The following is a 57,671-nucleotide window of genomic DNA, read 5'->3' as shown; positions in this document are numbered from 1 at the left end:
GGTCAACGTCACACCCATCCCCGTCCCCGTATCACCCTGACGCCCACGGAGGCACCCCCAATGCAGGACATCATCGCCCGGATGCGCACGAAGAAGGACGACGAGGGCTTCACCCTCATCGAGCTCCTGGTGGTCGTGGTCATCATCGGCGTGCTGGTCGCCATCGCTGTTCCGGTCTACCTGAACTACCGGCAGGGTGCCGCCGACAAGTCGGCCCAGTCCGACGTGCGCGGCGCCATCAGCACCATCGAGCAGTACTACACCGACAACGGCAACGTCTACCCGACGACGCCCACCGGCAAGCAGGTCTGGTCGGCCACCAAGCAGTCCTTCAACCTCGGGACCGCCACCGGCACGACCGGCCTGGTCACGCTCTCGGACAAGACCACCATGACGTACGTCGGCACGGACAAGTCGTACCTGGTCTGCGCGACCAACGGCGGCGGCAGCGGCAAGGTCTACGTCTACGACAGCACCAAGGGCGGCTCGGTCTCCGCTCCGACCCCCGCCGTCAGCATCGACACCTGCAAGTAAGCAGCACCAGGCTCCGGGCGGTGTGCCCCGACACACCGCCCGGAGCGCTCCCCACTCCGAAGGAGACCGACATGCCGCAGCCGCTCCTGCTCGGCATCGTCGGCATGCTCGGCCTCGCGGTGGGCTCGTTCCTCAACGTGGTGATCCACCGGGTGCCCCGGGGCGAGTCCCTGGTCCGGCCCGGCTCGCACTGCCCCGCCTGCGGGCACGAGATCCGGCCCCGGCACAACATCCCGGTCGCCGGCTGGCTGCTGCTGCGGGGCCGGTGCGCGGACTGCGAGGCGCCGATCAGCGCCCGCTACCCGCTCGTCGAAGCGGGCACCGCGGCGCTCTTCCTGGCGGTGACGGCGAAGTTCGGCTGGTCGTGGGAGCTGCCCGCGTTCCTCTACCTGGCCGCGATCGCTGTCGCCCTCACCATGATCGACCTCGACGTCTTCCGGCTGCCCGACCAGATCGTGCTGCCGTCCTACAGCGTCGCGCTGTTCCTGCTGCTCCCGCCCATGATCTTTGACGGACAGTGGACGGCCGGCACGCGGGCGCTGATCGCCGCGGCCCTGGTGTGGGGGTTCTTCCTCTTCCTGCGCCTCTTCAAGATGGGCTGGGGCGACATCAAGCTCGCGCCGCTGCTCGCGCTGTATCTCGGCTGGCTGGGCTGGAGCTGGGTGCTGGTCGGCCTGTTCGCGGGCTTCGTCATCGGCGGGTTCGCCGGGAGCGCCCTCATGGCGGCCGGGCGCGCGACCCGCAAGTCCAAGATCCCGTACGGGCCCTTCCTGCTCGCCGGGGCCTTCCTCGCGATCTTCGCCGGCGCCCCCATCGCCGACTGGTACTCCTCCCTCCTCACGCCCACCGTCTGAAAGGAACTCGATGGCTGGCGTCAATCCGATCGGGCTCGACATCGGCTCGTCGTCGATTCGTGCCGTGGAGGTGCGCAGGGCGAAGGACGAGTTCAACCTGTCCAACTTCGGGCAGATCCCCCTGCCGCCCGGCACCATGCAGGGCGGGGTTCTGACCGACGCGGTCGCGGTGACCTCGGCGCTCAAGCAACTCTGGGCCGCCTGCAAGTTCAACACCAAGCACGTCCTGCTCGGCATGACCAACCCGCAGCTGGTGGTCCGCGAGATGACCGTCTCCAACCTGCCGCAGAAGGAGATGCGCCGCTCCCTGCCGTTCCAGGTCCGCGACATGCTCCCGCTGGCGGTCGAGCGGTCGCTGCTGGACTTCCGGCCGCTGGAGGACCCGGGCACCAGCCCGACCGTGCGCGGCCTGCTCGTCGCCATGCCCAAGGACGCCGTGATGGAGCTGGTTCAGGCCGTCGAGAAGGCCGGGCTGCACGTCGTCAACGTCGACCTCGCGTCGTTCGCCCTGCTGCGCGCGGCGTCCCGGCTCGACGCCCAGGTGGAGGCGCTCGTGGACATCGGCGCCGAGGTGACCAGCGTGGTGGTGCACGCCGACGGCGAGCCGCTCATCGTGCGTACGGTGCCGCGCGGCGGAGCCGAGATCACCGAGAGCATCGCGACCCGGCTGGGCATCCCCGCGCCGGAGGCGGAGGCGCTCAAGTGCCGCTTCGGGCTGCACGGCGACGGCCGGCCGGACACCGCGACCGCGGCGAGCGACGCGATCCGGCCGCTGATCAACGAGCTGCGCAGCTCGTTCACGTACCTGGCCTCGGGTGAGCGGCAGAAGCAGGTCACCCGGGTGGCCCTCTGCGGCGGCAGCGCGCTCATGCCCGGCCTGGCCGAGCACGTCCAGAAGGAGCTCGGCGTCTCGGTGATGTACGCCGACAGCGCCGCGCGCCTGCGGGACACCCGCAAGGCCCGCGAGCGCGGCTTCGACAGCTTCGTGCCGGCGGCCGCCGTGTCGATCGGCCTGACCCTGGGAGCGGCAGCCTGATGGCCACAGCCCTCATGCCGGTCGACCCGGCCTCCACGCCGCAGCGGGTCAACCGGCTGCTCACCATCTCGGCCAGCCTGCTGCCCGAGGAGATCTCGCTGGCCCGCCGGGCGCGGCGCACCCGGGGCTGGGTCATCGTCGTCGTCCTGCTCGTGATGGCCATGCTCGGCGCCTGGTTCTTCCTCGCCAACCAGGACACCCAGGCCGCCGACAAGGAGCTGACCGACGCCACCGGCGAGGTCACCGCCCTGCAGCGCGACCAGCGGGACTACGCCGAGGTCGTGGACGTGCAGAACGACACCCAGGCGCTCGCGAAGCAGCTGCAGGCCGTCATGAAGAACGACCTCGGCTGGGCCCGGCTGCTCGACACGCTCGACGACACGGCCACCGGCGCCGGGCTGACCCTGGACGGGATCAACGGCGCGCTCGACGCCGGCACGGGCTCGGGCACGTCGACCGCCACGACCGGCAGCGCGGCCGCCACGATCGGCACGCTGACCGTCACGGGGAGCGGGCCGGACAAGGAGGCCGTGGCGGCGTACATCGAGGCGCTCGGTAAGCAGACGCTGGTCGCCGACCCGTACCTGACCTCCGTGCTCCAGGAGGACGACCCGGACTCGGACGAGGACAAGGTCACCTTCGGGCTCACCCTCAAGATCACCTCGGCGGCGCTGTGCGGGCGCTTCGGGGACAAGTGCGACTCCGGGGGGAACTGATGGGCGGACGGCACGCGGACCGGCTGTGGATGGCCGCCGGCTTCGTCGTCATCGTGCTGATGTCGGTGGCGGCGTGGTTCCTGCTGATCAGCCCCCAGTACGCGGAGGCGAGCGACCTGCGCGCCCAGACCGACACGTCGCTCTCCCAGGCCACGGTGCTGCGCAAGCGGATCGTCGCGCTCAAGAAGGAGAAGACGAACCTCACCAAGCTCAAGGCGACGCTGCAGACCTACCAGGACGCGCTGCCCGCCGACGCCGGCACCTCGGCGTTCCTCCGGCAGCTCCAGCAGTCCGGCACGGACCTGGGCGTCGTGGTGAGCGGCCTGACCGTCGGCATCCCGGCCAACTCCAAGGAGGCCAGCGGCGTCGTGGCGCTGCCGATCCAGCTGACGGTGACCGGCAAGCCCGCGGCGCTGGGCCAGTTCCTCGAGCAGCTGCAGGGTGGCGGGCAGAAGCGCGCCGTACTGATCGACTCGGCGACCTGGACCGCGGCGCCGGACTCGGACAAGCCCGAGGGCACCAGCATCTCGCTGCAGCTCAAGGCGTTCGTGGCGCCGCCGGTCGCGGCCGGTGCGCCCCAGGTCATTACCGACTGACTGCTCAAGTGGGGCGGGCTGTGTTCGATAAGAGGGGCATGCCCCGGGTCCCTCGTCGGTTCAGCCGGCTCTTCCCACGACCGCTTTCCCCGCGGCCGGGGCTGCTTCGGCTCGGTTCCTCCTCCCGGCCGCCGGCTGCCGGCGACGATGCCGGTTACTCGCTCGTCGAGGTGCTGGTCGCCATCACCATCATCGGCACCGTCATGGCGGCCGCCGCGCCCTTCATGACCCGGTCGCTCTCGCTCAGCGCCCTCCAGCGCACCCGGCAGGCGGCGATCCAGATCGCCGGCGACGGGCTCGAACGCGTCCGGGCGCTGGACCCCTCGTCGCTGCTCACCGGGCGCGGCCAGGCCGAGGTGCAGGCACAGTGGGACGCGGCTCCGGCCGAGGTCACCAAGCTCTTCCCCTTCACCAAGGAAGCCGCCTCGGACCCGATGATGGCGGCGGCCGCTCTCGGAGGCAGCACGGCGCCGCTGCCGACCCAGCCGGTGCCGGTCACCATCAGCAACGTCGCGTACAAGCAGAACTTCTACGTCGGCCGCTGCTACCAGAACAAGGTCACCTCCGCCGCTCCGCTCATCGGGACGTGCGGGACGACCAGCACCGGCCTGCCCTTCTTCTGGGCGGTCGTGTCCGTGACGTGGCAGCAGAACGCGTGCCCCTCCGGCGGCTGCGTCGTCGTGGCCTCCACCCTGGTGAGCACCGGCACCGACCCCGTCTTCGACATCAACACCGCCGCGCCCTCGATCCTCGACCCGGTCGCGCAGAAGAGCTATCTCAACCAGGCCGCGAGCCTGCAGATGTCCGCGACCGGCGGCCGCCTGCCCTTCACGTGGTCCGCGACCGGGTTGCCCGCCGGCCTCACCATCGACCCGTCCAGCGGGCTGATCTCCGGCACGCCGACCGCGGGCGGCACCAGCACGGTCAGCGTCAAGGTCGTGGACCGGGACAAGCGCGCCGACACCTCCACCTTCACGTGGACCGTCGCCGCCCCGCCCACGCTCACCAGCCCCGGCGCCCAGGTCAGCCGGACGGGCACCGCGCTGTCCCTGGCCGTCGCGCAGACGGGTGGCATCGCGCCGTTCAAGTGGACGCAGACCGGGCTGCCCGCGGGTCTGACCATCGACGCGGCGACCGGGGTCATCTCCGGCACGCCCACCACGGCGAACGCGAGCGCGGTCCCGGTCACGGTCAGCGTCACCGACTCGGGCGCCCCGGCGCAGACGGTCACGGTGTCGTTCACGTGGCGGGTGCTCACCCCGGTGACGCTCGCCAGCCCGGGGGCGCAGACGGCCACCAACGGGACCGTGGTCACGTACAACCTGGGGGCGGCCGCCGCCGGCGGGCTCAAGCCGTACTCCTGGGTGGCCACCGGCCTGCCGGACGGCACCACGATCGACGCCGCGACGGGCAACGTCACCGGCCGGATCACGCACGGCACCCGCTACATCACGACGGTGACCGTCACGGACGCCGCCGGCGGCAGCGCGACCATCGACGTCATCGTGAGCGTCACCCAGAACGGCCCCAACGACCTGCGCATCACCGCGCCGACAGGCTCCACCCAGACCTCGGCTTCCGGGAAGGCGGCCTCGCTGACCCCGGCGGCGGCGGGCACCGGCCCGTACACGTGGAGTGCGACCGGGCTGCCGGCCGGCCTGACGATCAACTCGTCGACCGGGGCGATCACCGGCACACCGACGGCGAAGGGGACGTCCAAGGTGACCCTGACAGTGAAGAGCGCCACCACGGTCGCGAACCTGATGTTCCTCTGGACGGTGACGTGATGCTCTTCTTCTCGCGGCGGCCGTGCCCCTCCTCGCCTCGGCCGCGCTCCGACGACGACGGCTTCTCGCTGGCCGAGGTCATGGTCACGATGGGCATCATGTCGGTGCTCATGGTGCTCTTCACCGGCGCGATCCTGCAGGTCTACCGCACGGTCAACGCCACGGAGACGCTGAGCGAGGCGCAGGCCCAGCTCGGGCGCGCTTTCCAGACCTTCGACCGGCAGCTGCGGTACGCGTCCTGGGTCTCGGCGCCCGGCACGTTCGGCGGCGCCACGTACGTGGAATTCGCCGGGCCGCAGCTCACCGACTGCTACCAGCTGCGCCTCGAGCCGGGGCCGGCCGGCAGCACCGACAAGGGCGTGCTGCAGCTGCTCAACTGGACCGCGGGCAGTCCCCCGGCGGCGGGCACCCGGGGCCGGACCATCGCCTCGCAGATCGTCACCACAGGCGTCGACCCCTACTTCGACCGCCAGTCCGTCGGCGCCGCGCCCTACGCCAGCACCGGGGTGGGCCAGGACTTCACTACCGCTTTCCAGCGGCTGCGGATCCGGCTCACGACGCGGAGCGGAGCGGGGACGGCCCAGATCGACACCACGTTCACCGCGCTCAACACGTCGGACCAGACGCCGGCGACCAATGCCTGCAGCGAAGGGAGGCCCTCATGAAACCGCGCACCTTCGATGACGAGGGCTCGATGCCCATGGCGATGCTCGTGGTGCTGGTCGCGATGTCGCTGACTGCTGCGCTCGTACCCATGGTGGTCAATCAGATCGTCGGCACGCGGACGGTCGGGGCGCGGACGGTGGCGCTCGACTCGGCCCAGGCCGGCATCGACGCGGCCGTGGGACAGTTGCGGTCGGCCGTGCAGAAGGTGACCAACCCCGACGGCACCGAATCGATCACCGGCACCGTGGCGAACCTGCCGCCGTGCGAGTTGACCGGCGCCGTGCCGGCAACGTCTCTGCTGGGTCTCGCGTTGTCGACGGCCGACACGCAGACCATCAAGTACCGCGTCAAGCTGCAGTACTTCGGCCTGCCGGAGAACGCGACCGACGACACCCCCGTCGAGCTGCCGTGCCCGCCGACCGACGTGCCCCAGACCGCGGTCATGACGGCGACCGGCGCGAGCGTCCCCGCCGACGATCCGCCCACCGAGGGCTCGTCCGGCACGCGCACGATCCAGGCGACGTATACCTTCAAAATCAACAACGAGAACATCGACGGCGGCGCCATCCAGCTCGCCGCCCCCACCACCGACCCGCTGTGCATCGACGGCGGCGCCGACGCCTCCCCGGCCACGAACGCGCCCGCGAACGTCCAGCTCTGCCCCGAGGGTGGCACGAGCGAGCAGCGCTTCGTCTACACGTCGGACCTCAACGTCATGCTGGTCGGATCGGCCACGAGCCTCGCCCCGACGGGCATGTGCCTGCAGGCCGACTACAGCTCCGGCGCAGCGGTGACCTTCCAGCCGTGCGCCGGGCGTACGCCGAAACAGCAGTGGAGCCTCGACAACAACTCGCGCTTGCAGGCCACGCCCAACGGCACCTCGCTCCCCGGCACCTACTGCCTCAACGCGAAGAACGCCGGCGCCGTGGGCCCCCTCGTCATGGGCGCCTGCAACACCGGCAGCAACAAGTCGGTCTGGCGCATGCAGACCAGCGTCGGCGCCGGCATGGCCTCGGCCGCCACGCACCAGCTGGTCAACTACAAGCAGTTCAGCCGCTGCCTCGACGTCACCAACCACAACCCCGGCTTCAAGTACATGATCGTGTGGTTCTGCAAGCAGGCTCCTGACGGCAATGTCTCGTGGAACCAGCAGTGGAGCCTCCCCACCTCGGCCATTTCCCTGGCCACGGCGGTGCCCGAACGTATCCGCACGTACGGCAGCGGCAACCCCGGCTACTGCCTGCGCAGCCCGGGCAACACCACCTCGTACGTCACCATGTCCGCCTGCGCCGCCACCGGCACGCTGACCGACGCCGCTCTCAAGTGGACGGTCTACGGCGACACGGGCAACTACGCCACCAGTTACCGGATCGTCGACAGCAACGGCCTGTGCCTCACCCCGACGGACCTGACGGTCGCCAACCCCGACACCCACACCGACGGCACCGCCACGGTGAAGGTCGCGGCATGCACGAGCTCCGAGCTCCAGAAGTGGAACGCGCCCGCCAACTTCAACAAGCCGCTCGCCATCACCAACACCCAGGAGAAGTGACGCGGGCCCGTTTCTGTCGTACGTCGTGGCTATCCTCTGCGGACGATCTCATCGAGAGATTCGCATGCACGGGGAGAGCAGATGAAGTCTTGGCGCCTGCGCGCGCTTGTCGCGATCGTGGCCACTGCCGCGATCGCCCTGCCGATCACCACTCCGGCCGTCGCGGCGCCCGCCGCTTTTCTCAGCCGGCCGGCTGTTGCGGCACCCGCCGCCGGGCCGGTCCTTGATGTCGCGGCGATCGCTTTCGGGCAGCCGGCGGTCGACGTCACGCAGGACTATGCCTCGGTCGGCCTGACCTGGACGATCACCGACCGGGCGGCCCGGGCCCAGCAGGTCAGCGGAGCGGTCGAGCTGCGCCAGTTCGCCGGTGAGCAGCAGATCGGGCAGCCCCGCACGATCACGTACGCCCTCGACGGCGGCCGCGTGGACGCCCGTGGGTCCGGCACGGCGCAGGAGTCCACCTACTCCTACGAGTTCTATGTGCCGCGCTACTCGTCCGTGGCCGAGGCAGTCTGGCGGGTGACCAAGGTGACCATCGCCGACGACGTCGCCCACGCTCGCACGGTGCGCGACCCCGGGCCGGCCGAGGTGGCCGTGACCCAGCTCGTTGACGACCAGGGTCCGGTCGCCCAGCAGCTCTATTTCGACTTCGACCAGCCGCGGAGCTTCTACGACGACGGGTCGGGCGTGACGTTGCGCTATCGGGTGCTGATCACCGACGACTCCGCCCTCAAGCGGGGCAAGCTGACCCTCGCCGGCCCCGGCGGCACGCGGCTGAGCGCCACGTTCCAGCTCACGCGGAGCGGTTCCGAGTGGTCCTGTAACGGCGAGACGGCGTACGACCCGTCCTGGGCCACCTGTCCCGTCTCGATCGCCGTGCCGGCCGGCTCCCCCTCCGGCACCTGGCGCGTGGCCCGGCTCGACCTGACCGACACGTGGGGCAACACCCGCGCCGACACCTCGCCCGAGGGCCCGGCGCCGGTCCGCGTGAGCCGCAACGACGTGCTGAGCGCGTCGGACTTCGCGCTGACCGAGCGGCAGGTCAACAACTGGCGCCGGCCGGCGTCGACGAAGCTCACCTTCACGCCGCACGGGGCGGTCGGCGGCCTGACCTCTGTCGTCCTCGACCTGTCCTGGTGCTCACAGCCGTCCACCACTCCGGTGACCGGCGCCGACGGGTCCGTCTCGGTCGAAATCGTGGTCCCGGCGGCCCGGCCCAGCACCTGCGAGATCAGCGGGATCGAGCTGACCGACGGCGCGGGCAACGTCGCCTTCTACGGCACGACCTACGGCGCCCCCGGGCTCGGCCTCACCGTCACGCAGGTCCCGGACGAGAAGGCGCCGGTGGTGCGCTCGGCCACACTGACCAAGGCGACGTGGACGCAGCAGGAGACCGAGGACGCGTGGGGTCTCGGCTTCGACGTCACGGTCGAGGTCGACGACTTCGCCCCGATCTCCGGCTTCAGCGCAACCCTCTACGACAGCGAAGGAATCTCGCAGGGCGGCATGTCCGGCGGCGAACACGACGACGGATCCGGCATCTTCCACCTCGCCGTGTCGACGGGGCGCCTCGAGCCCGGGCAGTACACGATCGGCTTCGACCTCTCCGACGCGGCGGGCAACCAGAGCTGGTGGGGCTACCCGAACAACGCCGGCAACCCGATCCCCGGCGGGCCCCTGGTGCTGACCGTCGTCGCCGACTGATCGCTCCTCCGGTCCGGCCCCCGTGGCCGGACCGGGCCGCGCCGCCGGACTGCGCGGCCGGACTGCATGGCGGGCCCGCTCGCGTCGGCGCCCCGCGTCGCCGGGCCGGGCCGCGTTGCCGGGTAGGGGCCAAGCCGGACCGCGCGGTCGAGTGGCCGGAGTCAGGGGCGGCCGGTGGGGAGGGCGGCCACGGCGGTCAGGAGCAGGTGCCAGAAGGCTGGCACGTCGATGGCCACGGCGACGTCGGTGTCAGGCGGGCGGCCGGTGCGGCCGTGGAGGTCGACCACGGTGGCGCCGCGGGTGTGGGTGCCGGTGAGCTCGATGGCGACGGGAGCCGGGACGGTGGTGACGATTGACGGGTCGAGGACGGCGGCCACGGCGATCGGGTCGTGGACCGGAGGATGCTCGAAGCCGAAGACGAGCCGGTAGGTGCCCGCGAAGAACGTCATCAGCTCCGCGCACACAGCACCAGCCCGGGTGCCCAGGTTCTCGAACGCCGCGATGACCTCCGCGGTGGCCAGCGCCTGATGGGTGACGTTCAAGCCGATCATCGTGACGGGCCGCCCCGAGCGCAGAACGATGTCCGCGGCCTCGGGATCGGTGACGATGTTGAACTCCCCGTACGGCGTCGTGTTGCCCCGCTCGGTCGAGCCGCCCATGAGAACAATGCGACGAACGCGCGGCAGCACTTCGGGATAAGTCCGCACCAATAGCGCGACGTTGGTCAGCGGCCCGGTGGCGACAATGGTCACCGGCTCGACGGAGTCCACGAGCAGCCGCCGCATCAACTCGACGGCGTGCACGCCCGCGAGGTCGGGGACCGGGCCGTCCAGGTCGGGCCCGTCCAGGCCCGATGCCCCGTGGATGTCCGCCGCCACGGAAAGCTCACCGACCAGCGGCCGGTCACACCCCGCGGCGACCGGCACATCGGCCCCGGCCAGCGCGAGAATCCGGAGTGCGTTCCGCGTCGTCTTGTCGAGCGTCTGATTCCCGGCGACCGTGGTCACGCCGAGCAGCCGCACCCGCGGATCACCGACGGCCAGCAACAGAGCCAGCGCGTCGTCATGGCCGGGATCGCAGTCGAGAATGACAGGACGAGTCACCCGTACGACGATATGCCCGCGCGGCAGTCCGGAAAGGACAGACCGCCGCGCGAGCGGATCAGAATCAGCGCCCCGCCGACAGGCGAACCAAAATCAGCGTCCCGCCGGCGGGCAGACCGAAATCAGCTTCCTGCCGAGGGCACCGCCGGAGTCAGCTCCCACCCGGCGTAGACCAGGTCGGACTCGAAGCCGTCCGCCGTGCGGGCGCGGGCGTCGACCTCGAACCAGGTTGCCTCGGGGTTGGTCGTGTGGCGGAAGGTGGCGTTGCCGTTGGCGTCGGCCGGGATCGTCTGCTCGGTCGCCCCGAAGTCGAGGGTGTAGACGAACTCGGTGACCTCCGGCGAGTCCGTACGCAGGACGACCGTCACCTCGTCACCGGCCGTCGGCGCGGGCGAGCCGTCCTCCGGGAAGTCGGGCGAGCTGACCACAGGCTGCGGGACTGTCACCGGCACATAGAGGGTGGCCCGGTATTCCGGGGACACGACGCCGCTCGCCGTCCGGCTGGTGACGGTGAGGTAGTTGGCGCCGCGCCGGTCCGGGCTGACGGAGACAGTGCTGGAGCCGTCGGCCTCCGCGGCCACGGTGACGGCGGGGCCGTCGTTGAGCCGGTAGGTGAACGACGCCGTGCCGGGCACCGCGCTCGACAAGCGAACCGTGCGAGCCTCGCCCAGCCCGGCCTCCGGGTTCTGGTCCCAGACCCGCGGCGTCCGGTCGACCACCGTGAACGAGTAGCGGGTCTCGGCCGAGCGGTTGCCGGTCCGGTCGACCGCCTGCACGCTGACCGTCTGCGTGCCGTAGAAGCCCGGAGTGATCTCCACCGTGGCCCGGCCGTCGGCGTCGGCCGGCGCCTGGTTCGGCACCCCGTCGTTGAGCGACCAGCGGAACGACACCACGTCCCGGTCGTCGCCGGCCGCCGCGAAGGTGAACGTGCCCGGGACGCCGGCCCCGCCGCTGGGCGTGCCCGCCGGATAGTCGGCCGAGGAGACCGCCGGCGCGTGCGGCCGGGTCGTGTCGACGGTGAAGGTGCAGACCGGCGACCAGTCGGAGACGGCGCCCGCCGCATCGGTGGCGCGGGCCTGCAGCTGATAGGTGACCCCGTCGGTCAGGGCCGCCGGAACCGTCGTGAACACCGTGCCCGGGAAGGCGATGGCCTGCTCACTCCACGTGACTCCCGCCGGCCGGACCACGAACTCCGGTGTCAGCCGCTCGCCCGCGACAACGCCGAGATCCTCGTCGCCGAAGACGCCGGTGACCCGGGGCGTGGTGGTGCCGACGAAGACACCGCCGGGCGCGCAGGCGAGACCGCCGACGGTGAGGGACGCCGGGACAGCCGGTGGACGGTTGGCCTCCGCCGCGTGGGCGGCGGAAGCGGGCAGGACGAGCGCGACGACCGCGGTGGCGACCGTGACGGCCCGGGAGCGAGCGAGACTCACTGATCCTCCGTAAAGAGTGACGAACGCCGATCCAGCGCTCCATGATCCTAAGGAGACGACGATCCGAAAATCTGCCCCGTGCGTTCAGGGCAGGCGCGGGCGACTCCTGACCATCTCCTCCTGCTGCTCGGGCGTCATGGCCTCCCAGGCCGCGCGGCGGCGCTCGGACATGGCGGCCAGCTCCTCCGGGGACAGCTGCTCGGCGGCCTCCCGGCGGTCGGCGGCCATGCGCTCCAGCTCCTCGGGGGTGTAGGTGTGCTCCACTGCGATCATTCCTTCCATCAGGGAGATGAGAGCCGTCGCGGACTGGTGGCCCGCGTCGTCGAACTGGCCCAGCACCATCGTCAGGCGCCGCTCCAGCGCCCGGGCCCGCTCGATGCGGTCGGTGACCTGGTCGAGCTGGCGGAGCAGAACCTCGCGGGCGCCCGGCCCGGCCCCGTCGAGCAGGCCCGCGATGTCGGGCAGCCCGAAGCCGAAGCCGCGCAGGGCGAGCACCCGGTGCAGGCGCCGCACGTCGTCGTAGGCATAGCGGCGGTGCCCGGCCGGGCTGCGGTGCGACGGGCGGACCAGCCCGATGTCGTCGTAATGGTGCAGGGTGCGCACGGTGAGGCCGGTCGCCCGGGCCAGCTCGCCGATGCTCCATGTCTCCGTGCTCATGCCCCGACGCTAAAACCTCCCGTAGCGTCAGGTGCAAGCCCGCGGCCGCACGCCCGCGAAGACGATGCCGGCACCACCCAGCGTGATCATCAAGGCCGCGCGGAAACGCCCGCCTGACAGGTCAAAGCTGGACCAAGATCGATCAAAGCCACCATCTCAGCAGGCTTTCCCGGCGCGCCACGGGTACGGGTCAGCGCCATCTTCGTGACTGTCGGTAGGCTGCCGGGTATGTCCTACACGGTCCCGCCGACCCGCACGGCTGCCGTGGTGCGCCAGCTCCGCAACGAGATCGTCACCGGGGAGCTGCCGCCCGGCACGCTGATCAAGGACGCCGAGCTGGCCGCCCGTCTCGGGGTGAGCATCACCCCCGTACGCGAGGCGATCGCCCAGCTCTCCGTCGAGGGCCTCATCGACATCGCGCCCAACCGCACGCGCCACGTCACCAAGGTGACCCAGAAGAACGCCCTCGAGCTCATCGACGTGATGAGCGTCCTGGCCTGCGCCGGCTTCGAGTGGGGCGTCGAAAATCTCACCAGCACCCACCTCGACCAGCTGCGCCGCCGGCAGAAGGAGTTCGTGGAGGGGCTGCGCTCGGGCAACGTCCTCGGCGCCGCCCCGGCCGGAGCCGAGTTCAGCAGCATCGTCATCCTGGCCAGCGGCAACCGCGAGCTGCAGTCGCTCGTGGACCTGGTCGTCGCGCGCACCAACCGGATCCTGGTGATGACCGCCGAGAGCGACATCTTCCCGATCTGGGTCGCCGGCCACGAGGACATTCTCGAGCTGCTGGACCGCGGCGACACGCAGGGCGCCGCGGCCCGCTACCGGCAGATCTACGTCGACTACCGGGCCAAGGTCGAGCGGGAGCTCTTCGAGGAGTAACTCACGCCGCGCGCAGCTTCGGGAGGATCGGCCCCAGAGTGTCAAGAGCCTCCCGGCGTACGGCATACCGGGTGATTCCCCATCGTTCGCGATTCCGCCGTACGGCCGCCAGCAGCTCCGCCTCGTCGCCGATGAGCAGGAACGGCACCTGTCGCAGCTCGTCCTCGGTCATGTTCAGGTCATCGGTCCACTCGCCGAGGTCCGGCTGCACCTTCTGCACGAGCGCTTCGAGCGTGGCGGCGCCGCCCTCCCGCGCCAGTGCCACCTGCGCGTCGACCTGATCGAGGCGCCACCGCGCATCGTGCGAGTGACCGTCCTCACGGGTGCGCCCCAGCCCCGACAGCCCGACGATGTCGGCGTGCTCACCGGCCCAGCGCAGGAGACGGGAGTTGGACGTACCCATCAGAAGTGGCACTTTGCCCGCCACCGGCCGGGGCTTGGTCAGCTCGGCGTCGCGCAGAGTCAGCCCGGCGCCGTCCCACGTCACCTTCTCCCCCGCCAGCAGCCGCGTCGTCGCCTCGGTCACGGCGATGCAGCGGTCCACCCGCCCCCGAACATCCGGGCGGACCCGCCCCACCGCCTCCCACTCGACCGGCGTGTGACCCGCGCCGAGCCCGAGGATCGCGCGCCCGCCCGAGATCAGGTCCAGCGTCGCGACATCCGCGGCGAGCAGCATCGGCTCGCGGACGCCGGCATTGACCACGTACGAGCCGAGCTTGATCGTTTCTGTCACGGCGGCCGCCGCGGCGAGGGCCACGAACGGCGCCGCACCCGAGCCCGGGTGATCGGACACCAGCAGCGCGTCGAACCCGGCCGCCTCGGCGCGCCGCGCGGTCTCCACCCACTCGCCGGCACTCTCCGGCTGAACCTGAAGCGAGAACTCCACCATGCCGCCGATCCTCCCGGCCCGTCCCCCGGGAAAGCATCCGTTCTCTGCTCTCCGCAGATTCCGCGCGGCGCTTAACCTGTGATCATGACTACGCCGCCGCCGTTCGACCGCGAGCTTCCCGTCGTCGCCGGGCCACCGCTGCTGCCGGCCGACATCCCCGCCACGCGAGCCGAGCGGGTCGCGCTCCGCCTCACCGACGCCGAGCTCAGCCGGGGCGGCATGTTCACGGTCGAGGAGCACCACGACACCCCCGTGCCACTGCTGATCATGCGGCCGGTCGCCTTCCCGGCCGCCCGGGGCTGCGTCTACTGGATCCACGGCGGCGGCATGGTGCTCGGCGACAACCGCTCCGGCGTGCTCGAGGCGCTGGACTGGGCGGAGGAGTTCGGCCTGGTCGTCGTGTCGGTGGACTACCGGCTGGCGCCCGAGCACCCGCACCCCGCGCCGGTCGAGGACTGCTACGCCGGCCTGGAGTGGACCGCGTCCCGAGCGCCGGAGCTCGGCTTCGATCCCGGGCACCTGATCGTGGCGGGCGGCAGCGCGGGCGGAGGGCTCGCTGCGGCCGTCACGCTCATGGCCCGCGACAAGGGCGGCCCGGCGCTGCGCGGCCAGCTGCTGATGTGCCCGATGCTCGACGACCGGAACGACTCCTTCTCCGTACGCCAGATGGCCGGCGTGGACACCTGGGACCGCACGTCGAACGCCACCGGCTGGGGCGCCCTCCTCGGCGACACCGCTGGAGGCCCGGACACGTCGCCCTACGCCGCCCCGGCCCGCGCCGCCGACCTGTCGAGCCTGCCGCCCGCTTACATCGACGTCGGCTCGGCCGAATCCTTCCGCGACGAGGACATCACCTACGCCACCCGCATCTGGCAGGCCGGCGGCGACGCCGAGCTGCACGTATGGCCGGGCGGCTTCCACGGCTTCGACGGCGCCTTCCCGGAAGCCGTCCTCTCCCGCGACGCCCGCGCCGCCCGCTTCCACTGGCTCAACCGCCTGCTCGCCCCCTAGGGTCGGTCCGAAGGAGGGGAAGATAGACGAGGGGTGGAACGTGCCCGGGCCGCCGCACAACAGCGTCGAGTTCGTCGCCGAGCGCTCACGGGTCCTCGACCAGCAGTGCGCCCGGATCGGCCGGGCGCCCGAGGAGATCGTGCGGTCGGTGCAGATGGTGATCTCCCACGACGCGCCGGAGGCGGCTCGCGAGGCGGCGCTGGAGCTCAGCGGAACCAGCCGGAGAACAGAAAACGCCCGGACCGAAGCCCGGGCGTTTCTCAAGGGTGGAGCTGAGGGGACTCGAACCCCTGACCCCCACACTGCCAGTGTGGTGCGCTACCAGCTGCGCCACAGCCCCTTGCCTTGCCATTGTCCCCGGATCACCCGGGCACGGAAAGAAATATACACACCCTCGCCGGGCCCTCCGGCAGGGGGTCCCCCACAGACCGCTGCAGGCTGCAGCCAGTCGGAGCGAGGCCCGCCCGGGTCAGTTGAGCGAGACGTCCGGCGGGAAGTGGGCGACGGCGGCGAGAATGTCGCCCTGGCGGCGCAGGACCATGGCCCACAGGTCGTCGGGGCGGTTGACGAAGGGGTCGCCGGGGAGGGCGTCGAAGACGAACCACGAGCCGGCGGCGATCTCGTCCTCGAGCTGGCCCGGGGACCAGCCCGAGTAGCCCGCGAAGACGCGGATGCCGGCCACGCTCTCGGCCAGCCGGTCGGGGTCGGCGGAGAGGTCGACCGTGCCCAGGGCGCCGGCGACCTGGTGGAAGCCGGAGACGCGCCGCTTGACCTCGGGGCGGGTGCGGGCGAGGCAGATCGCCGACTCGGGCTGCACCGGGCCGCCCTCGAAGAGGACCGCCGGGTCGCCGGCCAGGTCGCCCCAGCCGCCCAGGACGTCGGCCACCGGCACCTCGGTGGCGCGGTTGAGCACGACGCCGAGCGCGCCGCCGGTTTCGTGGGCCACGAGCAGCACGACCGTACGGTCGAAGTTGGGGTCTTTGAGGGTGGGGGTCGCGACCAGGAGCTGACCGGTCATCGACTCCACCGACCGACCTCCGATGCGCTGCTCTTCACTGAACACAACAGCCTCGCCTTCGCGCCATGCTTGGACATTAGCTTGCAGTCCGGCCAGCGATAAGGCCTGCGCGAGAACGAGGCGGAGATCGACGCCTAAGGCGGATAAGAACGGTGACGGGGTCACGACAAGTGGCTGGCAGGTCACCCGTACGGGGAGCACGCTGCGGTGATGACTGTCCTGCGTCCCTGGCGCCGGGCAACCGGCAGCCGGGTCTCCTACATCAACGGGTACGCCCTGCCCCACTCCGTCCGCTCCCCGGGCGGGAAGGACGTGGAGGCGGGGCTGTGGCAATGGTTCCGGATCAACGCGCGTCACCCGGAAGCGGCCCTCACCATGCCGTCGGTGGCCGTCGGTGACCTGTGGCAGACGTTCAGTCGCTACACCCGCGACTACGACGATTTCTGCGCGAGGGCCTTCGGGCGGCCGCTCCCCCACACGCCGCTCACCGACGAGCCCGGCCGGCTCGGGCTCACCTGGCGGCTGGCCCGGGAGGACGAGGGGCTCGGCTTCGACGGCCTGCCGCTGCTCTTCCGGCTGGACGCCCAGCTCGGCGTCCCCGACGGCCGGCACTATCTGGCCGACTGCGGCGGGCGGGGGCAGTGCTACGAGCAGCCGGGCCTGCTCTGCCTGGGCCATCTCCGCGGTCCGGGCCGGTCGGTCCGGGGCGACTGGCGTCCGCCGGAGCACAAGCAGGCCGAGGGCGAGACTTACGGCGGAACGTGAAGGGCCCCCACCGCACGCGGTGGGGGCCCCGGAACTCCGTACTACTTGGTCAGTTTCTTGGTGTAGACCTTCGTCGGGGCGTAGTTGCCGACCTTGTCCTTCGCCCAGTAGGCGATCTTCAAGGTGCCCTTCTGCAGGCCCTTGACCGGGATGCTCCACGTGCCCTTCGGCGTCGGCCAGGTCGTGATGACCTTGGCCTTCTTCGTGGCGGCGGCGTAGGAAGTGGTCTTCACCCACGTCGAGCCGGTGTAGTAGTACCACTTGCCGGACCGCTGCTCGACCAGCTTGACCTGGATCCCGCTGAGACCCACGCCCTTGTCGGCCGCCTTGCCGTGCAGTGTCTTCCACGAGGAGACGACGGCAGACTTCGCCGGCACGGTGAGGCTGACGGTCGGCTTGTAGACGTCCTTGGCCACCTTGACGGTGCCCACGGTGACGGTCTTGCCGGCGCCGTTGACGTTGTAGGGCGTGACCTTGACGACGTAGGAGCCCGGCTTGGCGTAGACGTGCCAGGTCGAGATCAGCTGCTCGGTGGTCGTCGAGGTCTTGCCGTCACCCCAGTTGATCACCAGCTTGCTGACGCCGTCGTAGCCGCTGAGCTTCAGGTCCACCCACTGCGTGGCCCAGATCGACGTCTTGACGAGCTGGTACCTGCCCGGCTGAGCCTTGACGGAGACGACCGCCGACCCCTTGAAGCCGGCCTTCGCGCCGTTGCCGGCCTCGTCGGTCAGCGTGATGACGACCGTGAACTTGCCGGCCTTGGTGTAGGTGTGACTCGCGTCGCCGGTGATGGTGTCCGGCTTGGTGCCGTCACCCCAGTCGACCACCCGCCGGATCTTGCCGGCAGCGGTGGTGTCGTCGGCGACCGAGATCTCCTTCAGCTTCACCGTCTGACCGGTCCAGGCCGAGGCCGACCCCAGCTGGTACGTACCCGTCGGAGCCTTCGTGTCGGCAGCGCCCTGGGTGGAGCGCGGCGTCGCGTCGGCGGTGATCGGCGAGTACTTCGCGAAGAAGTTGACCAGCATCGTCAGATCGTTGTCGCCGGTCGTGACCTTGTCCGTGCCCTGGCCCAGGGTCGTGAAGTTGTCACCGCCGGCGGCGAGGAACGAGTTCGACGTCACACGGTACGTGCCGGTCGGGTTCAGGACCGTCCCGTTGAGCTTGAGCGACGAGGCGATGATCTTCTCGCCGCGGGGCTTCGCCGGGTCGTACGCGTAGGTCAGGCCCTTCGATGAGCCCAGGTGCAGCACCGGACGGGAGGCCCCCGCCGGCTGCCACTGCTCCTCCAGCACCTGCTTGATCTGGGCGCCGGTGAGGGTCTGGGTCACGACGTCGTTGGCGAACGGCTGCACCGCGAACGCGTCGGCGTACGTGATGGTGCCGTCCGTGCCGTACTTGAGGTCCGCCCGCAGGCCGCCCGGGTTCATGAAGGCGATCTGCGCGCCACCGCGACCGGCCGCACTGGTCTGGTCGAGCTGGACGTCGGCGATGAAGTTGCCGAGCACCGACTCGCTGCCGCGGTCCTCGGCGTTGTCGGCCGTGTAGGCCCGCTTGATGTCTGCGGTGATCTTGCCGAGCGGCTGCTTGCCCAGCTCGGTGGCGGTCTCCTTGGCCTTCGCGACGATGTCCGCGACGGCCGGGTCGGGGGTGTAGCCCTTGACGTCGAGCAGCTCGGCCGTCGACTTGGTCACCGACTTGGTGGCCGGGTCGTAGGTGAGGACCGCGCGGCCCACGCGCAGGCCGTAGTCCTCGGCCTGGATGACCGGACGGGTACGGTCGGAGCCCGGCACCGGCACCTCGAACGCGTACGGCTGGTGGGTGTGCCCGCTCAGGATCGCGTCGATGTCGGCGCTGACCCGCGTGAAGTCGCCGAAGACCGGATCGGCCTGCAGCTTCGCGGCGCTGTCGATGTTCTCGGCCGCCGCACCCTCGTGGGCGAGCAGCACCAGCACGTCGGCCTCGCCGTTCGCCTCGTTACCGTCGGACAGCTCCGCGGCGACCTGGTTGGCCTCGGCCACCGGGTCCCGGAACTCGACGCCGGCGATGCCGTCCGGGCTGACCAGCGACGCGGTCTGCTCGGTGACGACGCCGATGTAGCCGATCTTGACGCCGCCGACCGTCTGGACGTCATAGCCGGGCAGGACCCGCTGGCCGTCCTTGTAGACGTTGGCGCCGAGGTAGGGGAAGTTCGCCCGGTCGGAGACGCGACCGGTCAGGTCGGCGAGACCCTTGTCGAACTCGTGGTTGCCGACCGCCGACACGGCCAGGCCGCCCGCGTTCAACGCGTCGATCGTCGGGTTGTCGCCGTCGATCGCCGAGATGAAGGTGGACGCCCCGATGTTGTCGCCGGCCGAGACCCAGGCGGTGGCCGGGTTCTGCGTACGCAGCTGGTTGATCATGCCGACCAGCTGGGCCGCGCCGCCGACGGGCTGCCCGTCCACGGTGCTCGGCGACTCGAGCCGGCCGTGGAAGTCGTTGACGCTCAGCAGCTGCAGGTCGACGGGCGTCGCCGCGGCCGCCTTGGTGTTCAGGCCGACGACGACCGGGTCGTGGTCGCTGGCCCGGTACGGGTCCGCCGAGTAGAACGGCGCGTACCCGTCGTACTGGAAGGCGAACGACTCGACGGAGTTGATGTTCCAGATGTCCACGCCCGTGACCCGGTCGGCCAGCGGGCGGGTGGCCAGCGCGTGGTCCAGCGAGCCGGACTCGCCACCGAAGACGTACGAGTTCTTGTCCTTGTTCAGGTCGCTGAACCCGGCGTCGTAGAGGACCTGCAGCGGGTCCTCCTGCGTGTACGCGTTGAAGTCGCCCAGGAGCAGGACCTTGTCCGTACCGCTGCTCTTCTTGACGTCCGCGACGAACGCCGCCAGCGCGGTCGCCTGCCGCACCCGGTCACCGTTGAACGCGCCCTGACCGTCGCCCTTGTCGGCGTTGTCGCCGGTGGCCGCGTCGGAGGTGCTCTTCGACTTGAGGTGGTTCGCGATCACCGTGAAGTCGATCGACCCGGACGTGAACGTCTGGGCGATCGGCTCGCGGGCGTTGAACCACACCGACTCGTCGTTGACCGAGCGGGAGGCGCCCTTCGGGGTGGCCTTCGCCGGCTTGAAGATGATCGCGGTGGTGATGACGTCCTGCTGCGCGGCGCCCGGAAGCTCGGCCGGCGTCCGGACGTAGTCCCAGGTGCCGGCGCCGTCCTTCGCGTTGAGCGCGCCGACCAGCGTCTGCAGGGCGAGCTGCGGGTCGCCGTCGAAGCGGACCGAGTTCTCGATCTCCATGAGCGCGACGACGTCGGCGTTCAGCGCGCTGATCGCGGAGACGATCTTCGCCTGCTGCTTCTCCAGCGCCGCGGCATCCTTCGCCCCGCGCGCGTCGCCACCGAAGTGGACGAAGTAGTTGAGCACGTTGAAGCTCGCCACGCGCAGGTCGCCGCCGACGTCGACCGGACCGGTCGTACGCGGATTGGTGTGCGTGAAGCTGAACCCGGCAGTCTTCCAGCTGGCCGCGGCAACCGGGGTGACCGGCTGCAGACGCCACTCGCTGAAGCCGTAACCGAGCACGGTCGCCCCGAAGGTCGCGACCCGGTCGCCGACCCGCAGCGGCTCCTCCTTGGAGAAGTACGGCGGCGCGCCGGTGAGCGTGGCACTCGACCCGTCGTCGAGCACGACCTTGTGCAGAGCGTTCTCGGTCTTGACCTTGGCGGCGGCGTCACTGCCCGGCTCGGCCACATCGGTCGGGATCCGCGCCGGCGAGGTGCCCGCGGCGAGGTCGATCTCGCCGTAGCGGTTGGTGTCATAGACCTCGGAGACCGTGTACGTGCCGGCCGGGGCGACCAGCATGCCCTCGAGCGACTCGCGCGCGGCGTTGTCGAGCGGCAGCGTGAACGCGACCGGCGCGGGCGGCTTCGCGTCGCCGTCGCACACCTGCACGTCGGCGAGCGCGGCGGGGGTCAGCTCGGTGAGCCCGTTGAACTCGCTGACCGCGCCGGTGACCCGCACGGTGTCGCCGATGGCGAGGCTCGTGCCGGCCGCCTTCGACAGGAAGACGAAGATCGCGTCCGACGGGGTGCTCGCGGTGACGGGACGATCGCCGCCGGTGCCCGCGGTCTGGACGTAGATGCCGTTGTAGCCGCCCGTACGGTGGTCGGCCGTCACGACGCCCTCGACGGTGACCTGCTTGCCGGCCAGCGGGGACGTGTCGGTGGTGCCCTGCACCTCGGCGATCGTGTTCGTCACCGCGGTCGTGCACGCGGGGGCCGGCTCGCCGGGCCCTTCCGCGGTGTTCTTCACGCCGAACGAGCTCGGCGCCGCGTCCCGCCACTTGCCGTCGATCTTCTGCAGCGAGAAGCCGGTCGGCACGCCGCTTTCCTTGACCCCGATGTCGGCACTGGTCTTGCCCGACGCCGGACCGTTCGTCGCCGCGAAAGTGCCGCCGTAGCTGAGGAACTCAACCACTGTTTTGTCCGGCGCGACGAGGGCCAAGCCGTCCGGATCGCCGTTCTGGAGCCCGGCCGCCGCGACGGAGACCACGCCGGTCCCGCTCAGCGCGAGCGTGCCGTAGCTCGCCCCGCCGTTGCCGTTGTAGAGAACGATCGACCAGCCGGCCAGGTCGGTGGCGCCGGCCTCGACCTCGATCGCCTCGCCGCTGTCGGTGCCGGCGTTGTCGTAGTGAATCTCGCTGATGAACGGGGTGACGTCCGCCGCGAGCACCGGATGCCCGGTGAAGCTCAGGCCGACCGCGGTGGCGACGGCGGCTGCACCCAGGGAACGCGCGGTGAAACGCGTTATGGGTAGATATCGACGCATCGAGATTTTTCCTCCGAGGACAATGGATCCCGCCGGATCGTAAACACGAGGGATTACTCGCAGGTAACGCTGCGCCGATCAGCGTCCCAACAGACCCCCCGGGGTCAGCCGAACGTCGACTATGGAATCGTCATCCTCAAGACACGATCCGTAGTTTTTTGTCCCGATCTGGCCCGAGCCGCAGGGGTCCGGTTATAGTGCCGTGCTGCTGCCATCGCCTCGGAAAGGGATCCCCGTGGATCGGCTCTGGACCCGCACCGCGACCCGCGCCGCCTCGGTCGCCCTGCTGCTCACCGGCCTCGCCGGCGGCGTCTATCTCGGCCAGCAGCGCGAGCTGACCACCGACGCCGCCCTGGCCAGCAGCTCGATCCCGATCCAGGACGCCGACATGCAGCTCCTCAAGGAGCGCCAAGGCCAGCACGCCGCCGCCCGCGCCCTCCAGCGCCAGGCCGAAGGCATCGCCGTCAAGAAGGCCACCGCCGACGCCCGCAGCGCCGCCGCCAAGGCCCGCACCACCCAGAAGAAGGCCATCGAGAAGAAGAAGGAAGAGGACGCCAAGAAGGCGCTGGAGAACGGCGGCCCGGTCCCCTACGACGGCCCGATCCCCGACTCCTGCAACGACTTCAGCGGCGCCCGCCAGACCGGCTGCGCCCTCATGCTCGCCGCCGGTTTCGGCATCGCCGAGTTCCCGTGCCTCAACCAGCTCTGGGACCACGAAAGCGGCTGGAACTACAAGGCCGAGAACACCGGCTCCGGCGCCTACGGCATTCCCCAGGCCCTCCCCGGCAGCAAGATGGCCTCCGCCGGCGCCGACTGGAAGACCAACCCGGCGACGCAGATCAAGTGGGGCCTCGGGTACATCGAGGGCCGCTACAACACCCCCTGCGGCGCCTGGAACAACTTCCAGAACAACGGCAACTACTGAGCTCCGCCGAGGCGGTCCAGCTCCGCGAGGTACATCTCCCGCATCCGGCCGAAGTGCCGGACCAGCAGCAGGACTTCCTCGACGCTGTAGCCCTCGATGAGCCGCACCGCCTGCTCGGCGAACCGCTCGTACGGGCGCTCGAGCTCGGGAATCCGCTCCGGCCGCAGCGTGACGATCACCCGCCGCCGGTCCGCCGGATCGCGCTCGGCCGTGACGAAGCCGGCTTGCTGGAGCCGGCGCAGCATGCTGGTCACCGCCCCGGTGGTGAGGTTGGTCCGCCCGGCGACCTGCCCCGCGGTGGCCGATCCGACGTCCGCCAGGAAATCGAGGCACTCCAGGTCGCTCACGGTCAGGCCCAGCCGGTCCGCTATGGCGTTCCGGAACACCATGGACAGCCGCGCAGTCTCCCGCCCGGCGCGCATCAAGTCAGCCATTGCAGACGCGCGGGCCGGCTCGGAGGACATGCCCGCAATCATGCCTCCGGCACGGTCACCCGATGCAGCCGAGGTAACAGGCGGGTCAGCACCCAGTGCGGCGCGGCCGGGCCCCCGGTGAGGCGGCGCATCAGCCCGGCGGCGGTGTCCACGGCCTTGAAGGCGTACGGCACCATCTCGTTCTGGTAATCCGCGATCGCCTCCTCCACCGGCGTGCCGCCCTCCCACGCCTCGACGAGCCTGCGGCCGAGCAGGGCGGCATCGCGGAGCGCGGTGTTGCCGCCGTGCGCCCCGAACGGCGGCATGACGTGCACGGCGTCGCCCATCATCGTCGCCCGCGGCACCGCCCATCGCTGCGGGCGCCGGCCGGTGGCGAAGAGGTTGAGCACGGTGGCGTCCAGCTCGGCCGTCTCGACCAGCCGCCGGACGAGCGGATGGAAGTCCGCGCTCATCCGGGCGGCCAGCTCCCGCAGCGCCAGCAGGTTCCCGCGGATGCCGAGGGGCACCTCCTCCTGCCGGAGCAGCAAACCCCACATGACGTAGTCGTCACCCGTGGGCGCATAGCTGCCCGGCGCCACGCGCGCGAACGCCTCCGGAGGGCTTTCCCCGAACCGCATGCAGGTGAAGAAGAACGCGCGGCCCGGCTGGTCGGCGATGGCCAGGACCCCACTGGTACGCAACACCTCCGGGATGACACTCGCGCCGTTCCGCCACAAGGGCGACCGGCCGTAAACCCCCGCCATCGACGTGTTCGCCGGCCCCGCGTCCGGCATGAGCTGCGCCCGCAACGCCGAACCCACCCCGTCCGCCCCCACGACGACGCTCGCCCCGACCGCCGTGCCGTCGGCACATCGCAGCCGCAGCCCGGCCGGCCCGCCGCTCTCCACCCCCAGAGCCGCCTTGCCGTAGTGGATCCGCCCCTCCAGACCCGCCATCAGGATCGACCGCAGCGTCAGCCGGTCAACCTGACGGCTGGCGCGCGGCTCATCCTTGAACGTGATGGTGAACGCGGCCCGCAGCCGGCTGTCGGTGAACCGCAGCTGCCCGCCGGGCTCGTCGCCGGTGGTCAGCGCCAGGCGGTAGAGCGGCCGGGGCAAGCTCTCCCGCAGCGCCTCCAGCCCGAACCGGTCAAGAATGATCCGGTAGCCCTGCTGCCGCACGAAGGGCCCCGGGTCCCGCTCGAAGACGTGCACGTCGACACCCGCGCGCACCAGATACTGCGCGAGGCAGAGCCCGGAAAGCCCGGCCCCCGCCACCGCCACAGAGACGCCGCTCGATATGCCCATGCCGTTATCTTAATGACTAAGATGTTCGCGACAAGCCCGTCGCCGTGCCAACCAGTGAGCTTCAGTAGCTCGGCGTAGGAGTAGGGATCGTCGACGGCGCGAACACGGCGGCCGCTCCGCCCAGCACCATCCAGAAGAACAGGATGATCGCCGGCAGGACTCCCACATAGCCCATCACCAGCCCGGCCACCGCCATGCCGCGACCCGACTTCACGTTGTTACGAGTGTCATTCACCCCGACGTGACCCAGCAGCACCGCAGCGATACACGGAATGCCGAGCAGACACCAGCCGGCGACCAGACCGACGATGCCAAGCACCAACGCCCACACTGCCGTACTCGACGACGGAACCGCGGGCTGCACCACCATGGGCATCATCGGCGGCGGCGCAACCGACTGATACTGCGAAACGACAGAACGACGCTGGGGCGGCTGCGGATAGGTCACCAGAGGCTCCGGACCGGGCTGGACATCAGGGCTGAATGCGCGGCCGGGTCCAGCCCCGGAAGCCCGGCCGCACACCCTCCAACCGTGATCACATCCCGGCCGAAGTGGCCCGAGCAGCCGCCCCGCACGACCAATCAGCCAGTCTCGACAACCGGCCGGCCCAGCCCCATCAGAATCTCACCGACCCGCCCGGCCTCTTTCGGCTCCGGCCCGGGTGAAAGGCCATCCGAGGACGCTCTGTTCGTCCCTGCGCGAAGGCCTCACCGACCACCGCACGCCAAGCCGAGCGCAAGCGCGCCAGCGCCCAGGCGCGCTCCAACCACCAACCGCGACCGACAAACGCCGCGCACCACCGCACCGCGGGGCGTCCGGGGGCTCGGCCCCCGGAGCAGATATGACGAGAGGCCCCGGTTCGCGCTGTCCGCGAACAGGGGCCTCCGCCTCTCGTGGAGGTGCCGGGAATCGAACCCGGGTCCTTCGTTGTTTTGTCAGGGCTTCTCCGAGCGCAGCTCACTATGCCTCTACTCGGCCCCACCGTTCACGTGAGCGAGATGGTGTGACGGGCCCAGTCGCTGATTAATCTCGCCGCGCGGTCCCCGCGACCGGGACCGGTTGGCCAACCTCCTAGCTGATGCCGGAAGTCTGAGCCGGAGGTGTGCTCAGTCCGACAGACTTGCTAACGCTGTCAGGCAGCGAGAGCGAAGTCAGCGCGCTTGGAATTGGCGCTTATTGGTTTCCGACGACCGATTCTCGAGACGACGTCGGCTTCCTCGGCTCGCTTCCCCTGTCTCCACGTACGAAGTCGAAACCAGTCACCCCCTCGTAGGGCCGCCATGCGGCAGCCATACAAGCGTAACGTGTCCGCGCCCGGAGGTCATTCCGGTATCCCGTGTCACTGGCAGGATCGGCCCGCGATGCTGCATGAGACGGGCGCGACCTTGCCCCTGGTGCTCTTGCCGGCCGAGAAGCCGGCGTCGACGGAGGCGCCCGGCGCCAGCGGGCCGCCGGTGAAGGTGACCGTGTCGCCGGAGGTGGTGGCGCGGGCGTTCCAGACCGGGCCGAGGCGGACGTCGGCTCGGGACGGGAAGGTCACGGTCACGGTCCAGGTGGCCGGCTTCTCGCCCTTGTTGCGCACGGTCAGCCAGCCGATGAAGCCCTCGCGCCAGCTCGCCCCGGTCTTGTAGGTGGCGCTCAACACAACAGACGGCGTGGCGGAGGGGGACGGAGACGGGGAGGCGGACGGCGTGGGTGAGGAGCGGCGCGGGGCGGGGCTGGACGATGTCCGGGTGGCGGAGGCCGGCGAGGCGGCCAGCTTGACCCTGGACGGCGCGGGCGATGAGGGCGGCGTCTCGATCACCGCCGCCGGCACCACCGAGGCGGCCGTGGTCGGGACGACCAGCTTGGGCGAGCTGTCCTTGACCGGGCCGGCGGATCGGATCGCGACCCAGGCGACCATGAACACGAGAACCCCGGCCGCCAGGATGATCAGCGAGTAGCGGGGCAGGCGGAGGACGGGTTGCTGCTTGCCGGGCAACGGCGGTCCCTTCAGCGCGGGAGACATCGAACCGCGGCGAGGTTACCCGCCGGTCCGCTCCGGCGCCACGCCGCCCCGACGAGCAGCGAGGCGAAGCGCCCCGAGGGGGAGAAACAATCCTCAGTCCATGCCCTTGCTCCGCCGCCCCAACGCCCGGTTGATCTCCCGGTTCGCGTCCCGCGTGGCGAGATCCTGCCGCTTGTCGTACGACTTCTTGCCCTTCGCGACCCCGAGCTCGACCTTCGCGTACCCGTTGTCGAAATAGACCTGGAGCGGCACCAGGGTGACGCCGTCGTCGCGCAGCTTGCCCATCATCTTGTGGATCTCCTCGCGGTGGAGGAGCAGCTTGCGGGTGCGGCGCGGCTCGTGGTTGGTCCAGGTGCCCTGCGTGTACTCCGGGATGTGCATCCCGTGCAGGAAGATCTCGCCGTTGCTCTCGTGACCGAAGGCGTCCACGAGCGACGCCCGCCCGGCGCGCAGCGACTTGACCTCGGTGCCGGTCAGCTGCATGCCCGCCTCGTAGGTGTCGAGGATCGTGTAGTCGTGGCGCGCTTTCCGGTTCGAGGCCACGACCTTGCGGCCCTGTTCGCGCGGCATGACTGGCTCCTTGCAACGGCCGAAAAGACCATCTTACCCAGGAGCTAACAGAGGCAGCTCGGCAGCAAGTTCAGGGGATTTTTCGGTACGCCGTGGAAGCGCGTCTCGAAGTGCAGGTGGAACCCCGTCGAGGCGCCTGTCGTGCCGACCCGCCCGATCACCTCGCCCCGCCGGACGTACTCGCCGGGGCTGACCAGGATCTTCGACTGGTGGCCGTAGCACGTGCTGAAGCCGGAGCCGTGCCCGATGCACGTGTAGTTGCCGTAGCCACCGGCCCAGCCGGCCTGGATGACCCGCCCGCTCGCCGCCGCGTGGATGGGCGCTCCGCCCGGCGCGGCGATGTCCGTGCCCGCGTGCAGCTGCCAGACGTGATAGTACGGGTCGTAACGCGAGCCGAAGTCGCTCGTCTTCCACCCGTGCACCGGCATGAGCAGCCCGCCGCCGCTGTAGGAGGCCGTGGAGCCGCCGTTCTTCTCGTCCCAGCCGCGCAGCGCGTCCTGGATGCGGGCCTCTTCGGCCTTCGCCTCCTCGTACTTGGCGAGCACCGCCGAGCGCTGGCTGCGGGCGACCCGGAGGGCGTCCTTGCGGCTTTGCGCGAGCTGAATCACAGCGGCCCGAGCCCGTACGGCGGCCGCCTGCGCGTCCTTCGCGGCGTCGAGCTTGTCGGCGGCCTCCTGCTCCGCGGCCTCGGCGGCGCGGCGGGCGAGCCCAGCCTTGTCCTGAGCCGTACGAGCGGTGCGCCGCGCCACCATCAAGCGCTCCACGTCGTCCTGCTGCTTCTGCATGACCTGGTCGACGAGCCCGAGCCGGTCCATGGCGTCCTGCGGTCCGCGCGCGCCGACCAGCACGTTGAGGCTGGCGAAGTTCCCGCCCATGTACGAGGCGGCCGCAATCTCGTCGACGCGGTCCCGGGCCGCGTCGACCTGGGTCTGGGCGGCGTCGAAAGCGGCGGCTGTCTTGTCGTACGCGGCCCGGGCGGCATCGGCCTTGCGACGGGCCGTGGTCGCCTGGACGGAGGCGGCGGCCACGACGCCCCGGGACTTGGCGACCTTCTCCTGGGCGGCCGGCAGGGCGGCCGTGGCAGCTTCCAGCCGGCGGGCGGCGTTGCGGGCGGTCACCGTGGCGTGTTCGAGAATCGCCTCGGCACGGTCCACGGCCTTGCTCGCCTTGCGGGCGTCGTCCGGCGACGGGTCAGCGGCGGCCACCCCGGGCGCCACCAGGGCGGGAGCCGCGAGGCAGCACACGCTCAGGCACGCTGCCAGCGCGGCACGGAACCGGCTGCGTCGATGGGACCCCACGAGGAGTCACCGTACTCCGACTCTTCGCACCTATGCGGCGAAATCGCCCAGAAGATCCGGTCGCCGAAACGACGATCGCCGCACCTCCCCGGCGTACGCGGGAAGTGCGGCGATCGAACGGTGACTCGCTCAGACCTTGAGGTAGAAGCGCAGGGTGACCCACCCGGTGATGGCGCTCACGCCGGCTCCCACGCCGGCCAGCAGCGGCAACATCAGCCAGACATTTTCGCTCGGGATCGGCGTGAGGATGTTCGTCAGGGCCTGGAGCCTGCCGTCCAGCAGCACGACCTTGATCAGGAAGATCATCACGAAGCCGAGGATCGCGCCGATCAGGCCGGCCGCCACCGCCTCGAGCACGAACGGCGCCTGGATGAACCAGTTGGACGCGCCGACGAGCTTCATGACGGCGACCTCGCGGCGCTTGCTGTAGGCCGCGACCTGGATCGTGTTACCGACCAGGAGCAGCGCCGCCAGCGCCATGAAGCCGGCCACGACCAGGGCGAAGACCTGGATCGCGTTGAAGATCTTGAACACCTTGTCGAGCAGCTCGCGCTGGTCGACGATGTCCTGGATGCCCTGCTGATCCTTGATCTGGTCGGCGAAGGACTGGTACTGCTGGGGGTCCTTCAGCTTGACCCGATAGGACTCGGGCAGGCTCTCCGGGGTGACCGACTTGACGAAGTCCGGCGAGTCCTTCCAGAGCGTCTGGAACTTCTTGAAGGCGTCCTCGCGGCTCTCGTAGGTCTTCTCCAGGACGAGAGGGTTCTGCTCGATCGCCTGGTTGATCGCCTCGCGCTGTGCGTCGGTCACGTCCTCGCGCAGGAAGATCGAGACCTCGATCTCCCCGTAGTAATAGTCCTTCATCTGGTCGACCTGCATGTACATCAGCACGCTGGCGCCGAGCATGGTCAGCGACACCGACATGGTGATGATCATGGCGATGGTCATCGTGACATTGCGCCACAGGCCGACCAGCACCTCGTTGAGGACGTACTTGGCACGCATCGGGGGGTTCCTTCCGGGACTCCGCGGTCGTCAATCAGGTGGGTGAAACGAGGGTCCCTGTCAGCCGTAAACGCCGCGAGCCTGGTCGCGCACGATGCGGCCGCTCTCGATCTCGATGACCCGGCGGCGCATCTGGTTGACGATGTTGGAGTCGTGCGTGACCATCACGACCGTCGTGCCGGTCCGGTTGATCCGGTCCAGCAGCCGCATGATCTCGATCGAGGTGTCCGGGTCGAGGTTGCCCGTGGGCTCGTCGGCCAGCAGGATCAGCGGCCGGTTGACGAAGGCCCGCGCCACCGCGACACGCTGCTGCTCACCGCCGGAGAGCTCGTGCGGGTAGCGGTGCTCCTTGCCGCCGAGCCCGACCAGCTCGAGCACCTCGGGCACGACGCGGCGGGCGACCGCCTTCGTCTTGCCGATGACCTCGAGGGCGAACGCGACGTTCTCGTACGCCGTGCGGTTGGGCAGCAGCCGGAAGTCCTGGAACACGCAGCCGATCGACCGGCGGAAGTGCGGGATCTTCCAGGAGCGCAGGGCGGTCACGTCCTTGGAGTTCACCACGACCTTGCCGCGGGTCGGGGCGACCTCGTGCAGCAGGAGCTTGATGATCGTCGACTTGCCGGAACCGGAGGGGCCGATGAAGAAGACGAACTCGCCCTTCTCGATACCGACGCTGACATCGTCCAGCGACGGCCGAGACGCCTTCGGGTACGTCTTCGTCACGTTCTCGAGCTGAATCACGGGTGGAGAGTCTACGCGGTGTAACGAAATCGCCAAGCCCGGCGGTGGCCAGTTTTTGGCCCGCAGGCCCGCTGATCAGTACGGCCGGTGAGCGCCGCCTGACTCTTCGTTCAGACGGCGTGTCACTCAGCGTTCTCGGCGCAGGTCGGCGGCAGTTTCTGCCGTTCCGGAAAAAATTTCGGGGATCAGCCCGCCGCGAGCTGCGACTGCTTGCGCCAGCGGATGCCGGCCTCGATGAACTCGTCGATCTCGCCGTCGAACACGGAGGACGGATTGCCCGTCTCCTCCTCGGTCCGCAGATCCTTCACCATCTGATAGGGGTGCAGCACGTACGACCGCATCTGGTCGCCCCACGAGCCGGTGGTGTCCTGCTTGAGGCCGGCCATCTTGGCCTCCTCCTCCTGGCGCTTGCGCTCGAGCAGCCGGGCCTGGAGGACGCGCATGGCGGACGCCTTGTTCTGCAGCTGCGACTTCTCGTTCTGACACGTCACGACGATGCCGGTCGGGATGTGCGTGAGCCGCACCGCGGAGTCGGTCGTGTTGACGCTCTGGCCGCCGGGGCCCGACGAGCGGTAGACGTCGACGCGCAGCTCGTTGTCCGGGATGTCGATGTGGTCCGTCTGCTCGACGACCGGCATGACCTCCACGCCCGCGAAGCTGGTCTGGCGCCGGCCCTGGTTGTCGAACGGGCTGATGCGCACCAGGCGATGGGTGCCGGACTCGACGCTGAGCGTGCCGAAGGCATAGGGCACCTTGACGGCGAAGGTGGCGGACTTGAGCCCGGCTTCCTCCGCGTACGAGGTGTCGTAGACCTCGGTCGGATAGCCGTGCCGCTCCGCCCAGCGCAGGTACATCCGGAGGAGCATCTCGGCGAAGTCGGCCGCGTCGACGCCACCGGCGCCGGCCCGGATGGAGACGACCGCCTCCCGGGCGTCGTAGTCGCCGGACAGGAGGGTGCGGACCTCCATCTCCTCCACAGCCTTGTGGAGAGCGACGAGCTCGGAGCCGACCTCGGCGACCGAGTCGGCGTCACCCTCGGCCTCGGCCATCTCGAGCAGCAGCCCGGCGTCGTCGAGGCGGGTGCGGAGCCGCTCCATCTTCGAGATCTCGCCCGCGACGTACGACAACCGCGAGTTGACCTCCTGAGCCCGCGCCTGGTCGTCCCACAGGTCCGGGGCGGAGGCCTGCTCCTCGAGCTCCGCGCGGTCCCGGCGCAGCTTGTCGAGGTCGAGCACGTTCTCGATGTTGCGCAGGGTGGCGTCGAGCGCCTTGAGCTGGTCAGGAAAGTCGGCTGCACTCACGACTGCCAAGAATACGCCGCCCGGCCCACGTTGCGGCCGGGCGGCATACCTTCGTCATTCGGCGGGCGCGGTCTTGAGCCAGGTCAGCGCGGCTTTGTGGTACGCCACGGCGAACTCGAGGGCGGCGGCACCGTACTGGTCGCCGGCCTTCTTGGCCTCCTTGGCCTGCTCGCGGGCCATGGCGAGGGCCTCCGAATGGAACTCGTTCGCGCCGGTGTAAAGCGTCTTGAGCTGGCCGCCGGCGTGCTGCTGACCGAACGCCACGCGCAGGGCGACGGGGTTGCGGATCGCGTCCCGGCCCGGCGACTCGGCGAGCCACCGGCTGAAGGCGCGCTTGCCGGAGGCGGTGATGGCATAGGGCTGACTGGACCGTGGGCCGGGCTTGCCGAGGCGGACGTAGCCCATCTCGGCGAGGACCGGCAGTTCGCGGTAGACCTGGCTCCGCGTCATCGACCAGTAGGGCCCGAGGCGGCGTTCGGCAGCCGCCATGAGCTGTCCGCCGGTCATCGGCCCATCGTGGAGCAGGCCGAGCAGCGCGGCAGCCGTAGGGTTGATTTGAGAGTCGGGCATGCCTTCTAAGCTGCCACTTTGTCGTCGTGGCGTCCAGGATTTCGCCCGATCCGTCCAATTTGCGTCTCCACAAACGACTGTCCCGCACAGACAGTCCGACCACGAGGGTCGTGTCGGGGCGTTTTTGCCGGTGGGCCGGGGTGTCGGCGGGTAAGATGGAGCAGGAAATCGGTCAGACGGCGCTCGAAGTCCGTTATCCCGCCAAAGGGCGCGTCCGGGCGGGGCCAGCTTTCCCGAAGAAACGACTTAGGCCGCCAAAGCCGACAATCAACCCATGTGGGGATACTGCCAGGTCACCGGCGGCTCGAAGGTTTCCTTCATCGTGCGCGGCGAGACCCAGCGGTGCAGGTTGAGGATCGAGCCGGCCTTGTCGTTCGTGCCGCTGCCGCGGGCCCCGCCGAAGGGCTGCTGCCCGACCACCGCGCCGGTCGGCTTGTCGTTGACATAGAAGTTGCCGGCCGCGTTGCGCAGGGCCCCGGCGGCCCAGTCGACCACCGTCCGGTCCGTGGCGAAGATCGAGCCGGTGAGCGCATAGGCCGCGACGGCCTCGGCCTGGGCCACCGTCTCCTCGAAGGCGTCGTCGGCATAGACGTGCACGCCCAGGATCGGGCCGAAGTACTCGGTGGAGAACAGCTCGTGAGCCGGATCCGAGCTCTCCACGAGGGTCGGTGCCACGAACCAGCCCTCGCTGTCGTCGGCGGTGCCACCGGCGAGGACAGTGCACGAGGCACTGTTCTTGATGCGGTCGAGCGCGGCGGCATGCTTGGCGAAGGCGCGGGCGTCGATCACCGCTCCCCCGAAGACCGACAAATCAGTCACGTCGCCGTATTTCACGTTCGCGACGGTTGCGGCGAGGCGGTCGCGCAGGCCACCTTCCCAAAGACCCCGCGGCACGTACGCGCGGGAGGCCGCCGAGCATTTCTGACCCTGGTACTCGTACGCGCCCCGGACGAGCGCCACGTGCAGCGCGTCCACGTCAGCGCTCGGGTGGGCGATCACGAAGTCCTTGCCACCGGTCTCTCCGACCAGCCGGGGGTACGTACGGTAGCGGTCGATGTTGCTCCCGACCTCGCGCCACAGGTGCCGGAACGTCGCCGTCGAGCCGGTGAAGTGGATGCCCGCGAGCGCGGGGTCGGACAGCACCACGTCGGAGACCGCCAGCCCGTCGCCGGTGACCATGTTGATCACGCCCGGGGGCAGCCCCGCCGCTTCGAAGAGCCGCATCGTGAAGTGCGCCGCGAACTGCTGGGTCGGCGAGGGCTTCCAGACGACTGTGTTGCCCATCAGGGCGGGGGCGGAGGGGAGGTTGCCGGCGATGGCCGTGAAGTTGAACGGCGTGATCGCGTACACGAAGCCCTCGAGCGGGCGATGGTCGAAGCGGTTCCAGACGCCGGGTGACGACTGCGGCTGCTCGCCCAGGATCCGCTCGCCGAAGGCGACGTTGAAGCGCAGGAAGTCGATCAGCTCACACGCCGAGTCGATCTCCGCCTGCTGGACCGACTTGGACTGCCCCAGGATCGTCGCCGCGTTGAGCGTGTCCCGCCATCCGCCGGCCAGCAGCTCCGCGGCGCGGAGAAAGACCGAGGCCCTTTCGCTGTACGGGAGGGAGCGCCACGCCGGCGCGGCCCGCTTGGCGGCGTCGACCGCGGCCCGCGCGTCCTCGTGCGTGGCATTGTGCAGCACCCCGAGCACATGCCGGCGCCGGTGCGGCTGGACGACGTCGATCGGATCGCCCCCGCCCGGCCGCTGCACGCCGCCGATTGTGCTGGTCAGCTCGAGGCGCTCGGCCGCCAGCGCGGCGATCCGCGCCTGGAGCGACTCGCGCTCGGGGCTGCCGGGCGCATAGCCCCGGACCGGCTCGTTGATCGGGGCAGGGACCACAAGCTGAGCATCCATCGCGCACTCCTGGAGGTGTGTCTCACGTCATCGTGCCACCTCGCCGGGCGGTTCCGGGGCTCTCGCCGCAGGCCACCGGGTTCCCCGCCGCGCCGTGGCCCCGCCGGACTGTCAGACGGCCCGATTACTCTGTGGGCCATGAGTGAGGCCGAAGCGGTGCAGCAGTCCCCGGAGCGCACGACCTGGGGTGGCGTTCTGCTGGCCGTCGCCGGGCTGGCCTGGGCGGCGGGCATGCTCCTCTCCGCGCGCGTCAGCATCACCAGCACGTCGCAGGCGGAGCTGGAGGTGGTCTCGACGTCCTACGCGATGCCCGGCGTGGTCTCCGCGAGCCTGGTCGCCGGCATGGCCGTGGCCTCGGCCGTGCTGGCCTTCGTCACCCGCCGCCGCGAGCTCGGCGCGACCGTGCGGTTCGCCGTCTCGACCGGCGCCGGCCTGGTCGCCGGTCTGCTCGGCGCCCTGACGATCATCACGATCAACACCGACGGCTGGATCTATGCGGTCATGGGCGGCACGATCGCCGCGGCCGCCACGATCGGCGGCGCGCTGGCCGGCTTCCGGCTGCCCCGGGTCATCCGGGCCGCGGCCTGGGCGGCCATCGCGGTCTTCCTGGTCGGCGTGGTGCTGGCCTTCCTGCAGGACGACCTGCTGCCCGTGTTCGGCGCCGGCGACACCTCGGCCTCGCGGGCCGACGCGGCCGGCTACTGGGGCTATGCGCAGGGCATCCTGGGCGGGCTGGCGTCCGCCGCGGTGGCCTGCCTGGTGCTGCGGCGGGCCCGGCAGCGCACCGGGTCGGACGTGCGGTGGCCGCTCTACGCGCTGGCCGCGGGCGGCCCGGGCCTGCTGCTCATCGTCGCCGAGATCCTGACCCACACGCTCGGTGCGCGGGTCCTCTCGCTGGCGGCCAAGGTCAGCGTGCTCGACAGCAGCATCCAGTCGGTGCTGAGCGCCGCCCGCATCAACAACGCGCTGATGGTGCTCTTCGTGGGGGCGTTCGCGGCGATCATCGCGGTGGGGCGCACGCTGCAGGCGCCGCCCGACGAGGCGCCCAACGAGGAAGCGGCCACGGCGGGGCGGCGCAACGCCCGCAGCCGGGCCGCCGCCGGTGAAGGCCGGGCGGGAGCGGGACGACCGGCGTCCGGCGCCGCGACGGGCACGACTTCCGGCGAGAAGCTGTCCGAGCGCCCGGCGGATCCCGAGGAGATCGAGCGGGCGGCCCGGGCCGAGGACGACGAGCCGGCGCCCGCCGCTTCCCGCGCCGAGGACTGACGCTCGCCGGTGGGGCTCAGGTGAGCTGGTCGAGCTCGCTGGGGGCGTACCACTCGAGTTCGTGGTCCTCGGCACTGTCGACCGTGAACTGGGCGTCCTCGTCGCCGGCCAGGGCCTCCGTCACGACGGCGACGGCTGCCGCGACGTCGTCCGCCGCGTCCGCCCCGTCGACGTGGACCGCGGCGACCTGCTTGAGCACCACGGGGTGGGCCAGCGTCACGGCACTCGAGCCGAGCTCGTGGTCGCGCGAGGCCAGCGCCGAGGCGGGTACGTCGGCGGAGACCACGACCCGGCGGCGGGGAGCCTCGGGGTCGAGCCGGAGGAGCGGCAGGGCGGCCTGGGCGGCCCGGGTGAAGGCGACGTATTCGAGCTCTTCCTCGTCGCCCTCGGCGTACCACTCGCGCAGCGCCGGGGTGACCGCGTGCGCAGCCGGCGGCGCGTCGCCGAGCCGGCCGGTCTCCCGCAGCGCGGCCAGCATGGGCACGGTGGCCGGCACGTAGACCCGGACCTGCTCGGTGATCGGCACTCTCGTCTCCCCGCCTGTGACTGCTGCTCCTCGCTATCTCATCAGCAGCCGCACGCGGGCGCGGTCACGGGGTCCTCGGCTCCCTCTCCCGTGGGCGCGGCGTCCTTGGCTTCCTCTCCGCCGGCCGCGGTCGCGGCGTCCTTGGCGTCCTCGCCCGTGGGCGCGGTCAGTGGGTCCGGGGTTCGGGTGATCTCGCCGGTCGCGGTGACGATCGGGAAGCCCTCGCGGATCCAGTACTCGACGCCACCGATCATCTCCCGCACCTCGTACCCGAGCCGGGCGAACGCCAGCGCCGCCCGCGTGGCGCCGTTGCAGCCCGGACCCCAGCAGTAGGTGACAACGGCAACACCGGGCCCGGCCACCTCGCTCGCCCGGGCCGGGATCTCGGCGGTCGGCAGGTGCACAGCGCCGGGCAGATGCCCCTGGTCCCAGGCCCGCCGCGACCGCGAGTCGACGAGGACGAAGCTGCCCGGCGGCGCCGTCCGGACGTCGGCGACGTCCGTCTGCGTGGCCAGGCGTTCAGCGAAGATCTCGATGGCGTTTCTCATGGTCATGACGCTAGAAGCCGCGGCGCCTCGGCTTAAGGCAACATCCCCGGTGTACGGGTGTCCGCGCCGACGAAACCCCGGTAGGTTGCGGCCATGACCGTTGATCCCGCCCTCGACCGCACGGATTGGCGGTTGCTGGCCGAGTTGCAGCGCGACGGGCGGGCGAGCTACGCCGAGCTGGCCCGGGCCGTGGCGATGTCGCCGAGTGCCGTGGCCGAGCGGGTCCGCCGGCTGGAGGAAGCCGGAGTCATCGCCGGCTATCGCGCCCAGGTCGATCCCGAGCGGGTCGGCCTGACCGTGATGGCGTTCGTCCGGCTGCGGTACCCGACGGGCAACTACAAGCCGTTCCACGCACTGCTCGACTCCACGCCCGAGATCGTCGAGGCACACCACGTGACCGGCGAGGACTGCTTCGTGCTGAAGGTGCTGGCCCGCTCGATGCGCCATCTGGAAGAAGTGACCGGGCGGATCAGCGGCCTGGGCTCGGTGACGACGAGCGTGGTCTACTCGAGCCCGCTGACCGGCCGCTCGGTGGCGCCGCCCGGCTGAGGCTGTCGCAGGCATCCGGTGGCAAACTGAGGTTGTGGAGCCCCGTTTCTTGCTGCTGTCGGACGTCGCCGCCGAGCTGAACGTCTCCGACTCGCAGGTCTACCACATGGTCCGCAGCGGCGAGCTGCCCGCGATCAAGATCGGTGGCCGGGGTCAGTGGCGGGTGGAGCGGGCGCGGCTCGAGGCCTACATCGAGCAGAAGTACGCGGAGACCGCCGACTGGGTGCGCGAAAACCCCCTGACCGACCGCGAAGCCGACTGACCCGGCTGCCCATAGTTCCAGTGTTCGCCCCCGCGCTGTCCACAATCCCGTTGTTCGCCCAAGCGCTGTCCACAGTCCCGTTGTTCGCCCCTGCGCTGTCCACAGGTCCCATTTGTCCGCCCCGGCGCTATCCACAGGCGCGGCCGGCACCCGTTGACCGCTCGACGTCCCGTCCTGACACTCGTCGTTGAGGGTAATCGCGACTCATCGAAGGCAAACACAGCCAAACGAGATTGTCAGGGGTGACGATGTCGATCGTGGTGATGGATCCGCCGGATCTGAAAGCAGCAACCAAGCACCGTCCCGGCCCGCCCCGGGAAACCAGCCCGCCGGCCACCGCAGCCCGTTCCGCGGTGGTCAGTCCCGCGGCGACCCGCTCGACCGGGGCCGGCTTTGCTTCCGCGGTGGTCAGTCCCGCAGCGGTCCGCTCGGCCGGGGCCGGCTCTGCTTCGGCGGTGGTCAGTCCCGCAGCGGTCCCCTCCGCCGGGACCGCTGAGGCCTCTTCCCCTACCGCCGCGGACTGTTCCCCCGCCGCCGCTGTGGGCGTCCCTGGCCGGCTCCCGGTCGAGGCAAAGTCGGCGCCGGGCGCCCAGGACCAAGCGAACGCCGAGCGGGCCGGGCAGGAGGTCGAGCCGCTGACTCCGGCGGAGCAGGCCGCCGCAGATCTCGCCGCAGCGCAGAGAGCCGCACTGCATCTCCGGCGCGCGCCCCGCTTCGACCCGCCCTACGACGACGAGCAGCACCAGCCGGAGCTCCAAGCCTTCAACCGCTCCAAGGTTCGAGCCGCCATGACGTCCCTCGCCGGGACGACATCGTCCACCACGCTCTCGGCGCTGCCCGCACAGGTGGAGCGCGCCGCCGAGCGTCCTCTCGACCGGTCCTCCGAGCGCGCCACCGAGCGTCCTCTCGACCGGTCCTCCGAGCGCGCCGCCGAGCGTCCTTTCGACCGCTTTCTCGACCGGCGGGGCCACGTCCGTCCGGCGCCGGGCCCCCACGGTCCGGTCCGCCCCTGGCCCGTCCGTCCCGCGCCGGGCTCGCCACCGTCCGGACCCTCAGCCCGAGTCGTCACCAGCCGGCCCATGGTCGAGGACCGGAGCACGGGAGGCCGAGCCGCCGTCCGCCGCTTCGTGAACGCGTCTTTGGAGGTCATCAACGGCTACCGCCCCGCCGGGCACCTCCGCCAGCTGACCTTTCCGAGCGACGCCGCCACGGTCGTCGCCGCCGGCCAGGCCGCTGCCCAGCGCGTCTCCGCGGCGCGCGCCCGGACTCGCACCCCGCGCAACGGCCCCACCCGCGCCGTCGTAGGCCAGCTGAACATCTGCGAGCCCCGCCCCGGCGCCTTCGAAGCCGTCGCCGTCCTCGACACGCCGGCCCGCTCCTGGGCCCTGGCCCTCCGCCTCGAACAACACGACAAGTCCTGGCTGGCCACGGTCATGTACCTGGTCTGAGCCGCCCCACCCACGCCCCCGTCCCCGGGGCGTCCACCGAGCACCCCAGGCGGCGGCCGTCCCGGGCTCCACGAACACCCATGACGTCGCGCCGGACCAGATCCGGCTGAGCCGAGGACGCCCATGCTGTGGCTCGAGCGGTCACAATGGTCTGTGCGCGAAGGGCGAAGCGAGCAACCAGCACTCCGCGCCGCGACGGTCACTGGAACCTCGGGCCGCGTCGGCGCGGCGATTGCGGCGGCACTTGCGGCTGATGGCTGGTTCGTTCGTGGGATCGACCGAGTACCAGGCCAGCGGACCAACCTCCTCGGCGACCTGCGAGACCCGACAGTGCGCCGGGCCGCGCTCCAGCAGTCCGAGCTCGTGGTTCACGCCGCTGCCCTGCACGCGCCCCATGTCGGCCGGGTCGACAACCGAGAGTTCCGGGCCGTCAACGTCGACGCCACCGAGGCGCTGCTCGAAGAAGCCGGCCGCAAGAGTGTCCGGCGCGTTGTCTACATCAGCAGCACCAGCGTCTACGGGCACGCTCTGGTACCCACCGACCAGGCGGTATGGGTCGACGAGGCGTTGGAGCCCCGCCCGCGTGACATCTACGACGAAACGAAGCTGGCAGCCGAGCGCCTGGTCACCTCGGCCGCGATCCCGTCGGTCAGCTTGCGCATCGCCCGCTGCTTCCCGGAGCCGCCGCCCGTGCTGGCGACCCACTTCCTGCATCGAGCCGTAGCGTTGGACGACGTCGTGACAGCCGTCCTCGGCGTCATCGGACAACCCGCCGTGAACGGCACCTTCAACGTCGCGGGGCCCTACCCCTTCACCCGCGCAGACTGCCCCGCCCTGAACAGCGATGCGGCCGGGCTGATCACCGAGCGGCTCCCTGAGATCGCGGCCGCCTTCCGGGAGAGGAACTGGCCGCTACCTCGCACGCTCGACCGCGTCTACGACTCCCGGGCCGCCGCTGAAGCCTTCGGCTATCGCCCGGTGCACGGAATCTACGAGCTGCTGCGCTCGCACTGAATCAGGCGCTAACAATGCGGCGTGGGCCCACCACCAAACCACCCGCAGAAGGCGAGCGCGCAAGAGTGCCACCAGCCGAGCCACCGGCGGGCGGCCGAGGGGCAGGCGGGGGCACCGCACCAGAAGTGAGGCCGGACAGGAAAGGGCCGACCCGAGAAAAGGCGCCGGCCCCCACGGCGCGATGCTGTAGGGGCCGGAGCAGTGCCGGAAGAGCGGGGACGGTCAGACCGCGCCCGGGGCGCCGTGGCAGCGCTTGTACTTCTTGCCCGAGCCGCAGTAGCACGGCGCGTTGCGGGACGGTCCGTTGCTCGCCTCGGCCTGGCCTGACGAGCGGCCGGCCGGGGCGCGGTGGGCGCCGGTGTGAGCCGGGCTCGCCGGGACGACCGGGGAGCCGCCGAGGCCCAGGGCCGGGGCGTTCTGCGGCTCCTGCTGGATCTGCGGGGCGCCCGCGCCGGCCTCGCCGTCGATGGTCGGGGCGGTGTACTGGAGGCTGCCCGGGCGGGTGGCCGGGGCGCCCAGGCCCTTGGCGCGCACCTCGACCTGGGGCTCGTCGTCGTCGCCGGCCCGCGGCATGGCCACGGCCTGGGACGGGTCGACGGTGACGGTGGGCTGCTCCTCGACCTGGACCTCCAGGTTGAAGAGGAAGCCGACCGCCTCCTCCTTGATGCCCTCCATCATCTGGTTGAACATGTCGAAGCCCTCGCGCTGGTATTCGACCACCGGGTCGCGCTGGGCGTACGCCCGCAGGCTGATGCCTTCCTGCAGGTAGTCCATCTCGTAGAGGTGCTCGCGCCACTTGCGGTCGATGACGGCGAGCAGCACCTGGCGCTCGAGCTCGCGGACGGCTTCCTCGCCCAGCTCGTCCTCGCGGGCCTGGTAGGCGTTGCGGGCCTCGGTCTTGATCTTCTCGATCAGGTAGTCCTGGTCGATGCCGGCGCGCTCGCCCCCGTTTTCCTCGACGACGTCATCGATCGTGAGGGTCAGCGGGAAGAGGCGCTTGAGGTTGACCCAGAGCTGGTCGAGATCCCAGTCCTCCGCGTAGCCCTCGGAGGTGGCCGCGCGCACATATTCGGTGACCGTGTCGTCGATCATGTGCTGGGCCTGGTCGTGCATGTCCTCGCCGTCGAGCACGCGCTTGCGCTCGGCGTAGATGACCATGCGCTGCTTGTTGAGGACCTCGTCGTACTTCAGGACGTTCTTGCGGATCTCGGCGTTCTGCGCCTCGATCTGGGTCTGGGCGCTGCGGATCTGGCGGGTCACCATCTTCGACTCGATGGGGACGTCCTCCGGGATGTTGAAGCGGTCCATGACCGCCTCGACGGCACCGGCGCGGAACCGCTTCATCAGGTCGTCCTGCAGCGACAGGTAGAACCGGGACTCGCCCGGGTCACCCTGACGGCCGGAGCGACCGCGCAGCTGGTTGTCGATGCGGCGGGAGTCGTGGCGCTCGGTGCCCAGGACGTAGAGCCCGCCGGCCGCCTGGACCTCGGCGGCCTCGGCCTCACAGGCTTCCTTCCACGCCGGAAGGACCTCTTCGAGGGCCTTCGCATACTCCTCCGGGCTCTCGACCGGGTCGAGCCCGCGCTGGGCGAGCTCGGACGCGGCCAGGAACTCGGGGTTGCCGCCGAGCAGGATGTCGGTGCCGCGACCGGCCATGTTGGTGGCCACGGTGACGCCGCCCTTGCGCCCGGCCTGGGCGATGATCGTCGCCTCCTGGGCGTGGAACTTCGCGTTGAGCACGCTGTGCGCGATGCCGCGGCGGCGCAGGAGCTGCGAGAGGATCTCGGAGTTTTCCACGGAGACCGTGCCGACGAGGATCGGCTGGCCGGTGGCGTGGCGCTCGGCGATGTCCTCGATGACCGCGTTGAACTTGGCCTTCTCGGTCTTGTAGATCACGTCCGGGTGGTCGACGCGGACCATCGGGCGGTGCGTCGGGATGCTCACGACGCCGACCTTGTAGACCTGGTTGAACTCGCCGGCCTCGGTCTGCGCCGTGCCGGTCATGCCGCCGAGCTTGTTGTAGAGGCGGAAGTAATTCTGCAGGGTGATGGTCGCCAGGGTCTGGTTCTCCTGCTTGACCTCCACCCCCTCCTTCGCCTCGATGGCCTGGTGCATGCCCTCGTTGTAGCGGCGGCCGTGCAGGATGCGGCCGGTGAACTCGTCGACGATCAGGACCTCGCCATTTTCGTCGACGATGTAGTCCTTGTCGCGCTTGTAGAGCTCCTTGGCCTTGATGGCGTTGTTGAGGTAGCCCACGAGCGGGGTGTTGACCGACTCGTAGAGGTTGTCGATGCCGAGCCGGTCCTCGACCCGGGCGACGCCGCGCTCGGTGATCGCGACCGTGCGCTTGGCCTCGTCGACCTCGTAGTCGCCCTCGCCGTCCTTGCCCTTCTGCAGGCGGCCGACCAGGTTGGCGAACTCGCCGTACCACCGCTGGGAGTGCTCGCCGGGGCCGGAGATGATCAGCGGCGTGCGGGCCTCGTCGATGAGGATCGAGTCGACCTCGTCCACGATCGCGAAGTTGTGCCCGCGCTGCACCAGCTCGCTCGCCGACCACGCCATGTTGTCGCGCAGGTAGTCGAAGCCGAACTCGTTGTTGGTCCCGTACGTGATGTCGCACTGGTAGGCCGCGCGGTGCTCCGCCGCGGGCCGGTTCGGCAGGATCACGCCGACCGTCAGGCCGAGGAACGTGTGCACCCGGCCGACCCACTCGGCGTCGCGCTGCGCGAGGTAGTCGTTCACCGTGATGATGTGCACACCCTCGCCGCTGAGCGCGTTGAGGTAGGCCGGGAAGACGCCGGTCAGGGTCTTGCCCTCACCGGTCTTCATCTCGGGGATGTTGCCGAAGTGCAGCGCGGCGCCGCCCATGAGCTGGACGTCGTAGGCGCGCTGGCCGAGCACGCGGCGGGCGCCCTCGCGGGCCACCGCGAACGCCTCCACCATCATGTCGTCGAGCGACTCGCCGTCGGCGAACCGCTGCTTGAACTCGGCGGTCTGCTCGCGCAACTCGTCATCGGTCAGGTCGGTGTACTCGTCCTCGATCGAGTTGACCGCGTCGGCGATCGCCTTGAGGCGACGCACCAGTCGGCCTTCGCCGGCGCGGAGGACTTTTTCCAAAATCGACACGGGTCAACGCTCCCCTAGACGGTCTGCCGACCCATCGTAGGCGCCTTTGCTGGGAGGCTGTGACCCGAGCCCCGGGCCAACGGCACAAAGCCCCCGAAATCGCCCGGCTAGTTCGCTGACAGCGCACCGCGCGACCCGGTGGCGACACCGCCGCTCAGCGCGCGAGGATGGCCGCGTGCGGACCCCCGAAATTGTCGTGGACGAACTCGTGATCCGGCCGTGGCGGCGCTCCGACGCCGAGGCGATGACCCGGGCGTGTCAGGACCCGGAGCTGCACCGGTGGTTGTCCGGCTGGCCGCGGCCGTACGAGCTGCGCCACGCCCTCGAGTTCATCGGGACCGGCCGGCCCGGCGCCTTCGACCTCGGGATCTTCGCCGGCGACGAGGTGGCCGGCGGCATCTCGCTGCACCAGATCGACGAGCGGGCGGGCACGGCGGAGATCGGCTACTGGTCGGCGGCCCCCGCGCGGGGACGCAGAGTCACCGAGCGGGCCGCTCGCGCGTTGTGCACGTGGGCGTTCGACGAGGGGCTCCAGCGTGTCGACTGGCGCGCTGCGGTCGGTAACCACGCCTCGCGCGTCACGGCGCTGCGGATCGGCTTCCGCATGATCGGCATCCGGCCCGCCCCCGACAAGTGGCTCGGCGCGCTGACCCCCGGCGATCTCACGGCTGCGGCCCAAGATCTGCCCTTTCCGGTACGCCGTTCAGCCCGCACCTTCCAGGCGGAGCCCCCGGTCATCGCCGCCGCCCCGGTCACGCTCCGCAGGCCCGAGGAGCGCGACATCCCGGCCCTCGTGACGGCGATGAACGATCCGGACGTGGTCACGTGGTTCGGGGTCCACCTGCCGTACGGGGCGGCCGAAGCGGAGAGTCACGTCCGCGACGAGGTGCCCCGGCTGTGGGACCGGGGCGAGGAGGCGGTGTTCGCGATCGTCGACGGGCGGGACGCGTACCAGGGAGAGGTTGACGTGAGGGTGACCACCCGCGACCCGGCGGTGGGCGAAGTGGGTTATCTGGTGTCGCCGCGGGCGCGCGGGCGCGGATATGCGGTGGCGGCGGTCAAGGCGATCAGCCGCTGGGCGTTCGAGGCGCTCGGGCTGAGCCGGCTGGAGATCCGCGCGGCCGACGGCAACGACGCCTCCGTGCGGGTCGCGGTCAAGGCGGGCTTCACCGTGGAGGGCCTGATGAGGCAGGCTTTGATGATCAACGGTGAGCGGCACGACGCCCGGGTGGCGTCGCTGCTGAGAGAAGAGGTCGTGTGAGGGTTCCCACCATCTCCGGCGACGGCGTCGTGCTGCGCGCGCTGACCCGCGACGACCTGGACGAGCTGCTGGTCGCGTACAACGACTGGGACCTGCGGCGCTTCCTGCCCGCACTGCCGATCCCCTTCACCCGCACGCACGCCGACAACTATCTGCGCGACGTCGTGCCGGGGATGATCGCGGCGGGCGGCGGCTTCTGGGCCGTCGCCGACCCGGCCACCGACCGGCTGCTGGGCGGCGTCGGACTCGACCGGGTGATCGCCGAGCGCGGCCAGGCCGAGATCGGATACTGGACAGCACCCGGCGCCCGGCATCGAGGTGTCGCCACCGCCGCCGTGCGCGCGGTGACCGAGCACGCGTTCAGCACCGGCCTCCAGCGCTTGGAGCTCCTCACCCACTGGGAGAACGGCACGAGCCAGCGGGTCGCGCTCGCGGCGGGCTTCCAGCGCGAGGGCGTACGCCGGGGAGCCGTCCAGGATCGCGACGGCGGCCGGGACGACCTGCTCGTCTTCGCCCGGCTGGCCGGTGACCCGCCGGACCCCGTGGTCCGGCTGCTGCCCGACCTGCCCGGCGGCGAGCTCTCCGACGGCGTGGTGACCCTTCGGCCGCTCACCCCGGACGACCTGGACTTCTATCTGGAGCTGCACAGCCTGCCCGACGTCGTCGCCACGACCGTGCCCCCGGTGCCGCCGAGCCGCCAGAAGATGGAACAGCGCTGTGACCGCACGGAAGCGGCGTGGCTGGCCGGCGAGCGGGCCGATCTGATCATCGTCGACACCGCCACGGGCGCCCCGGCCGGCGAGATCGGGCTGTACTACATGGAGCCGCCGACGGCCCAGGCGATGATCGGTTACAGCATGATGCCGGCGTGGCGCAGGCGGGGCTACCCGACGCGGGCGGCCCAGCTCGTGGCCTTGTGGGCCTTCGCGGAGACCGGGATCGCCCGGCTGATCGCGGGCGCCCTGCCGACCAACATCGGCTCCCAGCGGGTGCTGGAGAAGGCGGGCTTCCGGCGCGAGGCCTACATGCGCTCGCGGCTGCCCGGTCCGGACGGCCGCCGGTCGGACGACGTCCAGTTCGTTCTCCTGGCCGAGGATCTGCTGGCCCACGCCACCGCTGAGTGATGCGTTCGCCCGGCCGGTCCGCCGAGTGATGCGTTCGCCCGGGCGGTCCGCCGGGTGTGGGGAGGCCGGCGCCCGCCGGCCTCCGAGCAGCCGTTACCCCGTCGTCTCGAGGCTGAGGATGCCGTAGTCGTAGCCGCGTCTGCGGTAGACGACGCTGGGCCGGCCGCTCTCCTTGTCATGGAAGAGGTAGAAGTCGTGGCCGACAAGCTCCATCTGGAAGAGCGCGTCGTCCACCGTCATCGGGTCCGCGGGGTGTTCCTTCTCGCGCACAATGCGCCACGGCTGGTTGTCGTCCTGCTCGTGCAGGTCGTCCAGCGCGTCGTCCGGCGGCGTCATGCTCGGCAGGTCGGTCGGTAGCCCGGCGGTGGCGGCCGCCACGGACACCGGTGCGTGCCGGCCGCGGTGGACCCGGCGGCGATCGGCGGCGCGACGCAACCGGGCGTCGAGCTTGTTGATCGCCACGTCCAGCGCGGCGTAGAAATCCTTGGCGCAGGCTTCCGCCCGCACGACCGGCCCCCGGGTCACCACCGTGATCTCCACGCGCTGGCAGTTGTCCGACTGCCGCGGGTTGCGCTCGTGGAAGAGCTCCACGTCGACTCGGATCAGCTTCTGGTCGTACCGTTCGACTTTTGCCAGTTTGTCGGCGACGTGTTCCCGATAGTGATCAGGAACCTCTACGTTGCGGCCCTTGACGACAATGTCCACTCGTGACCTCCCCCAACGTTGGCCAGAACAACAGGTAGGTGCTTGCCGGCGTCGGTGGCTCTCGGAAACGATCCACGCGCACGACCGGCGAAAGGCTTGCGAGGACGCTCCTTTCCGGTGCGGCGGGTCGGACGATCGACTTCGCTCCCGGTGGCGGACAAGCATCGCGCTTGTCCTCGTCACCAGAACGCTAACCTGCCGAAGCCCGCCCGTCACCCCTCGTTCGGGAACCCGATGGCGGGACTTCCGGCCCTGACGCCGACCACGGCACACCGGGGCCACCAGCTCCGGGCCGCGTGGCCCGCAGTCGCGTCGCCGCGAGCACCGCGGCCCCCGTGACCTGCACGTCCACCTCCCGCAACCGGCATGTCACGGCGGCCAGCGTGGCCCCCGTCGTGACGATGTCGTCCACCACTATCAGCGTGCCCCCGATCGTCGGCCGCCGTCGCGGAATGCGGATCCCGTCACCCTTTATTCGCAGTGAACTCTCAGCCGCCGCCGCCCGTCCGCGCACATCCAGTGACGCCGAGTCAGGCCGCGGCAGCGCCCGCAACGGCCGCACCATCCGAGCCTGCCAACCGGCACCCTCCAGACGGCGCACAGCCTGTGCGGCGAGCCGCGCCATGTGGTCCCCGTGCCGCTCCCGTACGGCCGCCGCCGTCGAAGGCACCGGAACCACCACGATCGGCACCCGCCGCCCGCCGCCGCCCCGCACCGCAGCCGCCGCCACCGAGGCCGCCAGCACCGCCCCGAGCGGTCCGGCCAGCCGATGCCGCCCCCGCTCCTTGTACGCCAGCAGCGCCTGCCGCAACGCACCCCCGTAGACCCCGGCGGCGACACAGGCCGGCATCCCCTGCGGCGGAGGCGACGGCACTGTCGGGTACGGCCGGAGCGCCTCGAGCTCCGCCACACAGCGCGCACAAGTCCCGTAGCGCAACGGGATCCGCTCGGCGCCACAGCCGGCACAGGCACCGGGCAGCACGAGGTCCGCCAGGTCCCCGCCCCACTCCGCCAGCCGGCGAACCCATCCCGCCTCGACGTCTCGCTTACTCAACACCTGCCCACCTTTCGTCGCTGAACTGAGAGCCCATGCGCAGGACAGCTGTGTGGTCCCGCGGAGCTTGATGAGCAGACGCAGGGGCCGGCGCGCGAAGGCGGGGGCGGAAGCGCAGCGGGCGACAGGCGCCGGGCGACGGTCCAGCGCACGACGGGCAACGCGCGGAAGGCGACGGACAGAAAGCGCCGCGCGACGGGCGCCGCGCGACGGGCGCCGCGCGACGGGCGCCGCGCCACGGGCTACGCGCGACGCGCCGCGGGCGACGGGCGACGGGCGACGGGCGACGGGCGGAAGGTCAGCGAAGGGCGGAGGGCTAGCGGAGGAAGAAGGGGTTGACGGGGCGGACGCCCGGGGGCGGGTTCTGGACGTCGCCCGTCAGGTCGTCGGTCTCGATGGTTTCGGGGCCGGAGAGGACGTCGAAGGCGGCGCCATTGGACATGTATTCGGTGATGTCGGGGACGTATTTGCCCGTGGTGGGGCTGACGGGGTAGGAGGTCAGGTAGGTGACCGGCGTCGTGCCCAGGTCGGAGAGGATCTCGGTGCGCAGGCTGCCGTCGATCTCGGTGGCCAGGATCGCGACGCGGTTGCGGTCGCTGCGGGTGCCCGCGACGACGACGGCCGTCTCGGTGCCCCAGTCGACGGCGGTGACCGTGGCCAGGTCGACGACCTCGGTGAAGCGGGGCGAGGTCAGCTCGGGCTCGTCGCCCTCGGCGGTCAGCGCCGCCACGTAGAGCTTGCCGCCGACCACCAGGGCGACGCGGCGGCCGTCGGGCGCGACCGCGACCGAGGTGATCGGGCCGGCCGGGCCGGTCCACTTGATCTCGCGCAGCGCCTGGCCCTCGGCCGAGAAGCTGTAGAGCTTGCCGCCGACGATGAGCATCCCGAGCTCGCCGGTCTGGGCGTCGTCGGAGGTCAGCGCCCACACCGGCGGCGCCGACGGGTCACCCGGCAGCGGCACGGAGTGCAGGTTGGCCGACTCGCCCGGGGCCGCGCTGCCGACCCGGAGCACCGGACTGCCCTTCTCGGTGACCACCAGCGCGACATAGCCGTGGTCGCCGACGCCGCGGGCGATCGCGGCCGAGCGCACGTTGCGGTTGTCCTCGGCCCGCAGCACCGGCACCGGCTCGGTGGAGCCCGCCGACAGGTCGAGCCGCCGCACCTCGCCGTTGTAGACGATGAAGCGCTCGGGCGTGGCCGCCACCCGGTAGGAGGCGTTGCTGTCCAGATAGTCGGTGCCGGAGGAGTAGTCGCGCTGCTCCTGGTTGCCGATCTTCAGCTCGAGCACCTGCGGCAGTTGCTTGCGCAGCGACCACTGCAGCTGCTGGCGCAACCGCTCCATCGCGTCGGCGGGGGTCTCGCCGTCGGCCGGGTCGAGCGCCTGGTTGCTCAGGTTGATCTGGAGCTTGCCCTCCTCGGTGACGGCGGGCACGTTGCCGATCAGCTGGGTGCCCTCGGGCAGCGGCTCGACGGCATTCTCCAGCCACGCCGAGGGACCGTCGATCAGCCAGTTGATGACCTGCTGGGGCACCTGCTCGCGCGGCACCTCGACGGACATCCACCGCACGTCGGGCACGAGCGAGGTGTGGTCCTTGTTCCAGAAGTAGATGATGCGCTGGTCGTAGTACGAGGTCAGGGCCTGGTCCGTCAGCAGCAGCACCTGCGGCGCCTTGGTGACGAACAGCCCGTCCTTGCCCGTGATGCGCGCGACGGTCAGCTTGTAGGTCTGCACGCCGGAGTCCGGGGAGGCCTCCATTGTCCCGTCGGGGGTGAGCAGCCCGACCGTGCGCGCCTGCAGGGTCACCTCGTCGCTGCCCGGGTTGACGAGCGGGTCCTCGACCAGGTGAATGATCTTGATGGTGGCCGGCACCTTGGCGAACGGGATCGCGGCCGACGGCGACAGGAAGCTGCGCACCTGCTCGATCGACGAGTCCGGGTCACCGGCCGCCGCCGCCTCGAGATAATTCTCGACGAGCGCGGTGGTGTCGTCCGCCGCCTCCTCGCGGGTCGGCTTGGACCGCTCGGAGTCGCTCCCGGAGGACTGCCCCTGCGAGGGCCCCGGCGCGAGGCGCTCGACGTCGGTCTCGTCCGGGATGCCGCAGCCCCCGAGCGCCAGCGCCGCCACCAGCACCCCGGCGAGCATCCGGCGCAGACCCCGGCCGCCCCTCATCGTCCCACCTCCGCGGGCTCGTCGTCCCCGGCCGCCCCACCGGAGTCCGACGCCGCTCCACCGGAATCCGACGCCGCCACGCCGGACGCCGAGGACGGCACGCCAGTCTCCGAGGACGGCGAGGCCGATGCCGGCGACGGCCCGCCGGGCGTCGAAGTGGGCACGCCGGGCGAGGGGGGCGGCGGGGAGGACGGCAGCTCGATGATCGCGCCGTCGGGTGGAAGCGGAGCGGGGACGGCGTCCACCGCCCGGTCACGCGGGATCAGCGGAAGCGGCGCGGCCACGAGGCGGTCGCCGGAGCGGACGGGCACGGTCAGCCGGAACTGGGCCCCACCGCCGGGCTCGCCCCACGCCTCGAGCCAGCCGCCGTGCAGGCGGGCGTCCTCGACGGAGATCGACAAGCCGAGGCCGGTGCCGCCGGTCTGGCGGGCCCGCGAGGGGTCCGCGCGCCAGAAGCGGTTGAAGACCAGGCGCTCCTCCCCCGGCTTGAGGCCGACGCCGTGGTCCCGGACCGTGACGGCGACGGCCGCGTCGTCGGTGGCCATGGTGACCTCGACCGGCCTGCGCTCACCGTGCTCGACCGCGTTGCCCACGAGGTTGCGCAGGATGCGCTCGACGCGCCGGGGGTCGACCTCGGCGATGACCGGCGTGTCGGGCAGGCGGAGCACGATCGTGACGCCGACCCGCTCGGCCAGGCCGGTGAGCCGCTCGGCGACGCGCTCGACGATCGGGACCAGGTCGGTGTGCTCGGCGTCGAGCGCCGCGAAGCCCGCGTCGAAGCGGCTGATCTCGAGCAGGTCGGTGAGCAGGCCCTCGAAGCGGTCCAGCTCGGCCTGCAGCAGCTCGGCGCTGCGCGCCACGGCCGGGTCGAACTCGTCGCGCGACGAGAAGATGAGGTCGGCGGCCATCCGCACGGTCGTCAGCGGCGTCCGCAGCTCGTGCGACACGTCGGACGTGAAGCGCCGCTGCAGCCGAGACATCTCCTCGAGACGCACGATCTGGCGCTGCAGGTTGGCGGCCATCTGGTTGAAGGAGGCGGCCAGCAGGGCGAGATCGTCCTCGCCGTCGACCTTCATCCGCTGGTCGAGCAGGCCGGCCGAGAGCCGCTGGGCGGTGCGCGCGGCCACCCGGACCGGCGTCACCACCATGCGCGTGACCAGGCCGGCCATCACGCCGAGCAGGATGACCAGGGCGAGACCGGTGACGAGGACCGTGGTGCGGATCTCGTTGGCCGCGCGGTCCTCGGTGGTGAGCGGCACCATGTAATAGAGCTCGAGGTGGCCGAAGGCGGCCGGCACGGGCGAGCCGTAGACCAGGTATTTCACCGGCTCGCCGCGCACGTCGGTGGTGCGGATCTGCTGGGCGACCAGGCTGTCGCCCGAGACGTCGCGCCGCAGCTCCTTGGTGATCAGCGCGCTGGTGTCGAACTTGGCCGACGTCACCGGCTTGATGTCGGGGATGCTGTCGGCGCGCAGCTCGAGGATGGCGCCGCCGGTCTCGTCGGGGTCGCCGGCCGCGAGCCGGGTCACGGTGTTGTTGAGCGTGACCGGGAGCTTCGGGTCGCGGACCTGCCGGTGCACGGTCAGCTGGCTGATCGCATAGTCGACCTTGCCGACCATCTGCGAGTGCACCTCGTCCTCGGCCCGGTCGAGCAGGATCTGGGTGCTGCGGTCGGCGATGAACCAGCCGAAGGCCCCCACCAGCAGGCTCGACGTCACCAGGGTCAGGGTGACGACGCGCAGGTGCAACGAGCGCCGCCAGGCCCGGCGCGCCGGAGCGGAATAGCGCTTGAGCCTGCGCAGGGCCATGCGCCACTGCCGCCGCACCACGCGGAGGGGGCGGCGGACGGGCATCGGAAGCCAGGCAGGAGCACGCATCGGGGCCAAGGTTAGCCCCGACCCCCGACAAAGCGCGCGGACCCTGTGGACAACAAAAGGCCCCGCTCCCCCATGAAGCGGGAAGCAGGGCCAGGGGAAAGACAGGCTCAGCCCGTCCCGGCCTTGTAGCCCACCCCACGTACGGTCAAAATGATCTCCGGCCGCTCCGGATCCGGCTCGATCTTGGCCCGCAGCCGCTGCACGTGCACGTTGACCAGCCGCGTGTCGGCCGCGTGCCGATAGCCCCAGACCTGCTCCAGCAGCACCTCGCGGGTGAAGACCTGGCGCGGCTTGCGGGCGAGCGCGACCAGCAGGTCGAACTCGAGCGGCGTCAGCTTCACCTCCTCGCCGTCGCGCGACACCGTGTGGGCCGGGACGTCGATGGTGATCTGGTTGCCGGGCGGGCCGATGGTCAGCATCTCCGGGGCGGCGTCCTCGCCGCGGCGCAGGCGGGCCCGCATCCGCGCCACCAGCTCCTTGGGCTTGAACGGCTTCACCACATAGTCGTCGGCGCCTGACTCGAGGCCGAGCACCACGTCGACCGTGTCGCTCTTGGCGGTCAGCATGACGATCGGGATGCCGGACTCGGCGCGGATGGCCCGGGCCACGTCGATGCCGCTCATTCCGGGCAGCATCAGGTCGAGCAGAACTATGTCGGGCCTGGACTCCCGGAACGCGGCGAGCGCCCGCTCACCGTCGGCGACGAACGAGGGCAGGAAACCCTCGCTGCGCAGGACGATGCCGAGCATCTCGGCCAGCGCGGGGTCGTCGTCGACGACGAGTACGCGGGCTCTCATGCGATCCAATATTGCACTGTCCCCTTCCGGACCGTGTGACCGCCCGTCGATCATCATCACGACGGGCCTGCCGATCATGGCGTGACGAGCCCGGAAAAGCCAGAGAGTGAGGGGAACGGTGCGGACGGCAGCACCGCCCGCACCGGCATCAGCGGTCGAACTCGCCGGCCCGCACCCCGGCGATGAACTCCCGCCATCCTTCCCGGCCGAACTCGAGGACCGGCCCCGAGACGTCCTTGCTGTCCCGTACAAAGATCGCGGCCGCGGCCGAAGCGATCTCCACACAGTGCCCGGCGGGGCCGCTACGCGTGCTCTTCCGCCAGGTCAAAGCCTTGTGCTGCAATGTCATGCCCTTCAGCGTATGAATACCCGCCGGACTAACGGCGTGAAGTCGTGATCAGTCGAGCAGTTCAACTGATCGGGCGATAAACTTGCGCGTTTCGGACACCGGCAGGGCCCGCGACCGTACGTCCTCGAACGCCGCCCGATAGACCGCGACGTCACCGGGCTTGGTGCGCAGCTGGCCGCCGACGAGATCCTCGCTGTGCACGACCGAGGGCCGGTCCTCGAAGTCGAAGATCACGAACGCCTCGGTCACCGCCGCGTGCGACCCGGCGGCGAACGGCAGCACGTGCAGGTCGATGCCCGGGCGGCGGCTGGCGTCGTACAGCCGCTGGAGCTGGCGGTGCATCACGCCGGCGCCCCCCACCTCGCGGCGGAGCACGGCCTCGTCGAGCACCACGCACAGGCGCGGGGCGGGGTCCCGGCTCAGGACGCTCTGCCGGGCCATGCGCAGGGCGGTGCGGCGCTCCAGGACCTCGGTGTCCCGCTCGTCGGCAGCCGCCCGGATGACCGCGTGGGCGTACTCGTCGGTCTGCAGCAGGCCCGGCACCAGCTGCGACTCCCACTCGCACATCAGCACGGCCTCGGCCTCGAACGCCACGTACTCGTCGTAGGGCTCGTAGACCGACGAACGGTAGGGCGCCCACCACACCCGGGCCCGGCCGCGCCGCGCCAGCTCCCGGAGCGGAGGGCGCTCACTCTGCGGTACACCCAGCATGTGCAGCAGCCGCTCCAGGTCCGCGTCGCTGATGCCGGTGCGCGCCGTCTCGATCCGGGACAGCTTCGACTCCGACCACTGCAGCCCGGCCGCCACCTGCGATCCCCGGCGCTCACCACGCAGGCGGCGCAGCTCGTCGCCGAGTTCCCGACGGGCAGCCATGGATGTCGATCGCGCCACGCGACCACCGTACCGGCGACTCTGTGCAACTTGCAGACCACGATCTGCACTTGCAGATCCGCCCTGACCATGTGCTAATGGGATAGGAGGTACGACTTGGTGCGGGTCGCCGGGCGGGAGACCAGGCACCACCTGCGCGTCGCCTGCGGGGGCGAGGCGCGGATGTCGGAAAGCGAACCGGATGGCGGCAACCACCGGTTCGCTTTTCCATGTGCCCAGCCCTGAGCATCCACGCGTACGCACCCGGAGCGCGAAAAAGACCGGGAAAGCGAACGAGGCGACAGGCCCGAAGACCCGCCGCCCCGTTCATCCCCCCGGTTTGGTACCGCGCGCGTCGTGGGACCCCCCGATCACCAGTGACGCTGCGTGGTTATAGATTCACACTCCGCACAGACCATGTCAAGCAAATCCGGAAAAGTCGGAAAAGTCAGTTTGCCGGGGCGGCGAGGAACAGCTCCCCCACGCCCGCAGCAGTCGCCGGTCCGGTCGATGCCGGCACGTACGCAGCGGACCCGGGAGTCAACTCCACCGGAGTCCCGTCCACCGCCTCCGCCACGAACGTGTCCCCCGCCACGCCGAGCACGATCCGCGGACCACCGGCGGGCAGACGCTGCGGCGGGGTCGCCGGGGTCAGCGTCATCCGGTACAGCGCGAACTCGCGTACCGGAACCTTCCACGTCACCACGCCGGGCGACACCTCGGTCGCCGCCAGGATCGGCTCCTCGAGCACCTCGAAGCGGAGCACCCGCAGCAGCTCGTCCACGTCCACCCGCTTCGGCGTGAGCCCGCCGCGCAGCACGTTGTCGCTTGCGGCCATGATCTCGACGCCGGTGCCGCTCAGATAGGCGTGCAGGTTCCCGGCGGGCATCCAAATGGCCTCGCCCGGCGCGAGCTGCACCAGGTTGAGCAGCAGCGCGACCAGCACGCCCGGGTCCGCCGGGTAGCTCTCCGCGAGCCGGGCGACCAGCGGCGCGGCCTGCGCCTCGGCGATCAGGGCGGCCCGGTCGTCCGCCGGCCACTCGAGCAGGGTGCGCACCGCGACGCTCAGTCCGTCGACGCCCTTGCGCAGCGCGTCCACGACGGAACCCAGCCGGTCGATGCCCAGGGCGGCGAGCTCGTCCGCCGCCACGTGCGGGTCCCGGAAGCCGCACAGCGCCTCGAACGGTGTCAACGCGACGAGCATCTCCGGCTTGTGGAACGCGTCCGTGTAATTCCTGGGCGCGGACGGGTCGGCATCCTGCGCGGCGAAGGCACGCTTCGCGTACTCGGCGTCCGGGTGGGCCTGCAGCGAGAGCGGGGCACCAGCCGCCAGCACCTTCATCAGGTACGGCAACCGCGTCCCGAACTCGGCGGCCACCTCGGCTCCGAGCTGCCCCTCGGGGTCCTGCTCGATGAGCGTGTTCAGCGTCACCGGACCCGCGTCGCCCGGGACCGTCGACGGGTCACCGGGATGCGCACCGAGCCACAGCTCGGCCTCGGGCTCCTCGGTCGGGGCGGGCCGGCCCTGCAGCTCGGCCAGGGCGGTGCGCGAGCCCCACGCGTACGGGCGGATGACGCCGGTCAGCGGAAGAACAGCAGCCACGGGGCCGCCTCCTTAGTCGATGAACAGAAAAGGACCCGCGAGCGCGCGGCCCGCGGGTCCTTCCATCAGATCAGTGTGCCGGTTCGGCGGCGGCGTCTTCCTTGGTCGCGGCCGCCAGCTGCGGACTGAAGATGTCCGGCTCGAGATAGATCACGCGAGCGATCGGCAGGGCCGCCCGGATGCGCTGCTCGGTCTCGTTGATGTGCCGGGCCACCTCCTCGGCGCTCTCCGTCGGCGGGACCGCGATCTTCGCCGCGACCAGCAGCTCCTCCGGGCCGAGGTAGAGCGTCTTCATGTGGATGACGCGCTCGACGCCGGGGCCGGCGGTGATGGCCTTCTGCAGCTTGGTGATGTCCTCGGGGTTGGCCCCCTCGCCCAGCAGCAGGCTCTTGGTCTCGATGGCCAGCACGGCCGCGATGACCACGAGCAGCGCGCCGATGAAGAGCGTGCCGATGCCGTCCCAGATGCCGTTGCCGGTGATCAGGGTCAGCCCCACGCCCAGCAGCGCAAACACCAGACCGGTGAGGGCTCCGGCGTCCTCCAGCAGCACCACGGGCAGCTCGGGCGCCTTGGCCCGGCGCACGTAGTCGACCCAGCTGGTCTTGCCGCGCGTGTGGTTCGACTCCTTGATCGCCGTCCGGAAGGAGTAGCCCTCCAGACCGATGGAGACCACCAGCACTGCGACGGGCACCCACTGCCAGCTCTCGATCGGCTCGGGGTGCTGGATCTTGTGCCAGCCCTCGTAGAGCGCGAACAGGCCACCGACGCTGAACAGCACGATCGCGACGATGAAGGCGTAGATGTAACGCTCCCGCCCGTACCCGAAGGGGTGTTCGGCGGTGGGCCGGCGCCGCGAGCGCTTGCCGCCCAGCAGCAGCAGGCCCTGGTTGCCGGAGTCGGCGACCGAGTGGATCGACTCGGCCAGCATCGACGAGCTGCCGGTCAGCAGGAACGCGACGAACTTGGTGACTGCGATGCCGAGGTTCGCGGACAGCGCCGCAAGGATCGCCTTGGTGCCGCCTTCAGCACTCACTGCAGGGTCTCCGGCATGGGGTTGCTCAGTTCCTTCATCTCGTTGATGGCGGGCACGGCCATGGGGTCGAGGCCGTGCGCCAGGGCCAGGTAGATCGACGCGAAGTCGGGCACGGCCGTGAGCGACGCGAGCCGCTCCAGCGCGGAGCCGCCCTCCGCGGTGAGGACGTCGCAGCGCACGCCCCGCCGCTCGGCGAGCACCTGGACGGCCTCCGCCCGGCGCTCCTCGACGGCGACCGGCTCGTCCGCGTCGTCCTCGGGGTTGAGACCGCCGTCCCGGAACACGACGAGCCGCAGCCGGGTGGTGGCCTCCTCGTCGTCGGGGTCGGCGAAGATGTCCCGGGACGTCTCGGCCAGACCGCCGAAGGGCCCGTCCAGCAGGCCCACGCGACCCCGGCCGGCCTCGCCCAGCGCGCCGGCCATCACCGGGTAGCGGGCGTTGGCGGCCAGCGTGTCGGCGAAGCGCCGGGCCGCGACGGTGGCCAGCGGCGACGAGCCCCACACGATCGGCACCGAGCCGGAGATGTCGAGGGCGAGCGACTTGGCCGGGTTGACGAACGACTCGGCGGCCGGGCGGCAGCGCTCGGCGTCGGCGTCCAGGCGGGTGGCGGTCTCGGCGAAGTCGGCCTCGTTGACCTTCACCAGGCCCAGCGCGCGCCCGGCGAGCAGCACCGGCACGGCCAGGCCCCACAGGGTGGCCCGGGCCGGCGCGCGCCGGGGCACAGGGATGAACGGCGCCCGGGCCCGCTCGGCCATGGACTGCAGCTCGGAGTCGGGGCGGCCGATGGCGACCAGCCGGGCCCCGCGCCGGGTGGCGGCGTCCGCGGCGGCGAGCGCCTCGGGGCTGCGGCCGGACGCGGACACGGCGATGACCACGTCGGCGGCACCCACCCAGCCCGGGATGCCCGCGCTGCGGTGCCCGATGACGGGCACGGGACAGCGGGGGCCCGCGACCGTGGACAGGATGTTGCCGGTGAGGCCGGCGGTGCCGATGCCCGCGACCACGACCGCGCGGGGACGGCCCTCGTCGGCCAGGCCGCTCAGGTTGGCCTCGGCGGCCAGCGACGCGGCCTCGCGGACCTGGGCTCCGGCGGACGCCGTGGCCCGCAGCATGCCGCCCGGGTCGTTCGCCAGCATCTCCTTCTCGTCGGCGAGCAGGGACTCGTCGGCGACGCGGCGCCCGCTGAGGCCCGCCGTCCCGTCGTCGGGGCTTGCCATGTCAGGCCACCTCACTGTGCGTGCCAGGGCCGGTGCCGGGCCGGGCCTCGTCCAGCAGCAGCACCGGGATGTCGTCGCGCACCTCGAAGACCCGCCCGCACTCCGTGCAGGTCAGGGTCTGCTCACCGGCGTCGTAGCCCAGCGGCGCGTGATGGGTGTCCGGACAGGCCAGGATGTCCAGCAACTGCGGGTCGAGGGCCACCGGAAAGGCTCCTTCGCGGTACGGATCTGTGGGGTTGTCTTCCCCAGGAACCAGGTGATCCTAACCGCGTACGAGAGCGAGCACCTCGTCGCGCAGCGCCGCCATCCGGTCGGGCTTGGGCGCCTCGACGTTGAGGCGCAGCAGCGGCTCCGTGTTGGACGCGCGCAGGTTGAACCACGAGCCGTCGCCCAGCTTCACCGTCATGCCGTCGAGGCTGTCGAACTCCGCGTCCGGGAACGCGGCCCTGACCTCCGCGATCTTGGCGGCGGCGTCCGGGACGGTCGAGTTGATCTCGCCCGAGGCACTGTAGCGCTCGTACTCGGCGGCGAAGGCCGACAGCGGCTCGGCCTGCCCGCCCAGCGCGGCCAGCACGTGCATCGCGGCCAGCATGCCGGTGTCGGCGAACCAGAAGTCGCGGAAGTAGTAGTGCGCCGAGTGCTCACCACCGAAGATCGCGTTCGTCCGCGCCATCTCGGCCTTGATGAACGAGTGCCCGACCCGGCTGCGGATCGGCTCACCGCCGGCCTCGGCGATGATCTCGGGTACGGCCGCCGACGTGATCAGGTTGTGGATCACCGCGGCGCCCGGGGCCTTCGCCAGCTCCCGCTTCGCCACCAGCGCCGTGATCGCGGA

52 protein-coding genes, 1 tRNA gene and 1 other RNA gene are annotated in these 57,671 nt (G+C 70.8%); 20 read left to right on the top strand and 34 right to left on the bottom strand.

Annotated features, from left to right (window positions below; translation table 11 throughout):
- The first annotated feature begins 60 nt into the window (after positions 1-60).
- From RAN62_RS37440 to RAN62_RS37400, 9 genes are all read left to right on the top strand, one after another.
- A complete protein-coding gene (locus RAN62_RS37440; RefSeq protein WP_305789612.1) occupies positions 61-534 on the top strand; it encodes a type II secretion system protein in 474 nt (157 codons plus the stop codon).
- A gap of 71 nt (positions 535-605) precedes the next feature.
- A complete protein-coding gene (locus tag RAN62_RS37435; protein WP_305789611.1) occupies positions 606-1,388 on the top strand; it encodes a prepilin peptidase in 783 nt (260 codons plus the stop codon).
- A 10-nt stretch (positions 1,389-1,398) separates the two neighbouring features.
- On the top strand, positions 1,399-2,424 hold the full coding sequence (gene pilM, locus RAN62_RS37430) for a type IV pilus assembly protein PilM (RefSeq protein ID WP_305789610.1): 1,026 nt from the start codon (positions 1,399-1,401) through the stop codon (positions 2,422-2,424).
- Positions 2,424-3,140: a PilN domain-containing protein gene (locus tag RAN62_RS37425; RefSeq protein ID WP_305789609.1), complete on the top strand. Its 717-nt coding sequence runs from the start codon at positions 2,424-2,426 to the stop codon at positions 3,138-3,140. Before pilM ends, RAN62_RS37425 begins: the two co-directional genes overlap by 1 nt.
- Complete coding sequence (locus RAN62_RS37420; protein ID WP_305789608.1) at positions 3,140-3,736, top strand: type IV pilus inner membrane component PilO; 597 nt, start codon at positions 3,140-3,142, stop codon at positions 3,734-3,736. Before RAN62_RS37425 ends, RAN62_RS37420 begins: the two co-directional genes overlap by 1 nt.
- 38 nt (positions 3,737-3,774) lie before the next feature.
- Positions 3,775-5,523: a putative Ig domain-containing protein gene (locus tag RAN62_RS37415; protein WP_305789607.1), complete on the top strand. Its 1,749-nt coding sequence runs from the start codon at positions 3,775-3,777 to the stop codon at positions 5,521-5,523.
- Positions 5,523-6,188 (top strand): prepilin-type N-terminal cleavage/methylation domain-containing protein, encoded by a 666-nt coding sequence (locus RAN62_RS37410; RefSeq protein WP_305789606.1) that lies wholly within the window; start codon positions 5,523-5,525, stop codon positions 6,186-6,188. Before RAN62_RS37415 ends, RAN62_RS37410 begins: the two co-directional genes overlap by 1 nt.
- Complete coding sequence (locus RAN62_RS37405; RefSeq protein WP_305789605.1) at positions 6,185-7,741, top strand: ricin-type beta-trefoil lectin domain protein; 1,557 nt, start codon at positions 6,185-6,187, stop codon at positions 7,739-7,741. The genes RAN62_RS37410 and RAN62_RS37405 overlap by 4 nt, the downstream gene beginning before the upstream one ends.
- Positions 7,742-7,822: 81 nt before the next feature.
- Entirely contained in the window at positions 7,823-9,445 is a 1,623-nt protein-coding gene (locus RAN62_RS37400; protein ID WP_305789604.1) for a hypothetical protein, read from the top strand.
- Positions 9,446-9,606: 161 nt separating this feature from the next.
- Here RAN62_RS37400 and RAN62_RS37395 read toward each other — a convergent pair whose 3' ends face one another.
- From RAN62_RS37395 to RAN62_RS37385, 3 genes are all read right to left on the bottom strand, one after another.
- Positions 9,607-10,548 (bottom strand): nucleoside hydrolase, encoded by a 942-nt coding sequence (locus tag RAN62_RS37395; protein ID WP_305789603.1) that lies wholly within the window; start codon positions 10,546-10,548, stop codon positions 9,607-9,609.
- 122 nt (positions 10,549-10,670) lie between these two features.
- Entirely contained in the window at positions 10,671-11,981 is a 1,311-nt protein-coding gene (locus RAN62_RS37390) for an Ig-like domain-containing protein (protein ID WP_305789602.1), read from the bottom strand.
- Between the two features lie 84 nt (positions 11,982-12,065).
- Positions 12,066-12,638, bottom strand: a complete 573-nt coding sequence (locus RAN62_RS37385; RefSeq protein ID WP_305789601.1) for a MerR family transcriptional regulator — start codon at positions 12,636-12,638, stop codon at positions 12,066-12,068.
- 228 nt (positions 12,639-12,866) lie between these two features.
- Here RAN62_RS37385 and RAN62_RS37380 point away from each other — a divergent pair, with 228 nt between their 5' ends.
- Entirely contained in the window at positions 12,867-13,517 is a 651-nt protein-coding gene (locus RAN62_RS37380) for a GntR family transcriptional regulator (protein WP_305789600.1), read from the top strand.
- 1 nt (position 13,518) lies between these two features.
- Here the strand turns inward: RAN62_RS37380 and RAN62_RS37375 are convergent, their stop codons facing one another.
- Complete coding sequence (locus tag RAN62_RS37375; RefSeq protein WP_305789599.1) at positions 13,519-14,406, bottom strand: LLM class flavin-dependent oxidoreductase; 888 nt, start codon at positions 14,404-14,406, stop codon at positions 13,519-13,521.
- Positions 14,407-14,490: 84 nt separating this feature from the next.
- Here RAN62_RS37375 and RAN62_RS37370 point away from each other — a divergent pair, with 84 nt between their 5' ends.
- Positions 14,491-15,417: an alpha/beta hydrolase gene (locus tag RAN62_RS37370; RefSeq protein ID WP_305789598.1), complete on the top strand. Its 927-nt coding sequence runs from the start codon at positions 14,491-14,493 to the stop codon at positions 15,415-15,417.
- 267 nt (positions 15,418-15,684) lie between these two features.
- Here RAN62_RS37370 and RAN62_RS37365 read toward each other — a convergent pair.
- Together RAN62_RS37365 and RAN62_RS37360 are read right to left on the bottom strand one after the other, a co-directional pair.
- Positions 15,685-15,757: transfer RNA gene (locus RAN62_RS37365), tRNA-Ala, on the bottom strand.
- Between the two features lie 129 nt (positions 15,758-15,886).
- Positions 15,887-16,435 (bottom strand): YqgE/AlgH family protein, encoded by a 549-nt coding sequence (locus tag RAN62_RS37360; protein WP_305789597.1) that lies wholly within the window; start codon positions 16,433-16,435, stop codon positions 15,887-15,889.
- Between the two features lie 210 nt (positions 16,436-16,645).
- Here RAN62_RS37360 and RAN62_RS37355 point away from each other — a divergent pair, with 210 nt between their 5' ends.
- Positions 16,646-17,200, top strand: coding sequence for a UCP032817 domain-containing protein (locus RAN62_RS37355; protein ID WP_305789596.1), 555 nt, complete (start codon positions 16,646-16,648; stop codon positions 17,198-17,200).
- Positions 17,201-17,241: 41 nt separating this feature from the next.
- Here the strand turns inward: RAN62_RS37355 and RAN62_RS37350 are convergent, their stop codons facing one another.
- Positions 17,242-22,002, bottom strand: a complete 4,761-nt coding sequence (locus RAN62_RS37350; protein ID WP_305789595.1) for an ExeM/NucH family extracellular endonuclease — start codon at positions 22,000-22,002, stop codon at positions 17,242-17,244.
- 235 nt (positions 22,003-22,237) lie between these two features.
- On the opposite strand from RAN62_RS37350, the gene RAN62_RS37345 reads away from it, so the two are divergent.
- Positions 22,238-22,927 (top strand): aggregation-promoting factor C-terminal-like domain-containing protein, encoded by a 690-nt coding sequence (locus RAN62_RS37345; protein ID WP_305789594.1) that lies wholly within the window; start codon positions 22,238-22,240, stop codon positions 22,925-22,927.
- Here RAN62_RS37345 and RAN62_RS37340 read toward each other — a convergent pair.
- The 12 genes from RAN62_RS37340 to pruA all read right to left on the bottom strand — a co-directional run bounded on the left by RAN62_RS37340 (position 22,921) and on the right by pruA (position 34,037).
- Positions 22,921-23,361 (bottom strand): MarR family winged helix-turn-helix transcriptional regulator, encoded by a 441-nt coding sequence (locus RAN62_RS37340; protein ID WP_305789593.1) that lies wholly within the window; start codon positions 23,359-23,361, stop codon positions 22,921-22,923. The genes RAN62_RS37345 and RAN62_RS37340 overlap by 7 nt on opposite strands.
- A gap of 38 nt (positions 23,362-23,399) precedes the next feature.
- On the bottom strand, positions 23,400-24,647 hold the full coding sequence (locus RAN62_RS37335; RefSeq protein ID WP_305789592.1) for an FAD-dependent oxidoreductase: 1,248 nt from the start codon (positions 24,645-24,647) through the stop codon (positions 23,400-23,402).
- A gap of 61 nt (positions 24,648-24,708) precedes the next feature.
- Entirely contained in the window at positions 24,709-25,095 is a 387-nt protein-coding gene (locus RAN62_RS37330) for a DUF4190 domain-containing protein (RefSeq protein ID WP_305789591.1), read from the bottom strand.
- Between the two features lie 444 nt (positions 25,096-25,539).
- Positions 25,540-25,915, bottom strand: a transfer-messenger RNA (tmRNA) gene (ssrA, locus tag RAN62_RS37325).
- A 72-nt stretch (positions 25,916-25,987) separates the two neighbouring features.
- Positions 25,988-26,656 carry a cellulose binding domain-containing protein gene (locus RAN62_RS37320; protein ID WP_305789590.1) on the bottom strand — a complete coding sequence of 223 codons (669 nt, stop codon included), beginning with the start codon at positions 26,654-26,656 and terminating at the stop codon, positions 25,988-25,990.
- 93 nt (positions 26,657-26,749) lie between these two features.
- Positions 26,750-27,226, bottom strand: coding sequence for an SsrA-binding protein SmpB (gene smpB, locus RAN62_RS37315; protein ID WP_305789589.1), 477 nt, complete (start codon positions 27,224-27,226; stop codon positions 26,750-26,752).
- Positions 27,227-27,270: 44 nt separating this feature from the next.
- On the bottom strand, positions 27,271-28,524 hold the full coding sequence (locus RAN62_RS37310; RefSeq protein ID WP_305789588.1) for a M23 family metallopeptidase: 1,254 nt from the start codon (positions 28,522-28,524) through the stop codon (positions 27,271-27,273).
- A gap of 129 nt (positions 28,525-28,653) precedes the next feature.
- The gene (gene ftsX / locus RAN62_RS37305) at positions 28,654-29,529 is read right to left on the bottom strand and encodes a permease-like cell division protein FtsX (protein WP_305789587.1); all 876 of its coding nucleotides are present in this window, start codon (positions 29,527-29,529) and stop codon (positions 28,654-28,656) included.
- A 60-nt stretch (positions 29,530-29,589) separates the two neighbouring features.
- A complete protein-coding gene (gene ftsE / locus RAN62_RS37300) occupies positions 29,590-30,270 on the bottom strand; it encodes a cell division ATP-binding protein FtsE (RefSeq protein ID WP_305789586.1) in 681 nt (226 codons plus the stop codon).
- Positions 30,271-30,455: 185 nt separating this feature from the next.
- On the bottom strand, positions 30,456-31,571 hold the full coding sequence (gene prfB, locus RAN62_RS37295) for a peptide chain release factor 2 (protein WP_305789585.1): 1,116 nt from the start codon (positions 31,569-31,571) through the stop codon (positions 30,456-30,458).
- A 54-nt stretch (positions 31,572-31,625) separates the two neighbouring features.
- Entirely contained in the window at positions 31,626-32,141 is a 516-nt protein-coding gene (locus RAN62_RS37290; protein ID WP_305789584.1) for a PadR family transcriptional regulator, read from the bottom strand.
- A 267-nt stretch (positions 32,142-32,408) separates the two neighbouring features.
- Positions 32,409-34,037 carry an L-glutamate gamma-semialdehyde dehydrogenase gene (gene pruA, locus RAN62_RS37285; protein ID WP_305789583.1) on the bottom strand — a complete coding sequence of 543 codons (1,629 nt, stop codon included), beginning with the start codon at positions 34,035-34,037 and terminating at the stop codon, positions 32,409-32,411.
- 138 nt (positions 34,038-34,175) lie between these two features.
- Here pruA and RAN62_RS37280 point away from each other — a divergent pair, with 138 nt between their 5' ends.
- A complete protein-coding gene (locus RAN62_RS37280; RefSeq protein WP_305789582.1) occupies positions 34,176-35,303 on the top strand; it encodes a hypothetical protein in 1,128 nt (375 codons plus the stop codon).
- 16 nt (positions 35,304-35,319) lie between these two features.
- On the opposite strand, the gene RAN62_RS37275 is transcribed toward RAN62_RS37280, so the two are convergent.
- Entirely contained in the window at positions 35,320-35,829 is a 510-nt protein-coding gene (locus tag RAN62_RS37275) for a DUF6912 family protein (RefSeq protein ID WP_438874599.1), read from the bottom strand.
- A gap of 41 nt (positions 35,830-35,870) precedes the next feature.
- Positions 35,871-36,377 carry a rhodanese-like domain-containing protein gene (locus RAN62_RS37270; protein ID WP_305789581.1) on the bottom strand — a complete coding sequence of 169 codons (507 nt, stop codon included), beginning with the start codon at positions 36,375-36,377 and terminating at the stop codon, positions 35,871-35,873.
- Between the two features lie 93 nt (positions 36,378-36,470).
- Between RAN62_RS37270 and RAN62_RS37265 the strand changes: the two genes are divergently transcribed.
- The 4 genes from RAN62_RS37265 (at position 36,471) to RAN62_RS37250 (ending at position 39,650) form a co-directional block, all read left to right on the top strand.
- Positions 36,471-36,926: an Lrp/AsnC family transcriptional regulator gene (locus RAN62_RS37265; RefSeq protein WP_305789580.1), complete on the top strand. Its 456-nt coding sequence runs from the start codon at positions 36,471-36,473 to the stop codon at positions 36,924-36,926.
- Between the two features lie 34 nt (positions 36,927-36,960).
- Entirely contained in the window at positions 36,961-37,188 is a 228-nt protein-coding gene (locus RAN62_RS37260) for a helix-turn-helix transcriptional regulator (protein WP_305789579.1), read from the top strand.
- A 539-nt stretch (positions 37,189-37,727) separates the two neighbouring features.
- Complete coding sequence (locus RAN62_RS37255) at positions 37,728-38,636, top strand: Rv3235 family protein (RefSeq protein ID WP_305789578.1); 909 nt, start codon at positions 37,728-37,730, stop codon at positions 38,634-38,636.
- Positions 38,637-38,759: 123 nt separating this feature from the next.
- Positions 38,760-39,650, top strand: coding sequence for an NAD-dependent epimerase/dehydratase family protein (locus RAN62_RS37250; RefSeq protein WP_305789577.1), 891 nt, complete (start codon positions 38,760-38,762; stop codon positions 39,648-39,650).
- 222 nt (positions 39,651-39,872) lie between these two features.
- On the opposite strand, the gene secA is transcribed toward RAN62_RS37250, so the two are convergent.
- Entirely contained in the window at positions 39,873-42,776 is a 2,904-nt protein-coding gene (gene secA, locus RAN62_RS37245) for a preprotein translocase subunit SecA (RefSeq protein WP_305789576.1), read from the bottom strand.
- Positions 42,777-42,951: 175 nt separating this feature from the next.
- On the opposite strand from secA, the gene RAN62_RS37240 reads away from it, so the two are divergent.
- Both RAN62_RS37240 and RAN62_RS37235 read left to right on the top strand, forming a co-directional pair.
- Positions 42,952-44,037, top strand: a complete 1,086-nt coding sequence (locus RAN62_RS37240; protein ID WP_305789575.1) for a GNAT family N-acetyltransferase — start codon at positions 42,952-42,954, stop codon at positions 44,035-44,037.
- Positions 44,034-45,161 carry a GNAT family N-acetyltransferase gene (locus RAN62_RS37235; RefSeq protein WP_305789574.1) on the top strand — a complete coding sequence of 376 codons (1,128 nt, stop codon included), beginning with the start codon at positions 44,034-44,036 and terminating at the stop codon, positions 45,159-45,161. Before RAN62_RS37240 ends, RAN62_RS37235 begins: the two co-directional genes overlap by 4 nt.
- 93 nt (positions 45,162-45,254) lie before the next feature.
- Here RAN62_RS37235 and hpf read toward each other — a convergent pair whose 3' ends face one another.
- The 12 genes from hpf to RAN62_RS37175 all read right to left on the bottom strand — a co-directional run.
- Positions 45,255-45,866, bottom strand: coding sequence for a ribosome hibernation-promoting factor, HPF/YfiA family (gene hpf / locus RAN62_RS37230; protein WP_305789573.1), 612 nt, complete (start codon positions 45,864-45,866; stop codon positions 45,255-45,257).
- A 190-nt stretch (positions 45,867-46,056) separates the two neighbouring features.
- Complete coding sequence (locus tag RAN62_RS37225; RefSeq protein WP_305789572.1) at positions 46,057-46,923, bottom strand: ComF family protein; 867 nt, start codon at positions 46,921-46,923, stop codon at positions 46,057-46,059.
- A gap of 313 nt (positions 46,924-47,236) precedes the next feature.
- Positions 47,237-49,090 (bottom strand): LpqB family beta-propeller domain-containing protein, encoded by a 1,854-nt coding sequence (locus tag RAN62_RS37220; RefSeq protein WP_305789571.1) that lies wholly within the window; start codon positions 49,088-49,090, stop codon positions 47,237-47,239.
- On the bottom strand, positions 49,087-50,898 hold the full coding sequence (gene mtrB / locus RAN62_RS37215; protein ID WP_305789649.1) for an MtrAB system histidine kinase MtrB: 1,812 nt from the start codon (positions 50,896-50,898) through the stop codon (positions 49,087-49,089). The genes RAN62_RS37220 and mtrB overlap by 4 nt, the downstream gene beginning before the upstream one ends.
- Positions 50,899-51,074: 176 nt before the next feature.
- Positions 51,075-51,764, bottom strand: coding sequence for an MtrAB system response regulator MtrA (mtrA, locus tag RAN62_RS37210; protein ID WP_089293161.1), 690 nt, complete (start codon positions 51,762-51,764; stop codon positions 51,075-51,077).
- A gap of 148 nt (positions 51,765-51,912) precedes the next feature.
- A complete protein-coding gene (locus tag RAN62_RS37205) occupies positions 51,913-52,113 on the bottom strand; it encodes a DUF397 domain-containing protein (protein WP_305789570.1) in 201 nt (66 codons plus the stop codon).
- Positions 52,114-52,161: 48 nt separating this feature from the next.
- On the bottom strand, positions 52,162-53,004 hold the full coding sequence (locus tag RAN62_RS37200; RefSeq protein WP_305789569.1) for a helix-turn-helix domain-containing protein: 843 nt from the start codon (positions 53,002-53,004) through the stop codon (positions 52,162-52,164).
- A gap of 427 nt (positions 53,005-53,431) precedes the next feature.
- Positions 53,432-54,586 carry a mannose-6-phosphate isomerase, class I gene (manA, locus tag RAN62_RS37195; RefSeq protein ID WP_305789568.1) on the bottom strand — a complete coding sequence of 385 codons (1,155 nt, stop codon included), beginning with the start codon at positions 54,584-54,586 and terminating at the stop codon, positions 53,432-53,434.
- Between the two features lie 70 nt (positions 54,587-54,656).
- Positions 54,657-55,619 carry a cation diffusion facilitator family transporter gene (locus RAN62_RS37190; protein ID WP_305789567.1) on the bottom strand — a complete coding sequence of 321 codons (963 nt, stop codon included), beginning with the start codon at positions 55,617-55,619 and terminating at the stop codon, positions 54,657-54,659.
- Positions 55,616-56,836 carry an SIS domain-containing protein gene (locus RAN62_RS37185; RefSeq protein ID WP_305789566.1) on the bottom strand — a complete coding sequence of 407 codons (1,221 nt, stop codon included), beginning with the start codon at positions 56,834-56,836 and terminating at the stop codon, positions 55,616-55,618. Before RAN62_RS37185 ends, RAN62_RS37190 begins: the two co-directional genes overlap by 4 nt.
- Position 56,837: 1 nt before the next feature.
- Positions 56,838-57,038, bottom strand: a complete 201-nt coding sequence (locus RAN62_RS37180) for a Trm112 family protein (RefSeq protein ID WP_305789565.1) — start codon at positions 57,036-57,038, stop codon at positions 56,838-56,840.
- Between the two features lie 60 nt (positions 57,039-57,098).
- A partial coding sequence (locus RAN62_RS37175; protein WP_498371886.1) for a phosphohexomutase domain-containing protein occupies positions 57,099-57,671 on the bottom strand: 573 nt, incomplete at its 5' end.

Source organism: Symbioplanes lichenis (genome assembly GCF_030709675.1).
Taxonomy (GTDB): domain Bacteria; phylum Actinomycetota; class Actinomycetes; order Mycobacteriales; family Micromonosporaceae; genus Actinoplanes; species Actinoplanes lichenis.
The sequence above is the reverse complement of the archived record's forward strand: the minus strand, read 5'-3'. Positions and strand labels throughout refer to the sequence as shown.

Coding starts and splice junctions, on each gene's coding strand:
- RAN62_RS37405 (WP_305789605.1), top strand. CDS start 6,185: ATGAAACCGCGCACCTTCGATGACGAGGGCTCGATGCCCATGGCGATG.
- RAN62_RS37420 (WP_305789608.1), top strand. CDS start 3,140: ATGGGCGGACGGCACGCGGACCGGCTGTGGATGGCCGCCGGCTTCGTC.
- RAN62_RS37350 (WP_305789595.1), bottom strand. CDS start 22,002: ATGCGTCGATATCTACCCATAACGCGTTTCACCGCGCGTTCCCTGGGT.
- RAN62_RS37320 (WP_305789590.1), bottom strand. CDS start 26,656: ATGTCTCCCGCGCTGAAGGGACCGCCGTTGCCCGGCAAGCAGCAACCC.
- RAN62_RS37340 (WP_305789593.1), bottom strand. CDS start 23,361: ATGGCTGACTTGATGCGCGCCGGGCGGGAGACTGCGCGGCTGTCCATG.
- RAN62_RS37185 (WP_305789566.1), bottom strand. CDS start 56,836: ATGGCAAGCCCCGACGACGGGACGGCGGGCCTCAGCGGGCGCCGCGTC.
- RAN62_RS37220 (WP_305789571.1), bottom strand. CDS start 49,090: ATGAGGGGCGGCCGGGGTCTGCGCCGGATGCTCGCCGGGGTGCTGGTG.
- RAN62_RS37375 (WP_305789599.1), bottom strand. CDS start 14,406: ATGGTGGAGTTCTCGCTTCAGGTTCAGCCGGAGAGTGCCGGCGAGTGG.
- RAN62_RS37435 (WP_305789611.1), top strand. CDS start 606: ATGCCGCAGCCGCTCCTGCTCGGCATCGTCGGCATGCTCGGCCTCGCG.
- RAN62_RS37290 (WP_305789584.1), bottom strand. CDS start 32,141: ATGCCCGACTCTCAAATCAACCCTACGGCTGCCGCGCTGCTCGGCCTG.
- RAN62_RS37385 (WP_305789601.1), bottom strand. CDS start 12,638: ATGAGCACGGAGACATGGAGCATCGGCGAGCTGGCCCGGGCGACCGGC.
- mtrA (WP_089293161.1), bottom strand. CDS start 51,764: ATGAGAGCCCGCGTACTCGTCGTCGACGACGACCCCGCGCTGGCCGAG.
- RAN62_RS37265 (WP_305789580.1), top strand. CDS start 36,471: ATGACCGTTGATCCCGCCCTCGACCGCACGGATTGGCGGTTGCTGGCC.
- RAN62_RS37270 (WP_305789581.1), bottom strand. CDS start 36,377: ATGAGAAACGCCATCGAGATCTTCGCTGAACGCCTGGCCACGCAGACG.
- pilM (WP_305789610.1), top strand. CDS start 1,399: ATGGCTGGCGTCAATCCGATCGGGCTCGACATCGGCTCGTCGTCGATT.
- RAN62_RS37335 (WP_305789592.1), bottom strand. CDS start 24,647: ATGGGCATATCGAGCGGCGTCTCTGTGGCGGTGGCGGGGGCCGGGCTT.
- RAN62_RS37440 (WP_305789612.1), top strand. CDS start 61: ATGCAGGACATCATCGCCCGGATGCGCACGAAGAAGGACGACGAGGGC.
- RAN62_RS37205 (WP_305789570.1), bottom strand. CDS start 52,113: ATGACATTGCAGCACAAGGCTTTGACCTGGCGGAAGAGCACGCGTAGC.
- RAN62_RS37370 (WP_305789598.1), top strand. CDS start 14,491: ATGACTACGCCGCCGCCGTTCGACCGCGAGCTTCCCGTCGTCGCCGGG.
- RAN62_RS37250 (WP_305789577.1), top strand. CDS start 38,760: ATGCTGTGGCTCGAGCGGTCACAATGGTCTGTGCGCGAAGGGCGAAGC.
- mtrB (WP_305789649.1), bottom strand. CDS start 50,898: ATGGCCCTGCGCAGGCTCAAGCGCTATTCCGCTCCGGCGCGCCGGGCC.
- pruA (WP_305789583.1), bottom strand. CDS start 34,037: ATGGATGCTCAGCTTGTGGTCCCTGCCCCGATCAACGAGCCGGTCCGG.
- RAN62_RS37355 (WP_305789596.1), top strand. CDS start 16,646: ATGACTGTCCTGCGTCCCTGGCGCCGGGCAACCGGCAGCCGGGTCTCC.
- RAN62_RS37380 (WP_305789600.1), top strand. CDS start 12,867: ATGTCCTACACGGTCCCGCCGACCCGCACGGCTGCCGTGGTGCGCCAG.
- RAN62_RS37400 (WP_305789604.1), top strand. CDS start 7,823: ATGAAGTCTTGGCGCCTGCGCGCGCTTGTCGCGATCGTGGCCACTGCC.
- ftsX (WP_305789587.1), bottom strand. CDS start 29,529: ATGCGTGCCAAGTACGTCCTCAACGAGGTGCTGGTCGGCCTGTGGCGC.
- RAN62_RS37410 (WP_305789606.1), top strand. CDS start 5,523: ATGCTCTTCTTCTCGCGGCGGCCGTGCCCCTCCTCGCCTCGGCCGCGC.
- RAN62_RS37415 (WP_305789607.1), top strand. CDS start 3,775: ATGCCCCGGGTCCCTCGTCGGTTCAGCCGGCTCTTCCCACGACCGCTT.
- RAN62_RS37425 (WP_305789609.1), top strand. CDS start 2,424: ATGGCCACAGCCCTCATGCCGGTCGACCCGGCCTCCACGCCGCAGCGG.
- RAN62_RS37360 (WP_305789597.1), bottom strand. CDS start 16,435: ATGACCGGTCAGCTCCTGGTCGCGACCCCCACCCTCAAAGACCCCAAC.
- RAN62_RS37280 (WP_305789582.1), top strand. CDS start 34,176: ATGAGTGAGGCCGAAGCGGTGCAGCAGTCCCCGGAGCGCACGACCTGG.
- smpB (WP_305789589.1), bottom strand. CDS start 27,226: ATGCCGCGCGAACAGGGCCGCAAGGTCGTGGCCTCGAACCGGAAAGCG.